58 protein-coding genes and 2 tRNA genes (1 of these 60 cut by a window edge) are annotated in these 57,190 nt (G+C 50.0%); 26 read left to right on the forward strand and 34 right to left on the reverse strand.

What is annotated here, in order from left to right; all coding sequences use genetic code 11:
* Window positions 1–245: 245 nt before the first annotated feature.
* Window positions 246–473 (reverse strand): hypothetical protein, encoded by a 228-nt coding sequence (locus KME12_18880; GenBank protein ID MBW4489852.1) that lies wholly within the window; start codon window positions 471–473, stop codon window positions 246–248.
* Window positions 474–715: 242 nt separating this feature from the next.
* On the opposite strand from KME12_18880, the gene KME12_18885 reads away from it, so the two are divergent.
* Complete coding sequence (locus KME12_18885) at window positions 716–1,498, forward strand: MBL fold metallo-hydrolase (GenBank protein MBW4489853.1); 783 nt, start codon at window positions 716–718, stop codon at window positions 1,496–1,498.
* A 106-nt stretch (window positions 1,499–1,604) separates the two neighbouring features.
* On the opposite strand, the gene KME12_18890 is transcribed toward KME12_18885, so the two are convergent.
* From KME12_18890 to KME12_18950, 13 genes are all read right to left on the reverse strand, one after another.
* On the reverse strand, window positions 1,605–2,456 hold the full coding sequence (locus KME12_18890; protein ID MBW4489854.1) for a pentapeptide repeat-containing protein: 852 nt from the start codon (window positions 2,454–2,456) through the stop codon (window positions 1,605–1,607).
* A gap of 12 nt (window positions 2,457–2,468) precedes the next feature.
* Window positions 2,469–3,110: a hypothetical protein gene (locus KME12_18895; GenBank protein ID MBW4489855.1), complete on the reverse strand. Its 642-nt coding sequence runs from the start codon at window positions 3,108–3,110 to the stop codon at window positions 2,469–2,471.
* Window positions 3,111–3,258: 148 nt separating this feature from the next.
* A complete protein-coding gene (locus KME12_18900; GenBank protein MBW4489856.1) occupies window positions 3,259–5,550 on the reverse strand; it encodes a PAS domain S-box protein in 2,292 nt (763 codons plus the stop codon).
* Window positions 5,551–5,852: 302 nt separating this feature from the next.
* Complete coding sequence (locus KME12_18905; GenBank protein ID MBW4489857.1) at window positions 5,853–6,134, reverse strand: hypothetical protein; 282 nt, start codon at window positions 6,132–6,134, stop codon at window positions 5,853–5,855.
* Window positions 6,135–6,593: 459 nt separating this feature from the next.
* Window positions 6,594–6,935: a cupin domain-containing protein gene (locus KME12_18910; GenBank protein MBW4489858.1), complete on the reverse strand. Its 342-nt coding sequence runs from the start codon at window positions 6,933–6,935 to the stop codon at window positions 6,594–6,596.
* Window positions 6,936–6,959: 24 nt separating this feature from the next.
* Complete coding sequence (locus tag KME12_18915; GenBank protein MBW4489859.1) at window positions 6,960–7,142, reverse strand: hypothetical protein; 183 nt, start codon at window positions 7,140–7,142, stop codon at window positions 6,960–6,962.
* 9 nt (window positions 7,143–7,151) lie between these two features.
* Window positions 7,152–8,321, reverse strand: a complete 1,170-nt coding sequence (locus KME12_18920; GenBank protein ID MBW4489860.1) for a glutathione-dependent formaldehyde dehydrogenase — start codon at window positions 8,319–8,321, stop codon at window positions 7,152–7,154.
* A 250-nt stretch (window positions 8,322–8,571) separates the two neighbouring features.
* Window positions 8,572–9,741 (reverse strand): glutathione-dependent formaldehyde dehydrogenase, encoded by a 1,170-nt coding sequence (locus tag KME12_18925; GenBank protein ID MBW4489861.1) that lies wholly within the window; start codon window positions 9,739–9,741, stop codon window positions 8,572–8,574.
* Window positions 9,742–9,758: 17 nt separating this feature from the next.
* Window positions 9,759–10,493, reverse strand: coding sequence for an SRPBCC family protein (locus KME12_18930; protein MBW4489862.1), 735 nt, complete (start codon window positions 10,491–10,493; stop codon window positions 9,759–9,761).
* Window positions 10,494–10,534: 41 nt separating this feature from the next.
* Entirely contained in the window at window positions 10,535–11,206 is a 672-nt protein-coding gene (locus tag KME12_18935; protein ID MBW4489863.1) for a phosphoribosyltransferase, read from the reverse strand.
* A 56-nt stretch (window positions 11,207–11,262) separates the two neighbouring features.
* Window positions 11,263–12,378, reverse strand: coding sequence for a DJ-1/PfpI/YhbO family deglycase/protease (locus KME12_18940; protein ID MBW4489864.1), 1,116 nt, complete (start codon window positions 12,376–12,378; stop codon window positions 11,263–11,265).
* A gap of 123 nt (window positions 12,379–12,501) precedes the next feature.
* Entirely contained in the window at window positions 12,502–12,654 is a 153-nt protein-coding gene (locus tag KME12_18945; GenBank protein MBW4489865.1) for a hypothetical protein, read from the reverse strand.
* Between the two features lie 368 nt (window positions 12,655–13,022).
* Entirely contained in the window at window positions 13,023–13,823 is an 801-nt protein-coding gene (locus tag KME12_18950) for a methyltransferase domain-containing protein (protein MBW4489866.1), read from the reverse strand.
* A gap of 504 nt (window positions 13,824–14,327) precedes the next feature.
* Between KME12_18950 and KME12_18955 the strand changes: the two genes are divergently transcribed.
* From KME12_18955 to KME12_18975, 5 genes are all read left to right on the forward strand, one after another.
* Entirely contained in the window at window positions 14,328–14,702 is a 375-nt protein-coding gene (locus KME12_18955; GenBank protein MBW4489867.1) for a hypothetical protein, read from the forward strand.
* Window positions 14,703–14,789: 87 nt separating this feature from the next.
* Window positions 14,790–15,824: an SDR family oxidoreductase gene (locus tag KME12_18960; protein MBW4489868.1), complete on the forward strand. Its 1,035-nt coding sequence runs from the start codon at window positions 14,790–14,792 to the stop codon at window positions 15,822–15,824.
* A 200-nt stretch (window positions 15,825–16,024) separates the two neighbouring features.
* Complete coding sequence (locus KME12_18965) at window positions 16,025–17,029, forward strand: SDR family oxidoreductase (protein ID MBW4489869.1); 1,005 nt, start codon at window positions 16,025–16,027, stop codon at window positions 17,027–17,029.
* A gap of 23 nt (window positions 17,030–17,052) precedes the next feature.
* Window positions 17,053–18,234, forward strand: a complete 1,182-nt coding sequence (locus tag KME12_18970; GenBank protein ID MBW4489870.1) for a RecQ family zinc-binding domain-containing protein — start codon at window positions 17,053–17,055, stop codon at window positions 18,232–18,234.
* 110 nt (window positions 18,235–18,344) lie between these two features.
* Window positions 18,345–18,866 carry a DUF421 domain-containing protein gene (locus KME12_18975; protein MBW4489871.1) on the forward strand — a complete coding sequence of 174 codons (522 nt, stop codon included), beginning with the start codon at window positions 18,345–18,347 and terminating at the stop codon, window positions 18,864–18,866.
* Between the two features lie 84 nt (window positions 18,867–18,950).
* Here KME12_18975 and KME12_18980 read toward each other — a convergent pair whose 3' ends face one another.
* The gene (locus tag KME12_18980) at window positions 18,951–19,589 is read right to left on the reverse strand and encodes a pentapeptide repeat-containing protein (protein MBW4489872.1); all 639 of its coding nucleotides are present in this window, start codon (window positions 19,587–19,589) and stop codon (window positions 18,951–18,953) included.
* 139 nt (window positions 19,590–19,728) lie between these two features.
* Window positions 19,729–19,815, reverse strand: a tRNA-Ser gene (locus KME12_18985).
* A gap of 325 nt (window positions 19,816–20,140) precedes the next feature.
* On the opposite strand from KME12_18985, the gene KME12_18990 reads away from it, so the two are divergent.
* The 3 genes from KME12_18990 (at window position 20,141) to KME12_19000 (ending at window position 21,931) form a co-directional block, all read left to right on the forward strand.
* Window positions 20,141–20,830: a hypothetical protein gene (locus tag KME12_18990; GenBank protein ID MBW4489873.1), complete on the forward strand. Its 690-nt coding sequence runs from the start codon at window positions 20,141–20,143 to the stop codon at window positions 20,828–20,830.
* 145 nt (window positions 20,831–20,975) lie between these two features.
* Window positions 20,976–21,344, forward strand: a complete 369-nt coding sequence (locus tag KME12_18995) for a 2Fe-2S iron-sulfur cluster binding domain-containing protein (protein MBW4489874.1) — start codon at window positions 20,976–20,978, stop codon at window positions 21,342–21,344.
* Between the two features lie 86 nt (window positions 21,345–21,430).
* Window positions 21,431–21,931 (forward strand): thermonuclease family protein, encoded by a 501-nt coding sequence (locus KME12_19000; protein ID MBW4489875.1) that lies wholly within the window; start codon window positions 21,431–21,433, stop codon window positions 21,929–21,931.
* Here KME12_19000 and glgA read toward each other — a convergent pair whose 3' ends face one another.
* The 4 genes from glgA to KME12_19020 all read right to left on the reverse strand — a co-directional run bounded on the left by glgA (window position 21,932) and on the right by KME12_19020 (window position 26,290).
* Entirely contained in the window at window positions 21,932–23,350 is a 1,419-nt protein-coding gene (gene glgA / locus KME12_19005; protein ID MBW4489876.1) for a glycogen synthase GlgA, read from the reverse strand.
* 203 nt (window positions 23,351–23,553) lie between these two features.
* Window positions 23,554–24,519, reverse strand: a complete 966-nt coding sequence (gene hemC, locus KME12_19010; GenBank protein MBW4489877.1) for a hydroxymethylbilane synthase — start codon at window positions 24,517–24,519, stop codon at window positions 23,554–23,556.
* Window positions 24,520–24,780: 261 nt separating this feature from the next.
* Window positions 24,781–25,326: a response regulator gene (locus tag KME12_19015; GenBank protein ID MBW4489878.1), complete on the reverse strand. Its 546-nt coding sequence runs from the start codon at window positions 25,324–25,326 to the stop codon at window positions 24,781–24,783.
* 463 nt (window positions 25,327–25,789) lie between these two features.
* Window positions 25,790–26,290 carry an Orange carotenoid protein gene (locus KME12_19020; protein ID MBW4489879.1) on the reverse strand — a complete coding sequence of 167 codons (501 nt, stop codon included), beginning with the start codon at window positions 26,288–26,290 and terminating at the stop codon, window positions 25,790–25,792.
* A 191-nt stretch (window positions 26,291–26,481) separates the two neighbouring features.
* Here KME12_19020 and KME12_19025 point away from each other — a divergent pair, with 191 nt between their 5' ends.
* The 3 genes from KME12_19025 (at window position 26,482) to KME12_19035 (ending at window position 30,734) form a co-directional block, all read left to right on the forward strand.
* Entirely contained in the window at window positions 26,482–27,360 is an 879-nt protein-coding gene (locus KME12_19025) for an SDR family oxidoreductase (protein MBW4489880.1), read from the forward strand.
* Window positions 27,361–27,400: 40 nt separating this feature from the next.
* Window positions 27,401–28,183 (forward strand): SDR family oxidoreductase, encoded by a 783-nt coding sequence (locus tag KME12_19030; protein ID MBW4489881.1) that lies wholly within the window; start codon window positions 27,401–27,403, stop codon window positions 28,181–28,183.
* A gap of 214 nt (window positions 28,184–28,397) precedes the next feature.
* Window positions 28,398–30,734, forward strand: a complete 2,337-nt coding sequence (locus KME12_19035; protein ID MBW4489882.1) for a glycoside hydrolase family 31 protein — start codon at window positions 28,398–28,400, stop codon at window positions 30,732–30,734.
* Window positions 30,735–30,740: 6 nt separating this feature from the next.
* Here the strand turns inward: KME12_19035 and KME12_19040 are convergent, their stop codons facing one another.
* Entirely contained in the window at window positions 30,741–31,085 is a 345-nt protein-coding gene (locus KME12_19040) for a hypothetical protein (protein ID MBW4489883.1), read from the reverse strand.
* A gap of 84 nt (window positions 31,086–31,169) precedes the next feature.
* Window positions 31,170–31,661, reverse strand: a complete 492-nt coding sequence (locus tag KME12_19045; GenBank protein ID MBW4489884.1) for a DUF4385 domain-containing protein — start codon at window positions 31,659–31,661, stop codon at window positions 31,170–31,172.
* A gap of 73 nt (window positions 31,662–31,734) precedes the next feature.
* On the opposite strand from KME12_19045, the gene KME12_19050 reads away from it, so the two are divergent.
* Window positions 31,735–32,217, forward strand: a complete 483-nt coding sequence (locus tag KME12_19050; protein MBW4489885.1) for a VOC family protein — start codon at window positions 31,735–31,737, stop codon at window positions 32,215–32,217.
* Between the two features lie 6 nt (window positions 32,218–32,223).
* On the opposite strand, the gene KME12_19055 is transcribed toward KME12_19050, so the two are convergent.
* Complete coding sequence (locus KME12_19055) at window positions 32,224–32,505, reverse strand: hypothetical protein (GenBank protein MBW4489886.1); 282 nt, start codon at window positions 32,503–32,505, stop codon at window positions 32,224–32,226.
* Window positions 32,506–32,975: 470 nt separating this feature from the next.
* On the opposite strand from KME12_19055, the gene KME12_19060 reads away from it, so the two are divergent.
* Window positions 32,976–33,665 (forward strand): manganese catalase family protein, encoded by a 690-nt coding sequence (locus tag KME12_19060; GenBank protein MBW4489887.1) that lies wholly within the window; start codon window positions 32,976–32,978, stop codon window positions 33,663–33,665.
* Window positions 33,666–33,926: 261 nt separating this feature from the next.
* Here KME12_19060 and KME12_19065 read toward each other — a convergent pair whose 3' ends face one another.
* Window positions 33,927–34,976, reverse strand: a complete 1,050-nt coding sequence (locus tag KME12_19065; GenBank protein ID MBW4489888.1) for a threo-3-hydroxy-L-aspartate ammonia-lyase — start codon at window positions 34,974–34,976, stop codon at window positions 33,927–33,929.
* A gap of 294 nt (window positions 34,977–35,270) precedes the next feature.
* On the opposite strand from KME12_19065, the gene KME12_19070 reads away from it, so the two are divergent.
* From KME12_19070 to KME12_19090, 5 genes are all read left to right on the forward strand, one after another.
* Window positions 35,271–35,492, forward strand: coding sequence for a hypothetical protein (locus KME12_19070; protein ID MBW4489889.1), 222 nt, complete (start codon window positions 35,271–35,273; stop codon window positions 35,490–35,492).
* Between the two features lie 229 nt (window positions 35,493–35,721).
* The gene (locus tag KME12_19075) at window positions 35,722–36,033 is read left to right on the forward strand and encodes a hypothetical protein (protein MBW4489890.1); all 312 of its coding nucleotides are present in this window, start codon (window positions 35,722–35,724) and stop codon (window positions 36,031–36,033) included.
* A gap of 34 nt (window positions 36,034–36,067) precedes the next feature.
* Entirely contained in the window at window positions 36,068–36,451 is a 384-nt protein-coding gene (locus KME12_19080) for a hypothetical protein (GenBank protein ID MBW4489891.1), read from the forward strand.
* 150 nt (window positions 36,452–36,601) lie between these two features.
* A complete protein-coding gene (locus KME12_19085; protein MBW4489892.1) occupies window positions 36,602–37,246 on the forward strand; it encodes a DUF4230 domain-containing protein in 645 nt (214 codons plus the stop codon).
* An 83-nt stretch (window positions 37,247–37,329) separates the two neighbouring features.
* On the forward strand, window positions 37,330–37,776 hold the full coding sequence (locus KME12_19090; GenBank protein MBW4489893.1) for a hypothetical protein: 447 nt from the start codon (window positions 37,330–37,332) through the stop codon (window positions 37,774–37,776).
* Between the two features lie 85 nt (window positions 37,777–37,861).
* Here KME12_19090 and KME12_19095 read toward each other — a convergent pair whose 3' ends face one another.
* Window positions 37,862–38,302, reverse strand: a complete 441-nt coding sequence (locus tag KME12_19095) for a hypothetical protein (protein MBW4489894.1) — start codon at window positions 38,300–38,302, stop codon at window positions 37,862–37,864.
* A gap of 23 nt (window positions 38,303–38,325) precedes the next feature.
* Window positions 38,326–38,628, reverse strand: a complete 303-nt coding sequence (locus KME12_19100; GenBank protein ID MBW4489895.1) for a hypothetical protein — start codon at window positions 38,626–38,628, stop codon at window positions 38,326–38,328.
* A 909-nt stretch (window positions 38,629–39,537) separates the two neighbouring features.
* On the opposite strand from KME12_19100, the gene KME12_19105 reads away from it, so the two are divergent.
* Window positions 39,538–39,969 (forward strand): response regulator, encoded by a 432-nt coding sequence (locus KME12_19105; protein MBW4489896.1) that lies wholly within the window; start codon window positions 39,538–39,540, stop codon window positions 39,967–39,969.
* Here KME12_19105 and KME12_19110 read toward each other — a convergent pair.
* Window positions 39,926–40,351, reverse strand: coding sequence for a DUF2294 domain-containing protein (locus KME12_19110; protein ID MBW4489897.1), 426 nt, complete (start codon window positions 40,349–40,351; stop codon window positions 39,926–39,928). The two genes, KME12_19105 and KME12_19110, sit on opposite strands and share 44 nt — an antisense overlap.
* A 436-nt stretch (window positions 40,352–40,787) precedes the next feature.
* Here KME12_19110 and KME12_19115 point away from each other — a divergent pair, with 436 nt between their 5' ends.
* Window positions 40,788–41,606, forward strand: a complete 819-nt coding sequence (locus KME12_19115) for a prohibitin family protein (protein ID MBW4489898.1) — start codon at window positions 40,788–40,790, stop codon at window positions 41,604–41,606.
* 323 nt (window positions 41,607–41,929) lie between these two features.
* Here the strand turns inward: KME12_19115 and folB are convergent, their stop codons facing one another.
* Complete coding sequence (folB, locus tag KME12_19120; GenBank protein ID MBW4489899.1) at window positions 41,930–42,304, reverse strand: dihydroneopterin aldolase; 375 nt, start codon at window positions 42,302–42,304, stop codon at window positions 41,930–41,932.
* Window positions 42,305–42,398: 94 nt separating this feature from the next.
* Window positions 42,399–43,703 carry a glutamate-5-semialdehyde dehydrogenase gene (locus KME12_19125; GenBank protein MBW4489900.1) on the reverse strand — a complete coding sequence of 435 codons (1,305 nt, stop codon included), beginning with the start codon at window positions 43,701–43,703 and terminating at the stop codon, window positions 42,399–42,401.
* 136 nt (window positions 43,704–43,839) lie between these two features.
* Here KME12_19125 and KME12_19130 point away from each other — a divergent pair, with 136 nt between their 5' ends.
* Window positions 43,840–44,853 (forward strand): hypothetical protein, encoded by a 1,014-nt coding sequence (locus tag KME12_19130; protein ID MBW4489901.1) that lies wholly within the window; start codon window positions 43,840–43,842, stop codon window positions 44,851–44,853.
* A 370-nt stretch (window positions 44,854–45,223) separates the two neighbouring features.
* A complete protein-coding gene (locus KME12_19135; protein ID MBW4489902.1) occupies window positions 45,224–47,266 on the forward strand; it encodes a M48 family metalloprotease in 2,043 nt (680 codons plus the stop codon).
* Window positions 47,267–47,371: 105 nt separating this feature from the next.
* Here the strand turns inward: KME12_19135 and mazG are convergent, their stop codons facing one another.
* A complete protein-coding gene (mazG, locus tag KME12_19140) occupies window positions 47,372–48,217 on the reverse strand; it encodes a nucleoside triphosphate pyrophosphohydrolase (GenBank protein MBW4489903.1) in 846 nt (281 codons plus the stop codon).
* Between the two features lie 34 nt (window positions 48,218–48,251).
* Window positions 48,252–48,887: a metal-binding protein gene (locus KME12_19145; protein ID MBW4489904.1), complete on the reverse strand. Its 636-nt coding sequence runs from the start codon at window positions 48,885–48,887 to the stop codon at window positions 48,252–48,254.
* A 119-nt stretch (window positions 48,888–49,006) separates the two neighbouring features.
* Here KME12_19145 and KME12_19150 point away from each other — a divergent pair.
* From KME12_19150 to glpK, 3 genes are all read left to right on the forward strand, one after another.
* Window positions 49,007–49,078, forward strand: a tRNA-Val gene (locus KME12_19150).
* A gap of 182 nt (window positions 49,079–49,260) precedes the next feature.
* The gene (locus tag KME12_19155; protein ID MBW4489905.1) at window positions 49,261–51,480 is read left to right on the forward strand and encodes a PAS domain S-box protein; all 2,220 of its coding nucleotides are present in this window, start codon (window positions 49,261–49,263) and stop codon (window positions 51,478–51,480) included.
* A gap of 44 nt (window positions 51,481–51,524) precedes the next feature.
* On the forward strand, window positions 51,525–53,030 hold the full coding sequence (gene glpK, locus KME12_19160; protein ID MBW4489906.1) for a glycerol kinase GlpK: 1,506 nt from the start codon (window positions 51,525–51,527) through the stop codon (window positions 53,028–53,030).
* Window positions 53,031–53,129: 99 nt separating this feature from the next.
* Here the strand turns inward: glpK and KME12_19165 are convergent, their stop codons facing one another.
* The 3 genes from KME12_19165 to KME12_19175 all read right to left on the reverse strand — a co-directional run.
* Window positions 53,130–53,414, reverse strand: coding sequence for a WGxxGxxG-CTERM domain-containing protein (locus tag KME12_19165; protein MBW4489907.1), 285 nt, complete (start codon window positions 53,412–53,414; stop codon window positions 53,130–53,132).
* Window positions 53,415–53,620: 206 nt separating this feature from the next.
* Window positions 53,621–53,926 carry a WGxxGxxG-CTERM domain-containing protein gene (locus KME12_19170; GenBank protein MBW4489908.1) on the reverse strand — a complete coding sequence of 102 codons (306 nt, stop codon included), beginning with the start codon at window positions 53,924–53,926 and terminating at the stop codon, window positions 53,621–53,623.
* A 551-nt stretch (window positions 53,927–54,477) separates the two neighbouring features.
* Window positions 54,478–57,190: the 3' portion of a PAS domain S-box protein gene (locus tag KME12_19175; GenBank protein ID MBW4489909.1), read on the reverse strand. 152 nt of this gene lie beyond the right edge of the window; only the last 2,713 of its 2,865 coding nucleotides appear in the window; its start codon lies beyond the right edge, outside the window; its stop codon occupies window positions 54,478–54,480.

Raw genomic sequence — 57,190 nt, forward strand, 5'->3', positions numbered from 1 at the left:
AAGTAGAAGCTTGGCAAGAGGAGCGCAATCAAGAGAAGACCTGGATTGATTGGCGATTTACGACCGCAGATGCCAGGATAAAACTGCATCGACTTTACCCGTCAACTAATAATTGACTGACTAGTAGACCTTTGAGCGAAATCACCTATCAAAACGTGGTGAAGGGCCAGCCTTATCTGCGTTGGGCGATCGCAGATTAACAATGCAATGAAGCAACACGATAGATATGCTAGAAAAAAATTTGATCAGCGGCTAGGCACATAGCCTAGCCGCTGATCAAAGCGTCTATTAGCTTGTCTATCTGAAGTAACCTCAGCATCAGAACTAGAACCAGAACTCGTCCACTGGTGCTCTAACTTAATTTGTTCAGCGATGATATCGACCAGGCAATGGATGTGCTCGATTGTGGCTCGAATATCATCCAGAGTTCTGACGCGCTCTGCCATCACTTCTTCAAAGGTTCTGTAATTCATACTTATGAACTAAATCGACTCATAGAAGCCAGGGGCACCTATGCCACCCAAAGATGACACAGATTTCTAGCACCCCCATCTTCCCGATTGGGCAGATAGCTTTAAAGCTTTTAGTGCCTTTGAATACATACAGGCTTGCTGTTCGCTAGCTTAGAGACAATGGGGCTGGAAGGGCGATCGCTAGTTTGTTAGCAAACAACAACTGCGTAGAATAAAGGCAAGAAGCAAGAAGCAAGTAGAACATGTATCTGACCTGGCTAGATAGCAACTCTTGGCTGATAGAGATCGGTGGCAAACGTATTCTGCTCGATCCTTGGTTGGTAGGGCCGTTGGTGTTTGGCAATATTAACTGGCTGTTTAAAGGCACCCGTCCTCAAGAGCGTCCCATTCCTGATCGCATCGACCTGATTTTGCTATCCCAAGGTTTAGAAGACCACACCCATCCGCCTACCCTTAAACAACTCGATCGCAGCATTCCGGTCGTCGCTTCTCCCAACGCTGCCAAAGTTGTGCGCGAGTTGGGTTACCACCAAGTAACGACGCTGGCGCATGGGGAAAGCTTTAATCTAGACAATCAGGTTAGTATTCAAGCGCTGCCCGGATCACCGATTGGCCCTTTTCTGACTGAGAATGCCTATTTCCTCAAAGAACTTGCTTCTGAACTCACCCTTTATTACGAGCCTCATGGTTACCATGCCCCCATCCTGAAGGAAATGGAATCTGTGGATGTGGTGATCACCCCAGTCATTGACATGAAAGTGCCTGTGTTGGGGCCAATTATTCAAGGGAAAAACAGTGCTTTAGAGTTAGCAGAAGCGGTGAAACCTCAAGTGATGCTACCCACTGCAGCCGGGGGCGATGTCACCTTTGAAGGAGTGCTGATGGCAGTCATCCAAAGCATGGGTAGCGCGGCTGCATTACGGACTCAACTGAGTGCCAAGAACCTGCCAACCCAACTATTAGAACCAAAACCCGGCGATCGCATAGAGCTAAAACTCCAACCAAGGGCGATCGCCAAATCATGAGCGGTAGAGACGAAGCATTCGGTAATAGGTAGGGGCGAAGCATTCGGTCAAGAGCTTTGGTAATTATCCCAAAAGCCTCTACCGAATGCTTCGCCCCTAAGCAATCCTAACGGTGGGTAGAACCATCAGGGAGAGTGGCTCCTTGCAGATTGGCTTTGTATAGGTTAACCCAGCCCAGTTCAGCTCCTAGCAAATTAGCTCCTTGCAGATTGGCTCCACTCAAGTTGGTGCCTCGCAGGTTCGTATAACTGAGATTGGCTCCCTGGAGATTGGCCTTGCTGAGATTGGCCCAAGTGCAATTAGCTTTAGATAAATCCGCTTCGCTCAGATTGGCTCTAGAAGCGTACACCCGACCCAGATGCGCCTGGATTAAGTTGGCCTTGGCAAGGTTGGCTTGGTAAAGGTGAGCAGTCATAAGTTCAGCGTTGTAGAGAGTGGCGTTGCTGAGATCTGCTTGGCTTAGATTAGCTCCCATCAGGTTGGCTTCGCTCAAGTTGGCTCGGCTCAAACGCGCTTCACTCAGGTCTGCACCTCGGAGGTTGGCTTCTCGTAGATCAGTACCAATGAGGTTGGCTTGGCTCAGGTCAGCTCGATTAAAATTGGTGCCCCGCAAATCCGTGCCAATCAGGTTAGCCCCGCTGAGGTTGGCATCACGCAAGTCTGCCTGCATCAGGCTGGCATCAACCAACTCGGCATTACACAGATACACTTCCACCAAGTCAGCAGCTTGCAGGTTGGCATTGTTGAGAATCGCATGGCTGAGGTTAGCGGCAATCAATTTTGTGTAGCTGAGGTCTACCCGCTTCAGATTAGCTCCTCGCAAATCTGCGCCTCGGAGGTTGATGCCGCTCAGATCTGCTTCGCTCAAATCCGGGTCTACAGCACCGTTGTGGGTTCTCCACTCCAGCCATCGCACAGCACCCATTTTCAATAGGGCCAAATGTTCTGGATTTGCCATTGAGTGCTTCCTTTATTCCTTGCCTCGATCAGTCGGGTTTTCGCGTCCAGTCACACTTTCAATAGCTCCCAGAGCAGCACTGGAGCCAGCGAGAATGTCTTGCTCATCTCCCCCTAAATACAGCCGTCCAAAGCTACCAAAGGCTTGCACCTCTAGCAATTTAATTCCTGCTGCCTTTTCTGCTTCATTGGCAGCGAGCGCCGCATACCCGGCAGGTTCGACTTCTAAGACATAAAGGGTTTGGCCTGCCAAAATCAGATTGCCTCGCCGAAAGCGGTTGATTAACTGAGTTTGGTGAGCGTCAATATTGCGGATAATCTGGCTAGAAACGACCCGTGGCTTCAGGCGATCGCGCTCTTTCACGCCTAGGGCTTCCAGAATGGCGATCCCAGCGGTACGGGTATCTCCCTGGTTCCGGGAATGCACTTCTAGCAAGCCATACAGACGCTCAACGATTTGCAAGCCAGGACGAACCGAAGTGGCTTTGAGGGCAACGTCTGTAATCCGGTTGATTTCAATGCCGGGAGAAATTTCTACCCATAACGAAGTGTCCCCTGGAAGAGGCAAGAACCCAGGCACCACGGTTCCCAAAAATGCCGCATGCTGCGGTTGAATATTGTCTAGATAAACGTAGCTGCGTAGTTCTATACCCAAGGCTAAAGCTCAGTGCGGATCAATTCGCTCAGTGTACGGGTAAAAGTATCGCAGCTAATGTGCCATCCTGCTATGGTGCCGCAGGTATGACTTGGGCAAAAGAGCCGCGATCGCCGATAGAAAGGGCTGCGGTTCAATCCCTTAAAAATCACTTCAAGGCTGACTGAGTACGAGGAATTTGGATCACAAACTCGGTTCCCTCACCCGGAGATGAGCAGCATATTAAGGTACCACTGTGCTTCTCCGTAATAATTTGATGGCTGATCGACATCCCCATGCCAATGCCCTTGCCCATCGGTTTGGTCGTAAAAAAGGGATCAAAGAGCCGTTTTTGCACCTGTTCTGGAATACCTGGCCCATTATCTGCGATCGCAATTTTCACCCATTTAGAACCCACCCATTCTGTACGAATGGTAATGGTAAGCGCTTTAGAGGGGTTGTGCTTGGCAGAACTTTCTTCTAAAACATCGATCGCATTCGCCAAGATATTCATAAATACTTGATTCAATTGTCCGGCGTAGCATTCTATCCGCATCAAGCCGCTGTACTGCTTAATCACGCGAATTTCGGGGCGATCGGATCTGGCCTTGAGACGGTTTTGCAAAATCATCAAGGTGCTGTCAATACCTTCATGAATATCCACCTCTTTCATCTCGGCCTCATCCATACGCGAAAAGGTGCGAAGTGAGGTGACAATTTTTTGAATTCGATCAGCCCCTACCCGCATAGACGTGAGGAGCTTGGGCAAGTCTGCTTGTAGAAACGCTAGATCAATCGTCACAGCCTCGTCTCGAATTTCTGGGTAGGGTGTGGGGTAATACTTCTGATACAGATGTAATAGCCCTAACAGATCTTGGGTGTAGCCCTCAGCATGAGTGAGGTTGCCATAGATGAAGTTCACCGGATTATTGATTTCATGGGCGACCCCCGCCACAAGTTGGCCCAGGCTAGACATCTTTTCGCTCTGGAGCATTTGGGACTGGGTGCGCTGGAGTTCTTGTAAAATCTGGGCCAGTTCTTGAGCTTTGGCTTGGCTTTGCTGATAGAGTTCTGCTTGGTTAAGGGCGATCGCCAGTTGATCTGTGACAGCTTGAAGCAGTTCTATCTCACTGGCTGTCCAGCTATGCGCTTGAGTAAGGTGATTACAGGTCAGGCAACCCATGCGCGCTGAACTGGTTCGAATCGGCAGCAGAACTTCAGATTTGACCCCTAAGCTTTGCAACAGCGAACGGTAGATAGGATCGCCAAATTGCTCAACATCATCAATTTGGATCACTGCTTGTTGCAGCAGCAACTGGCTGACCGAACCGACGACATCGACCGGGTAAAGCCCCAAAAAGCTGGGATCGCTCTCCCGCTTGGCTTCCTGGACAACTTCCCAAATGGGCGTTTCTGCCTCAGGACTAAACCAACAAAAGGTGCAGTGATCAGCTTCTAATAAGTTACAAACGGCCTGAAGCGTGGTTTCAATCACGATGTCTAGATCCAGAGACTGGCGGATCTGAGTGACTAATCGATTCAGCATCGCTTGCCGTTCTGCATAGTCTTGGAGTTGGGCCTCTGCTGCCTTGCGAACGACTTCGTCGCGCTTCGCTTCGCTGACATCCCGACAGACAATCATTCCCCCCTTTAAGTTACCTGCGGCGTCTTTTAGCGGTTTGCCGCTAATCAGCAACCAAAGCCCTGCTGGAGCCTGAGCATGGCGAGTAAACATTTCGACATTCTGCGGTTGCTCACCTTGGAGCGTTCGGACGAGGGGTAGGGCTTCCATCGGAAACGGTGTCACTGTATCTGGAAGAAACAGCCCATAGTGCTCCGACCAACCTTCTTGGCCAATCTCTACCGCTCCATTGCCAAAGATTTTGGCTGCGGCTGGATTGAAGACCAAAAATTTACCTGCCTCATCCGCCACAATCACGCCGTCGCTCATCGATTCCAGGATCAGCTGGGATAACGCTTGTTGTGCTTGGAGTTCAGCTCTGGCCTGTTTTTGTGCCTCTTCTGCCTGCCTGCGGCGAGTCACATCCATTAACATGCCGTCCCAAACAATATCACCGTTGGATTGAAGTTCTGGACGAGAGGCAGCCTCAATCCACTTGAGTTGACCTGACGGCAAGCAAAAGCGCCCTTCCCAGTGCCAGGGTTTTAGAGTTTGGGCTGAATCAGCGACTGATTGGCTAAAGCCAGGAAGATCTTCTGAATAAATCAGCGCGATCAGCCGCGAGCCATCTTCTCGGATTTCATGGGGTGCCAAATCAAAGAGTTCACGACAACCCAAGCTCACAAACGGAAAGCTAAACGACCCATCAGGAGCCAATCGGAACTGATAAATCATTCCCGGCAAATTGTCCGCCAGCTTACGAAACCAGGCTTCACTAGGGTCACTGGCTTGTGATTGCTGGGATTGAACTGTTAGCTTCAGTTCTTCCTGGGATACCATGCCGCAGCGGCTCCTTTGCATGAGGTGACAAGATTGAAATTAGATTTCCCAACGAGACTTCCACGCTTAGCAGAACTGATACAGCTCTCAAAGCTAGGGCTCGATTCAGTCCGAGCATCTCGTGTAGGTCAATCTTACAGAGGCGATCGCCTGTTGGCCGGAAGCGCGGAGAACGGGCCACAAAATTTTTTTAGGTATCCCTGAGGCGCGATCGAGGAGCCACAAAATCTATCGCAATCAATGCAGAGTTGATTAAAAGTTGATTCGGGGCGACTAGACAAGCAGCAATCAGAACCCATGATTCAAGCAGCAACTAGCATCGGTTGAGCTGCAGCAAAGCCTGAAGGCAGGGTTCTCAGACTGACCCAGATTTTATACTCAGATCTCATACAAGTGATACACACTTGGCTACCCTGCTCGGCTAAATCCATTGCAAAGGCAAAAGCTTTTTGTCTGCTACCGACCGGAAATTTTTCCCAGAGGTAGTACAGCTCTTTGCCAGAACACATGCCTTCGCGAATCTCATGGTCATACAAAAATTTAAAGGGATGAACCAATTCATGAGAGAGCACCAAGGGCAACATAAAACCTCAGCCAAAGGAACACTCTTAATTCTTACTTAATACTTTATCAAAGAAATGTATTCTCGCCTACTTAAAGAAAAAATATTGAAATTTTTATATTGTGATAAATAACGAAGGATTTTGCAAGAAAGGCAATAGTAGCATCGCGATATACTCTTACTTCCCTTAATCGGCCAAAATTCAACACTATCAAAGGGTAGCTAGTTTGAGCTAGGTCATTTAGCGGAGTAAGTTCAGCCATTTAACCGAGTGTTTTTCTGTGGTCATGCTCACATCCAAAAGCGCCAAATTTTAAGCTTATTTTGAGCGCTCAGAGCAAAAATCTCAGGTTAATGCTGAGATCGAAATTAGCGATCGCTTGCTAAAACAGATGCAAAATAACGCGATCGCAGAATATAAAAAAAGGGCGATCGCGAAATCCGTAAGAGAATTCTGCGATCGCCCTTTTAAGAGAATTGGTTATTGCTCGTCACGTCCGTGGGCAAAAGCGGGAGGAGAGGTGGCCTCGACTGCTGTAAATGGCTCCAAAACCTTGTAGGTGTGAGAGGCTCCCTTCGGCACGACCCAAGAATCTCCGGTTTCCAGAAGCACCATTTGACCTTCTATGTGTAATTCAGCGCGACCTTGGATTACATAGCCTACGGTTTCGTATTCACGACGAGTTTCAGGCTTAGATTCACCCGGTTGCTCGTTTTCCCACATCCGCATGGCAAGGGTCACCCCTCCAGCCAGGTACTTCTGCCCCAACTCACCATGAGGAGATTGGGCGGATTGAACTTTAATGACTGTGGTATCACTCATGATTTTTCGCTCAATAACGACAAGTTAAACAATTGGCGATCGCAATGGGGCAAGCTCTAGCCCATCCGCCTGACTAGGCGAGTGAGGCTGAAAAGGGTCAGGCTTGATATGCTCAGCTTCTAGAATTTCAACCAAGTTATACAGCTCCGAGAGCAACTGGTTGATTAAAGCTGTCTTTTCAAGTTGAGGAGCAGGATCAATCTCCATGACTACGACCTACGGCTTGAGGACAACTTTGATGCAGTTCTCTTTTTTATCTCTAAAGATCTCGTAGCCGTGGGGGGCTTGGTCTAGAGGTAGTTTATGGGTAATGACAAAGGAGGGGTCAATCTTGCCTTGCTGTACAGCGTCCATCAAGGGTTTAATGTAACGGTGCATATGGGTTTGCCCCATTTTAAAGGTCAAGCCTTTGTTGAAAGCAGCCCCAAAAGGCACTTTATCTAGGAAGCCACCATACACGCCTGCGAGGGAAACATGCCCCCCTTTTCGACAAGAGAGAATGACTTGACGTAGGGCAGTGGGGCGATCGGTTTCTAGCCGTACCGCTTGCTTGACTTGGTCATACATGGCCATTGGGCCTGTGCCATGTGCTTCCATCCCTACCGCATCAATGCAGCTATCAGGGCCGCGCCCGCCCGTCATCTCTTTGACGGCTTCTCCGGCATCAATTTCTTCGTAGTTGATGATTTCAGCTCCACATTGCTCTTTCGCCATCTGTAAGCGTTCGGGTATGCGATCGATCGCGATTACCCGCTCAGCTCCTAGCATGAAAGCACTCTTGATGGCAAACTGACCCACAGGGCCACAACCCCAAACTGCTACAGTATCTCCTGGCTCGATATTGCAGTTTTCTGCGGCCATGTAGCCTGTAGGAAAAATATCCGTCAGGAACAAGACTTGATCATCACTGAGTCCATCAGGCACCTTGAACAGACCCACATCAGCAAAGGGAACACGAGCATATTCTGCTTGACCACCTGCATAACCACCAAACATGTGGGAGTAGCCAAACAGCCCAGAGGGAGAGTGCCCCATTGCCGCTTCAGCAATCCAGCCGTTGGGGTTGGAGTTGTCGCATAAGGACCACAAATCTCGCTGGCAGAAGAAGCAGTTGCCGCAGGAGATGGTGAAGGGGACAACGACGCGATCGCCAATTTTGACGTTATTGACGGCACTACCGAGTTCTACGACTTCTCCCATAAACTCATGACCGAGGATGTCTCCCTCTTTCATAGTGGGAATGTAGCCGTCGAGGATATGGAGGTCTGAGCCACAAATGGCGGTGGAGGTGATTTTGATGATGGCATCACGGGGATTGAGAATGGTGGGATCGGGGACGTTGCCGATCCGAACGTCGTTGGCTCCATGCCAGCAAAGTGCTTTCATTTAGTCTTGCTCCTTTATGCTTTCAAATTAGGTTTTGATATAAACACTGAAAAGAACCGAACCCTTGGGGGCACTCGCTCCCAAACCCCCGCTGAGGGACGGCTGCGTCCCCCAGACTCCCTCCAGAGGTAACTCTTGGATGAAGTTACACCCCCTATTTACACTTTCTAGCTCCAGACATGGGAATTACGCTCTTAACTTCCCCCAGGATTGGGGGATTGAGGGGGCCAGATGGGGCTAGGGGGTTAGGTCACGGTTTAAACATGACTCGCATGCAGTTATCTTGTTTGTTTTTGAACATTTCGAAGCCGCGTTTGGCTTCTTCTAGGGGTAGGGTGTGAGTGAGGACGGCAGAGGGATCGATGCCGCCGTTGAGGACGTGTTCTAGCAACATGGGGATGTAGCGCTGGCCGTGCATTTGCCCCATTTTGAAGGTCAAGCCTTTGTTGAAGGCTGCGCCGAAGGGCATTTTGTCTACGAAGCCAGAATAGACTCCCATGATCGAGAGAGTGCCGCCTTTGCGACAGGCGACCATCATTTGCCGTAGGACGTTGGGGCGATCGGTTTCTAGGCGAACGGCTTGCTTGGCTTTGTCGTAGAAGCCTTCTACACCCATGCCATGTGCTTCTAGTCCCACCGCATCAATGCAGCTATCGGGGCCGCGTCCTCCGGTCATTTCTTTGAGAGCTTCGCCTGCGTCTACTTCTTCGTAGTTGATCACTTCGGCTTTGACCCATTCCCGTGCCATTCGGAGGCGTTCGGGGAAGCGATCGATCGCGATCACTCGTTCCGCACCCAGCATATAGGCACTGTGCATGGCGAATAAACCCACGGCACCTGCCCCCCAAACCGCGACGGTATCTCCGGGTTGGATGTCGCACATTTCTGCGCCCATGTATCCGGTGGGGAAAGCGTCGGAGAGAAAGAGTAATTTCTCGTCGGGGATGCCTTCTGGAACTTTAATCGCGCCGTGGTCGGCAAAGGGGACGCGGATATATTCGGCGTGGGCTCCAGCGTAGCCTCCGAAGGCATGGGAGTAGCCAAAAATTCCAGCGGTGGAGTAACCTGTGACTTGTTCTTGTAGCCAGCCTTTGGGGTTGGAGTTGTCGCACAGAGACCACTGTTGCAGGTTGCAGTAAGAGCATTGACCGCAACCAATGATCGAGGAAACGACGACGCGATCGCCTCGTTGCAATTTCCGCACTTCGCTGCCCACCTCGACCACTTCGCCCATAAATTCGTGACCAATAATGTCACCGGGCTGCATGGTGGGGATGTAGCCGTCATAAATGTGGAGATCGGAGCCACAGATGGCCGCTGCTGTCACCTTGATAATTGCGTCTCGCGGATTGAGAATTTTAGGGTCGGGAACGGTGTCTACGCGCACATCATTCGCCCCATGCCAGCAAACTGCTCTCATCGAATGATTACTCCTGCCTAGTGGGACTCGCGACAGGATGTTTGCCCTTCGGTGGTGGCAATTTCGCCAGCTTCCATCAGCATCTTGAAGCGGCGTAGCTCATCGCCAATTTGCTGTTCGGGTTCTTCGCCCAATAGCTTGGCGATCGCGGCGGAGACGGCACCACCGGGAATGTTGTATTCCATCACGACTTTGACTTCAGTGCCACGATTACCTGTAGCAGGTTGGAAGCGCACAAAGCCAGAGTTATCAACATCGGCGTTCTCAGCAGAAGCCCAGGCAATGAAGCGGTTTTCTTCTTCTTGAATGATGTCGGCATCCCACTCAACACTGTTGCCCAAAGGAGCGCTGGCAATCCAATGCGATCGCGTATTGTTGTAGGCGGTGACAGACTTGAGATGTTTCATGAACCGGGGCAGGTTCTCTAAGTTGCGCCAAAAACGGTATAACTCTTCGGCAGGCTTGTTAATCGTCACAGTTTTTTCGACTTTGATGCCCTTGTTAAGACCCACGGCATCTTGAGCCTGCTGAAGCACTCCTTGAGCCTGTTGCACAGTGCTTTGCTTGGTCATGCCTTGATAAAGCAAGCCCCCGCCTGCAACTGCGGTCAAAACGCCCCGGAGAGAGCGTTGCTGTAAACCTGCTAAAACTAAGGCACCTCCTCCAAGGAGCGAGGCCCAACGCTCAGCATCACTGGCCTCGCTGTTACTAGACTGGTTAGACATGATCGGCTGATTACTACTTTGTTCCATTTGTTTTTCCTTTTTTAGAGTTTCAAATTTGAGTTGATTTACTAAACGCCTAGCCGAGCGGAAAGAAAAGAACTATCTTGTGCGCGTTGCAGCAACTCACAGACTTCGCGATCGCTAGTTTGCGGGAACTCCTCGTACCAGGCTCCGACCGAGTTAAAGCGCTCTGGCATCACAGCACAGATGATGGCGTCTACTTGGGGGCTGATCTGCTCGTATGCTTGCCGCGCTCCCACCGGAACCGCCACCACAATTTCTTGGGGTTGTTGTTGCCGCACCGCCATGACTGCCGCTCGCATGGTGGCTCCTGTGGCCAAGCCATCATCAACCAGAATCACCGTCTGTTCTTGAATCGGGAGAGCAGGGCGATCGCCACGATATAGATGTTCTCGCCGTTCTAATTCTTGTTTCTCGCTCTGCGTTACCTGTTCCAGCGTGGTATCCGAGATCTGCTGCATCTCCACCACATCTTGATTCAGCACCCGCACATCACCGGAAGCGATCGCCCCCATTGCTAGTTCTTCGTGACTAGGAACTCCTAGTTTCCGGACGAGGAAAATATCTAGGGGAGCGTGGAGGGCAGTAGCAATTTCAAAGGCAACCGGAACCCCACCGCGAGGCAAGCCTAAAACCAGCACATCATCGCGCTCGCCATATTGGGTGAGCAAAGCTGCGAGTGCTTGACCTGCTTCGGTTCGGTTTTGAAATCGCTTCATGGTTCAATCCTCCTAACCAGCCTGGAGCGCTAGCGAACTGCAATTATCCTGTCACCTCAACCGCTGACTGCGGCACCGGAGGTAGGCTGAGGGGGGCTAACTGGTCCAGCGCTGATGCGAGCATGGTAAAGATCGGCGACTTGCTGCTCATGCTTGGCAATGTCGATCTCCATGTGATCGAAAATCAGGGTAGTGGTGGGGTCTGTCAGCTTATTCCGCAGCGCATAGGTGTCTACAACTCCGGTTTGCAAATCGCCCAAGGCTCGCCGCAAAATCGAAACATCATCACTGCGGGTCTGCAACCAACCTTTGAGAGTGGCGAGAGTGCCGCTGGCAAACGCTTGCAGAGATTCTTGCTCTCCGAACAGCCGCAACCTTCCTTCTAACTTCTGGATATGTTGTTTCTTGGCCGTGCAGACATGCTGAAAAACAGACCGCAACTCACCGTCATCTGTCTTCTCGGCATATTGCTGAAAAGCTTCCAAACCGTAACGCTCTCCGGCGATCGCTGTATTAATAGCACTAACAATCTCCTGCTTACTGGAGCCGCCCCACTCTTCGCCCAACTTCCACCAACCTGCATCGCGATCGCTAACATCCGGCAGAGTCGTGTCGGGAATGCTCAAGCCCAGACGAGTCAAGATCGCAGCCGTAAACATGGGCAAGTCACCCGGACGACGCGAGGTGAGTAGATTGCCATCTACAACAAGTGGCTCATCTACATAGTTGGCTCCCGCATTCTGCATATCTTTACGAATGGCTCGGAAACCTGTAGCAGTGCGCCCTTGGAGTAAGTCTCCCTCGATCAATACTTGAGGGCCGTGGCAAACGGCGGCAACCAACTTGTTTTGGGCGATCGCGTCTTGCACGAAGCGCACCGTTTTCATGTTGGTTCGCATTTTGTCCGGAGCCATGCCACCTGGAATGATCACCGCGTCAAAGTCAGCGACACGGGCTTCTGTAGTGGTACCATCAGGCTCCTGCGACACTTTGCCCTGCTTCCCTTTGTACTGCTCATTCATGCGGGAACCGAGAACCACAACTTCGGCCCCAGCTTTCTTAAGAGCGGTATAAGGAACTTGAAACTCTGAATCTTCAACGCCGTTTTCAATCAGAATAGCAACCCGTCTAGAGGAGGCGGGTGTACCGTTCTGGGAGTAGTTGGATACCATAACTAAATTCCGTATAACTAACTGCTGGGGTTCTGTGGGGTTGGAACGGGGGAGAGAGGCGCTTAGAAGCCTGAGTAGATTGAATGCAGACTGAATCTAAAGCTACGGTTGGGCCAAAAAATCCTAGCGGGTCGCTGCGGTTTGTGGGTTGAGTCGCTTCGCCAGCAATGCTTTTGCCCGTTCTGCCCGTCTGCTCTCTTCTTCCTGCAACTCTTGGAAGAACTGAGTTAGCTCACTGTCTCCTGCTTCTTCCGCGTCCTGGATTATAGACTTCACAGGTGGCAGCGCCTTCTAAGGCATGGTAGAGCACGCTCACTAGGTCGTACTGCTCGTCGCTGGTACCAGTCGTATGGTCGCCGTGATGAGACATGTTGATCCTCCTGGGTTTTGACACGTCGGTTTAGACCCACGTGCGCTTATGAGCACGCTTCAGCGTAGTCCGCTAGCAACAACCTCTCCTCGCCCTACAGGTAGATCTCAAAGCTACGAAATGTGAGCAATCCTAACTTCCCCGGTAACTGCTACTTGGATCAATTTTGTAGAATCTAGCCTCAAACTCGCTGAAATGAGTCGCGCTCAGCTTTTCTAGCTAGGCGGAGTTTTGAGCTATCAAATCATCAATGCTAAAACTGGTGCGATCGCCCTCACTTGCGAGCCTTCACAAAAAAGGCCGTCATGTCTTGCCATACTCCTGCATCTGTTGCCAACTGCGCAATTTCAGCTCGATATTTCCTCCGAAGTTGTTCCAGTTGTTGAGTAGATAACACAGATAAAGGATTACCTCGTGGATAAAAACCGTCGCTCCAGCTTAATCTGGGGTCATTCAAGCTCAAATAACATCCGGACGCCTCTCTAACAACCTCGATCTCTCTAAAGCCCGCTTGCAGCAACAGACGATGACACTTCTCAGGTGTATTCAATGGTTCGTTAATGTGAGGGAAGGCAAGATTGAATAGCTCCTGATAGACTTTGGCTTGAACTGAAGCTAGGTAAGCAGTGTCCGCCGGACAGGTGAACGCCACAAATCCTCCTGACTTGAGAAAACTGTGCCACTTCTGTAAGGTTGTAGGAATATCAGGCAAATAGCTGATCGCAGAGCAACAGAAAATCACGTCAAAGCTTTCAGGGGCAAATTCTATAGATTCTGCATCTGCTTCCATGAACTCAACATTTTCTAATTCCAAAACTTCAACCTTCTGCCTAGCCTGCGCCAGCATTCCAGGAGAAAAATCAACTCCTAGCACATAACCCTCTACCCCAACTTTTTGTGCCGCAGCAATTGCTATTAATCCTGTACCTGTAGCAATATCAAGCACACTTTGCCGCTTTTGTAATGGCACGAAGTTTAATAGCTGATTTGCCTCTTGAGGGTGCCGAGAACCTTCTTTGTCATAGGCAGCTCTCCGATTAAAGAAATCGATTACCTGTTGCTTGTATTGATTCATGGGCTTTGGAACTAGAGTTGATTTTGGGATGCCTAGAAGCTTTAAGCGTAAGGAATACAGGAGTTATGAGTCAAAATCTAGCTCTTTTCTTTACTCTCGAAGCGACGGGTTAAGCTGATGGAAAATTGCGATCGCTTCCCCACCCTTCTGGCTCCTTTCTTCTTACCCCTTACCTCTCACCCCTCACCCTCTTGTCTATCTAATTACAGAGGACTAAACAGTCAGAACAATTACAGTCCCTCATATGAGCCAATCAGGGCCTCTACGTTTCTGCCTATTTGTGGAGTGAGGTTAGCTGTATCTTCGTTAACTTGGCAACTATAGAACTGCAAATTTATAAAACTGTTAAGACAGAGAGGCAGGGCAATGGCTAACCAAACCTCATCTGGGGTCAATCCCGAACCAGGACTGAACGCGAGCCAACATGTGGACGCACCAGAGACCAATGAATACACCGATACTAATCCTGCATTATTTAGCGACGAAGCAGAGGCACCAGAGCAGATCGCAGATGATGACGTACCTCAAGAATTTACAGAATCCTATGGGACTGGGGTGAAAGACCAACCAGGCTGGACAACGGGCGGACGCACCATGCAAACCCGTAGACAGGACTACAACGCCACCAGCCCAGAACTGAGCGGTGGGGACGTAGACGCAGCCTGGACTATGCACATGGAAGGCGAAGAAATGGTGGGCGGTACGGTTGCGACCCCCGACCAAGATATTGTGGATGACTTGGGCGCAGCGATGGGCACAGAAATGCGCGATCGCGAAGATTTCTACGGCAACGATAAATTTGCTCAGCGCGATGAGCATCGTTGGGACTTAGATCCTGCCTCCGCCGAGGACTACCAAAATCGACATCAAGAAGAATAATCCCTCAGGGATTTGCAAAGGATAGCCCCTCAGGGATTTGCAAAGGATAGTCCCTCAGGGATTTGCAGCAATAAGGATATAGCGGTGATGCAACTGAAGCCAATTAATCAGCAGGTCGTGGCGATCGTCGGTGCTTCTAGTGGCATCGGTCGGGAAGCAGCTCTCCAATTTGCTCAACGGGGAGCCAAGGTAGTCGTAGCAGCTCGGAGCCAGCCTGGGCTGGATTCTTTGGTAGAGCAGATCCAACGAGCGGGAGGTGAGGCGATCGCGGTGGTCGCAGATGTCGCCGATATGCAGCAAGTCCAGGCGATCGCTGACAAAGCAGTAGAACGCTATGGTCGCCTTGATACCTGGGTGCATGCCGCTGCTACGGGTGTGCTGGCTCGCTTTGAGCAGATTACCCCAGAAGAATTTCAGCGGGTGATTGATGTCAACCTAATGGGGCAGTTTTATGGGGCAAAGGCAGCTTTACCTTACTTAAGGCGAGAAGGTCGGGGTGCCTTGATTCATATCTCTTCAATGGAAGGTCGGCGGAGTCTACCACTGCAAAGCCCATACTGTGCGGCCAAACATGCGCTGCAAGGGATGTTGGAGTCTCTGCGGGTAGAACTGCAACATGAAGGCATACCGATCAGCGTCACCAGTATTCTGCCTTCTGTGATTAATACGCCGTACTACAACAAGGTGAAAACCAAGCTGGGTGTAAAGCCCACAGGGATTCCACCTTACTATGATCCGCGCTTGGTCGTAGATGCGATTCTGTATGTGGTAGAGCATCCTACCCGCGACTTTATCGTAGGAGATGTGGGTCGAATGTTAGATGTAGTGCAGCGGATCTCTCCTCCTCTCATTGACGCAATTTTGACGGTCGTGGGGATTCCAGGGCAGCACACTAATGAACCAGAGTCAGAAGCTTCTCCAAATAACGTTTTTGCTCCTATCTCCGCCGATCAGGGGCTCGATCGCGTAGATGGCGACTTTGGCAACTTAGTCATTCCCAGCGTTTCGGACTGGTTAGCCATGCGATCGCCTTTTGCCTGGAGTGCGGTGGCAGGCACTGTGGCAGTCGGAGCACTGGCTTTGCTAACAGCAGGGATGCTCAACAACTCCCAGCAGCCTTAATTAAGAACCTAACCCCCAGCCCCTTCCCTTAGAGGGAAGGGAAGCAAGAGCTGTAGCTCCTGTTCATAGCCCCTCTTGTTTTTAGCCCCTCTCCTGTAGGAGAGGGGTTGGGGAGAGGTCAACCCAGGTTAACCACCAGAAATTTCTATCTCTTCATCTTTAAGCCCAGTTAGCAAAACCCACTCAAGGAGTTCTAAATCATGCAACTTAAGCCGATCAACCAACAAGTAGTTGCGATCGTCGGCGCTTCTAGTGGCATTGGCCGAGAAACGGCGCTGCAATTTGCTCGTGAAGGAGCCAAAGTCATTGTTTCCGCCCGGAACCAAGCAGGATTAGATTCCTTAGTGGAGGAAATTCGGCAAGCGGGAGGAGATGCCACCGCGATCGCGGCAGATGTGAGGGAGTTCCGGCAAGTCCAGGCGATCGCCGACAAAGCAATTCAGCAATATGGCCGCTTGGATACCTGGGTACATCTCGCAGCCGTAGAACTCTACGCCTCCTTTGAGCAAACCACCCCAGAAGAGTTCAAGCAAATCATTGATGTCAACTTGATGGGGCAAGTGTTTGGCGCGATGGTAGCTTTGCCACACTTGAAGCGGGAAGGACGCGGGGCCTTGATTCATGTCTCTTCAGTCGAAGCGATCCGAGCCTTACCGCTGCAAAGTGCCTACGCTTCTTCTAAACATGGCATCAACGGCTTTCTCGAATCGCTGCGGGTGGAGTTGATGCACGACAAAGTGCCTGTGAGTGTCACAGAAGTTCAGCCTGCCTCCATCAACACCCCGTTCTTTGATAAAGCTCGTACCAAGTTGGGTGTGAAGCCGATGGGTGCTCCACCGCTTTATGCGCCTAGCGATGTCGCCAAAGTCATTCTCTATGTAGCAGAACATCCCACACGGGACATTGTGGTGGGAGATGCTGGCAAAGCGATCGCCCTACTCCAGCGGATTTCCCCTCATCTGGTTGATGCCTACATGCGCCAGAGTGGTTTTGAGGCTCAGCGGACGGACAAGCCCAAATCTGAAGATGCTCCTGACAACCTATATGAGCCGATTTCGGGCTACGACCAAGTGAACGGAGAGTTCTCAACTCAGCCGAGCCTGACCACTTGGCTCGATACCCACCCCACCGTCACTTGGAGCGCGATCGCCGCCACAGCCGCTTTAGGAGCAGCCGCGCTCTTGGGTTGGGGCAACGAAGTTTAATTGACGGGGGCGGAGGAACAACGATGGCAAAACAGCGCAAAACCAAACAGCAAATTCAGCAAATAGCGCAAGCGCAACTTGGCTATGAACAACTCCGCCCTGGACAAGCTGACGCGATCGCCGCACTCTTAGCAGGACACGACACCTTAGCGGTGATGCCAACTGGGTCTGGGAAATCTGCGATCTACCAACTGGCAGGTTCGCTCATCCCTGGTATGGTCATCGAAGCTCTGGGGCATCCCTTGGTTTTGGCTTTGACTGCTATCGCTGCCCCACCTGTGCGCGAAGAAATTGTCGATCGCTTAGGGATGCAGAAGGCCAAGGTTGTAGTGCAAGGGTTCGATCACCCCAACATTCGGTTAGCAGTAGAGCGCTACGAAGACACTGGCGAGAAGCAAGAAGCCCTGCTCGATCGCGTGGTGAAAGCTGAAAAACCAGGCATTGTTTATGTGGCAACTCGTAAACGAGCCGAAGAGGTTGCGGCAGCACTAGAGAAGCAAAAAGTGAAAGCCGTGGTCTATCACGCCGGAAAATCTCCCCAAGTTCGCGAAGCCGCTTATCACGCTTTTATGGATGACGAAGCAGAAGTCATTGTGGCGACGACCGCCTTTGGGATGGGTGTAGACAAACCAAACGTGCGCTTCGTTTTCCATTACGACATCAGCGACTCGATCGATTCCTACTATCAGGAGATCGGTCGAGCTGGACGCGATGCCGAATCTGCTCAAGCGGTTTTGTTCTATAACCCAGTGGAAACTTTGCCTACCGGGGAAATTGTGCCCAACGAATCAGCACCTGATTTAGAAGAGGCAGTAGAGGCAGCGGTGCGCCTGCAAGAACATCGCCAACAATATGTGCGATCGCGGATCGAGATGATGCGAGGCTATGCCGAAGTCCGCGACTGTCGCCGCCGTTTTGTCCTCAACTATTTTGGTGAAGATCTCTCCGAACCTTGTGGCTTCTGTGACAACTGCAAATCTGGAATCCCGAATGAGTCTGAAACAGGTCATCAGCCTTTCGCGATCACTAGTCGAGTCGTGCATAAAAGTTGGGGTGAAGGCACAGTGATGCGCTACGAAGACGACAAAATCACCGTGCTGTTTGAAACCGTTGGGTACAAGACGTTAGGCGTCCGCATGGTGCTACTGCGCGGGTTGCTCAAGCGGGTAGATACATCTGTCGCAGATTTCACCCTAGGAAACTAATCACTGGGAAGCTATAAGCCACCAAAAAGGCGGGATGAAAACACAGTTAACCATTATCTTGAACTTTCTGAATGAGATTGAAGCAAAACCGCAGGTAGGCGCGAAACTTGATGAGTTCGTTATTTAGTATTAATTGGCGAGAACTTTTTATCCCTAGCCTCTCTTTGGTTGAGCTTTTTATTCGAGGTTCACTCGTTTATTTGGTGTTGTTTGGGATTCTGCGATCGCTCCCCAGCCGCCAGTTAGGTAGCCTTGCGATCACGGATTTGTTGGTGGTCGTGTTGTTTGCTGAGGCCGCCCAGAACGCGATGGCGCGAGATTACACCTCAATCACCGAAGGAGCTTTTCTGATCGGTACGGTGATTTTTTGGAGCTACGCCCTTAACTGGCTAGGCTTTCGCTTTCCAGCCGTGCAGCAATTCCTTAATCCCCCACCGTTACTCTTAATCCAGCAAGGTGATTTACTGCGGCGCAACATGCGGCGAGAAATGATTACTGAAGACGAACTCATGAGTCAACTTCGCCAACAAGGAGTTGAGACAATTGCAGAGGTCAAGGCAGCCTATATGGAAGCGGATGGCAGTATCAGTATCATCAAAGAGAAGCCTCAAGCTGTGGTTATTAAACTTTGAAGCCTTAGATAATAACCCCATAGGTTGAGGGATAAGGGTGATGTGAGGCTGCAACCCAGTGACTATACCTGCACCAAAGCGTGACTATACCTGCACTAAAGCCAGCATTCCTTCTGGCAAGGTAGCTCCATGCAACTTCGCCCCTGTCAGATTGATGCCTGTCCATTGAGTATTACTCAAATCGGCTGCGGTTAAAATAGCATCTGTCAAATCGGCCCGGATCAAACTGGCACCTAGTAGATCAGCACTGCTCAAATCCACACCGCGCAATGTGGCTCCAATCAGATCTGCTTCATATAAGTGAGCCCGTCGCAAATTAGCTTGATACAGATTCGCTCCGTGTAGGTCAGCTTCGCCTAAACTGGCTCGATTGAGATTGGCTTGAACTAAGTTGGCTGCTACTAGGTTCGCCCCGACCAAATTGGCTCGGCTAAGATCGGCTTTGACTAAATCAGCTCGACTCAAATTGGCACCTCTGAGAATTGTGTCTAACAAGCGGGCTTGACTCAGGTTAGCCCCCATCAAGTTAGCGCTCGTTAGGTTAGCTCCACTCAGGTCAGCACCCCTGAGATCAGCTCCACTAAGATTTGCCCCTACTAAATCAGCTCCTTTGAGACTAATCCCTCTCAGAATGGCTGCCTGTAGCGGTGCTTTTGGTAATTCTATGCCACCAAAATCCTTCTCACCCGCTGTATAGCGCTTTAGCAGCTCATTCACATTCATGCTTGCTCACACTTTATCCCTAGGAAGCTATGCGAATCATAGCCCAACCCTTCGAGGTGTAAGTAATCACATTGATATACCAGATACGACAAGCGGGGCGATCGCCTTAGCCTAATATTCGCAAAATATCTTTGGGGAACGGAGAGAGAGGGATTCGAACCCTCGTTAAAGTTGCCCCTAAACAGCATTTCCAGTGCTGCGCCTTCAACCACTCGGCCATCTCTCCTGGGGGGTCTGCACTGCTTATTTCAGCACAGGATTTTTATCTTAGCAGATACTACCAGAAGCGGCTAGGTTTTGGCGAGTAATTTTCAAATAAAATTTTGACCTGCAATTTTACTGACCTAGATCTGACTTTTATCTGACTTTTGCCACTACAAACCAAAATCTGCATCCGCTAACGTAACTTATATCACCCACCTAGAAGCTAGTAGGGTCTTATAAATCCGCTGTTCCTAACGACAATGGGCCTGCTGGCGTTAGCAACACCGCTCCCTTCCATCTGCAATCAATTATTCCTGACTATGCTCTATGTCTTCTCTAGGAGTTGAATGCAACCCCTATTTCGGCTTGGAGGAAAAGCTTTGGACTCAAAAGCTCAGATGAGCGGTACATTTCCACTCTTTGCCTCACCTGTAGAGGCACAACTAGGGCGATCGCCTGACAGCAACCCTGACAGCAGCATAGAACAGCAGGTAGCAAGGCTGGATTTAGCCTTACTCAATGCTCTGTTGAATTCCTTAGGACAGGGGTTTATAGTCGTTTCCCCGACCCTCCAGGTCATTTATTGGAATCAGCGAGCGGTAGAACTCTGCCGTTGGTTTTCTTCGACCCGCTCAGCATTGCCAGAAGAACTAGAAACTTTTTGCCGCCTTTTCTTGCAACGCAATTGCCCGGAGGGCCAAGTGGTTTTGGCAGACTACCAGATTGAGCCGAGGATGAGACTGCAAGTTTCGGCCCGTTGGCTTAAAGGTATGGCTAACTCTGCTGACTCCACCGCTGCTACCAACCTGGAACCAGGAATTTTGCTCGTGTTGCAAGATCGCCAAGCCATTCTAGAAGAAGAACTACAACTGGTGCAGACACAACTGGAACTGACCAAGCGAGAAGCTGAGATCTGGCTGTTGTTAAAACAGGAGTATAGCTACCAAGAAATTGCCCAAACTCTGCAAGTCAGCCTCAACACAGTCAAAACCCATATCAAAAATCTTTATTCAAAAAAACGGATTTATCAGTGCTAAGCTCCTAGACTTTTCTCAGGGATGGCCAAAAACTGGCACAGTAGTAGATAGTCCATCGTGGTTTTGGTACTGGGTGTCCTGCGGAAACTCTGGACTATTTAGATGGACAAATCCCTGATTGCAGTGCTTGCGCGCTTTGAGATTCATGACCCGTTCTTACTCTATTCGTATCCATAATCGCCAGAAGGGTACTCACCATACCGTTCAGGTGCCTGAAGATCGCTATATCTTGCACAGTGCCGAAAACCAAGGGGTAGAGCTACCTTTTGCTTGTCGGAATGGTGCTTGCACGAGCTGTGCGGTGCGCGTTATCTCTGGGGAACTCGCCCAACCAGAAGCAGTGGGTCTTTCTCCACATTTGCGCGATCGCGGTTATGCCTTGCTCTGTGTTAGCTACCCCCGCTCTGATTTAGAGGTGGAAACTCAAGACGAAGATGAAGTCTATGAGTTGCAATTTGGTCGCTATTTTGGCAAGGGCAAAATCAAAGTGGGTCTGCCTTTGGACGAAGACTAGTCGATTTGGGATTTTAGATTTTGGATTTTGGATTGAGAGTAGTCCGAGCTAAAGGGCGATCGCGATTGCAAGGCTTATGGTGGCAGTTGGGAGTGGTCTGCTGCCTTTTGTGGCTGACGGCTTGCCAAAGTGCTATCTCCCCTTCAGGTACCTCAGCCAGGGTGGAGCAAGTCGTCAGTGGACAAGCCATTGAGGTCAGTCCTACCAAGGACTCCGGGGGTACACCAGAGCGAGTGCGGCTGATTGGCATTGATGCCCCAGATTTGGCCCAGGAGCCTTGGGGAAAAGAAGCTAAGCAGCAATTAGAGCAGCTCATTGGCAATAAGCCGATCACTTTGGAGCCTGGGCTAGAACCCCGCGATCGCTATGAACGAACTCTGGCTTATGTCTGGCAAGATGGCAAGCTGCTAAACGAGCAACTCGTGGCTGAAGGCTATGCCTTGGCAGTACCGCGATCGCCGAACACCAAGTACGACCAACGATTAAAGCGTGCCCAAGAAAAAGCCAGACTCATGGGGGTGGGCATTTGGAAACCCGACCAACCCATGCGTCTGACCCCCGCCGAATTTCGCGCCCAAAATCGGTAATTAATGCACCCCTTCTAATTGCTTCTCTGGGGCTGGAGTCTCATTGGAAATGCCCAGGATGTCGTTATAGAGATCGGAGTACTCTCTAGCCGATTTATCCCAGCTAAAGTCGGTGTGCATACCGCGTTGCTGCATTTCTTGCCATTGGGGCTTGAAGCGGAAGCCTTCCCAAGCACGTACCATACAAGTGTAGAGATCAAGGGGTTCGTAGCGATCGAAGCAATAACCTGTACCTGTATGACTCATGGGCTCGTAGTGACTCACGGTATCCACTAACCCACCCGTCCGCCGCACAATGGGGACACAGCCATAACGCATCGCTAGCATTTGGCTAATGCCACAAGGCTCAAACCGAGAAGGCATTAAGAATGCATCCGATCCCGCATAAATGCGCCGCGCTAAAGCATCGTTGTAGAGCAAGTAAGCCGCCATCCGACCGGGATAGCGAGAAGCAATTTGCCACATTTGGGTTTCATAGTAGCGATCGCCCGTTCCCAACAAAATAAACTGGGAATCTGTATAGGACATAAAGCGATCGAGCACCTGAATAATTAAGTCGATGCCCTTCTGATCCACCAATCGCGTCACAATGCCAATCAAGAAAGCTTTAGAGTTGACCTCTAATCCCACTTCTTCCTGGATTGCAATCTTGTTAGCAGGTCGGCGATCGAGCGTATCAGCGCTAAAAGTTTGCGTCAGCCGCTTATCCGTCTCTGGATCATAAGCATCCATATCAATGCCATTAACAATGCCGCTCAGCTTGCCACTGATGAAAGACAGCAACCCCTCTAAGGTTTCACCGTAGGCAGCGGTTTGGATTTGCTGGGCATAGGTGGGCGAAACGGTGGTCACTCGGTCGGCATACTGCACTGCTGCCGCCATTGTGTTGTGGCCTTGCATGTACCAGGGGCACCAAGTCATCTGCTCTAGCTTCCAGCGCCATGGCCCTTGGTAAGCCAAGTTGTGAATCGTGAACACGGTGCCAATATCAGCAGTTTGGTGCATCCAAACAGGGATCATGCCCGTGTGCCAATCGTGGCAATGAATAATGTTTGGCTTCCAGTAGTTCCAAGCAAACTCGGCAGCCCCATTGGCAAACAACGTGAACCGCCAATCCTCATCCTCACCGGAGTAGATGTGACGCGGCAAAAAGGCAGGGTGGCCAAACAAATACAGGGGAACATCAGTGCCAGGAAGCACACTTTCGTAAACAGAAAATGTCTGGAACATGGCGCTGCCCGACCAAACAGGCTCGGCTGGAATTGACATCTTATCTGGCAGGAAACCGTAGTAGGGCATAAAGATGCGGACATCGTGGCCCATCTCACGCAACACTTGTGGTAAGGCACCCACCACATCTCCCATCCCACCCACTTTGGCAACTGGGGCTGCTTCTGCGGCAACAAACAGAATTCGCATGTTAGTTCCTGTATCCCCTGCAATGGTTAGCTAAACGAGTTCATTTGGCAACTTGGCCGAACCAGTACCGTCATCATACCGACTCCTGCCACTTTCTCTCTAGCTGGCTGAATAGCGATCGCGCTCCATCCCCTGTTTCCCTGCAAAATCCACAAAAAAAGGCACCTACGAGAGGTGCCCCTACAGTACAAGGCAAAAATAAGTTAGCTACGCATTTCAGCAGTAATCTGGTTCAGGATCTCTTGAGCCCCTTGCTGCTTGGCACGTTTGGCTAGCTCTGTACCTAAGCGATCGGCTTCACTCGCAGGGCCTGTAATACTCTCTTTGATGATGGTTTGGCCGTCCAAGCTGGCAACCAATCCAGTCAGGGTGAGGGCATCGCCATCAAACTCGGTGTTCACGCCGATGGGCACTTGGCAACCCCCTTCGAGTTCCCGGAGAAAGGCGCGTTCGGCATAGCAGCGCTGGGCAGTAGGGACGTGCTCTAAGGCTTTGATCACAGCCAACACTTCTGCATCGCCTTCACGGCATTCAATGCCCAGAGCCCCTTGCCCCACGGCGTGGAGGGAGACTTCGGCGGGAATGGCTTGGTGAATGCGATCGCCCATACCTAAGCGTTGCAAGCCTGCGACTGCCAAGATCAAAGCGTCATACTCACCTGCATCGAGTTTGGCTAAGCGGGTGTTGAGGTTGCCCCGCACGTCTTTGAAGCTGAGGTGGGGGTAGTGGTGACGCAGTTGAGCCAGTCGGCGTAGAGAGGAAGTGCCGATAACTGCTCCAGCGGGCAGGGTGGCGAGTTGCTTGTCTTTATGCTTCTCGTGGACAACCAGAGCATCGGCTGGGTTTTCTCGCTCGGTGACGCAGCCTAGCACTAAACCTTCGGGCAAGCGAGTGGGCAAGTCTTTGAGGGAGTGGACGGCAAAATCAATCTCGTTGTTGATCATGCCTAGCTCTAGTTCTTTGGTGAACAGTCCTTTGTCACCAATCTTAGCCAGAGCAACATCGAGGATTTTATCCCCTTGGGTGCTCATGGTGTGCACTTCAAATGTCCGATCCGGGAAGGCTTTTTGTAACTGTTCCTGAACCCAGTAGGTTTGAACTAAAGCCAATTGACTTTTACGCGAACCGATGCGGATTGTGCGAGCAGGACTGGAAACAGCGGGGGACATAAGGCAGTGCAGTGAAAGGGTTATCTTGAAGTCACTCTTTCCAGATTACCGCAGCAATGGACAGCAGGGGCTTGAATGGCTGCTGCTGAATGGTTACAGATGATTAAGTTGGTGGGAGGTTTCGGTTTGATGGAAACCGAGCCCTTGGGGGCGCTTGCCCCCAAACCCCCGCTGAGGGACGGCTGCGTCCCCCAGACCCCCTCCAGAAGTCAGAGCTGTCTCATTGGTTCCCCCAAAATTAGAGGGCTAGGGGGGGCTTGGCTATTTCAGTTTTTGTTTGATGAATCCGGTGATTTGAGCGAGTTGTTTTTTCAAGCTGTCGATGTCTGTCTGCATCTGGTCGAGCTTAGCGTTGAGGGCTGGGATGGCTGAGCTAGGGGTACCTGTAGCAGTGGGGGAAGGTTTGGTGGCGATCGCGGCTGGTTTTGGCTTTCTGGATTTGGCGATCGCTGATCGCAAGGCTCCGATTAAGGCTTTTTGCCCGAAAGGTTTCTCAATGAACTCGAAGCGATCGAATAAGTCTGGTACTTTCTCAACCACTTCTTCTTTGCGTCCTGACATCAATACGAGGGGGATGCTTTGCAGTTCTGGTTGAGCTTGCATCTGCTCTAAAACTTCCCAACCGTTCATGCGAGGCATGAAAAAATCTAGTAATACGATGTTGGGACGAATTTCACGAATTAAATCTAGGCCCTCAACTCCATCTTTGGCTTCTAAAAATTCAAAGCTGCCTTGTGGCAACATGTCGCGCACTTGCATGCGAATGGTTTTTCCATCATCGATGACTAAAATTTTTTGATTTGCCATGACTAATTACTAAAAGTTGAGGGCAGATTGTAATGCCTGAATCTAGGATTAAGTTCAGCTCCCTGAGGCCATCAGTGACCAATATTACTGTCAGTGCAGAACTTGGCTGCGGCCCTTGGATTTGCTGTTCTTCTTAGCATTCCCTTCCTAACAATCATTGAAACTAGAAATTCAAATGAGAGGTGGAGGGCGATCGCTCCTACGGTTAGGTTGAGATTGAATCTGCTAGAGTTTTCACTTTTCTCAGCGATTAATCAGCAGGTTGAAACAATTTTTAGTAATTTATCTTGAGGAATTTGCTTCCAAAGAAAACTGCACCAATGACACCGAAAGGGTGATGATCACGGGTGCAGTTGAGTGATTTTGGAAGGGAATGCGATTTAAAGAGTGATTGAAAGATTTGAGAGAGCTGAAGAACTCAGCTTGCTACCAAAAATTTTGATTTGAAAGCTCTGAGGTTAACTTACAAACCTGTTTCGCTGTCGTGCTCAGCGGTTGCAGAGTCAACGCCCATTGGGGAAACCAGGTCACGGAAGAGGGTGATTTGCTGCTGGAACTCTAGCCCTTTGATTTGCTCTAGCAGATTTTGAGCTTCAGGCGCAAGTTGATAGTCGGCAGGCAGTGGACTGATAGTGCCAGCGTCCATACCTTGAGCCAAACGGTACCAGAACAACAACTTGGTGGTGTCGCCTATAGAGCCATACTCACGAGCCAGCAGACCGTTTTTGTGTGTGATTAAATCACGTTGCAGTTGCAGCTGTTCTTCATGGGACATGTCCTTGACTTGGTTGAACAAGCCCTCAGCAATTTCGGGAGAAACAGTGCTAGCGCCAGGAGCAGCAGGCGTAATGGCCCCGCCCATCTCTTTGTAAATGAAGTAGAACAGCGCCAATTGCTGATCTACATCTAAGCTTTGGAAGGCTTCTACATTGCTTCTAATCGTTTCGTCTTTCGTGAAGGTCATCGGGATCTCATTCATGCAACTCCTGCAAGGTAACAGGGCATTTACATCTCTTAAACCCACTGAAGATAGAGGTGACCAAACCTTACTACAGACAGAGGAAAAGTTCTAAAGGAGGCAGAGTATGAGGGGTAGCAGGTCGCACTTTGTTTGCGGCTAGCAATTGATGGTCATTTCAACCAGGAGGGTCGCTTGTGAGTGGACGTTTAGCAGGCAAGGTCGCCATTATCACCGGAGCAGGCACAGGAATTGGCGAAGCGATCGCCCACAAGTTTTGTAAAGAAGGAGCCAAAGTAGTCCTGAATGGTTTGCCTAGCGATCCGCTCCAAGATGTCATGAATGCGATCGCTCAGCAGGGTGGTCAAGCCGTAGTCTACGCCGGAGATGTAGCAGAAGAATCTCAGGCCCAAGCTTGTGTCCAAGCCGCGATCGATGCTTATGGTCAACTAGACATCTTGGTGAATAATGCGGGTGTGTTTGTCGTTACCGCTGAAACTCAGGATTACCCAGTTGAAGACTTTGATCGCACCGTACGCATGAATCTTCGCTCCGTCTTCTTGATGACCAAGTATGCCTTACCCTACCTTCAGCAAACTCGCGGCAATATCGTCTCTGCTGGTTCAGAAGCTGGGTTTAATGGACTCGCTCAAAACACCACCTATGGCGGCACCAAAGGCTGGGTGCACTCCTTCATGAAAGGGGTAGCTGTCGAGCAAGCTCAGTATGGGGTTCGAGCCAATTGTGTTTGTCCTGGCCCGATCGACACTGCCTGGACGCACAAAGAAACAGGCCCGATGGATGCCGAGATGGAAGAAATGCTGATTCAAGCGACTCCAATGGCTCGCCGTGGCACTCCAGAAGAAATGGCCAATGTCTACGCCTTCCTTGCCTCCGATGAAGCCAGCTATGTGACCGGAGCTTTATGGCTAGCTGATGGTGGAGTGACCGTTGCCAAAGGAGCCGTGGGTCAGAAAGTGCCAGAATCCCTGCGAGCAGAGCCTCAAGGCCAACTACACCATCTTTCCCATGCCAAAGACGGTTTAAAGAATAAAGAGACTCGTTCTGTGAAGTAAGCGATCGCTACTAGTCGTCCATTTTAGGAGAGCAAGTTGTATGCAACTGACAGGGAAAGTAGCGCTAGTCACAGGAGCAGGATCGGGGATTGGTAAAGCCGCAGCTCAACTCCTGGCAAAAGAAGGAGCCAAAATAGCTGCCTTGGGCCGCAGTAACGATGATATTCAACAGACCCTAGCAGAGATTCAAAAATCCGGGGGAGAAGCCATCCCAGTGCTAGCTGACATCTCTCAACCTGAGGCAATGCAGCAAGCGATTCAGGCGATCGCAGACCAATGGGGCAGGCTAGATATCGTCTTTGCCAACGCGGGTATCAACGGCGTCTGGACCTCCTTAGAAGAACTAGAACCCGACGAGTGGGATAAAACCCTCAACATCAACCTCAAAGGCACCTTTCTCACCGTTAAATACGCCATCCCGCTGCTGAAAAAACAAGGCGGCTCCGTGATTATCACTTCCTCCGTCAACGGCACCCGCATGTTCAGCAATACTGGAGCTACTGCCTACGCCTGTTCCAAAGCAGGGCAAGTCGCCTTCACCAAAATGGCCGCCCTGGAACTCGCCGAGCACCAGATTCGCGTCAACGTCATCTGCCCCGGAGCCATCACCACCAACATCGACGAAAACACCGAGCGCCGCGACCTCGAAGACATCCAAGAACCCGTCGAATTCCCCGAAGGCAAAATTCCCCTGACCGACGGCAAACCAGGCACCTCCGAACAAGTCGCCCAACTCGTCCTCTTCCTCGCCTCCGACAACTCCAGCCACATCACAGGCACCGAAGTTTGGATCGATGGTGCCCAATCCTTGTTGCAGGGATAGTGTAGAGCTTATGGCTTAGAGACCTAACCCCCAGCCCCTTCCCTATGAGGGAAGGGGAGCCAGCAGTAAAACAAAACTAACTACCTTACACAAGAGTTACCTCTGGAGGGGGTCTGGGGGACGCAGCCGTCCCTCAGCGGGGGTTTGGGGGCGAGTGCCCCCAAGGGCTCGGATTTCCAAAGAATCAAACCGAGAACAATCAGGTTAAACCCACATGCCACAAGTATTTGGAAAACTCCCCACCACCGCTCAACCCTGGTCCACCATCGGCGCAGTTCAATCCATCCAAAAAGACGATCGCACCCTTTACCTCGATTGCGGTGGCCCCCAACTCGCGATCGCCATTCTCGCCCCCAACCTGATTCGCGTCCGCCTTGCCCCCACAGGCAACTTCCAACCTCGCCGCTCCTGGGCCGTCACCAAAGATGACCATGACTGGTCCGCCATCTCCTTCGACTTTGAGGAAACTCCCAACACCCTCGAAATCAAAACCGAGCAGATCCGCCTCTCCATCCAGCGAGACACCGCCCAAATCACCTGTTTTGACCCCCAAAATCGTCCCTTCGCCCAAGATATTGCTCCCGGTATGGCTTGGCGAACAGGTGCGATCGCCACTTGGAAACAGATTGAAGCCGAGGAACACTTCTACGGCTTTGGTGAACGCACCGGATTCCTCGACAAACTCTCCGAAGTCCAGACTAACTGGACCACAGACGCTCTCGACTACGACGCTCTCAGCGATGAGATGTACCAAGCCATTCCTGTCTTCATGGTGCTGCGACCAGAAGTAGGATATGGCATCTTCTTCAACACCACCTACTGGAGCCAGTTTGACATTGGCGCAGATCAACCCGGTGTCTGGCGAATGGAAACCCGTGGCCCCGAACTCGACTACTACATCATCTACGGCCCCACCCCAGCCCAGATCATCCACACCTACACGGAGCTAACCGGACGGATGTCTCTGCCGCCTCAGTGGGCAATGGGCTACCACCAATGCCGCTGGAGCTATGAATCTGAAGATGTAGTGCAAAAAATCGCCCATGAGTTTCGTCAGCGTCGCCTTCCCTGCGATGTCATCCACCTTGACATCGACTACATGAATGGCTATCGCGTCTTCACTTGGAGCCCCAAGCGCTTTCCCCATCCCGATAAACTGCTGCGTAACTTGGCTGAAGATGGCTTTAAGACTGTAACCATCGTTGATCCAGGGGTGAAATACGAGCCAGAAGCCGACTATGCCGTGTTTGACCAAGGACTAGAGAAAGACTACTTTGTGCGGAAACCAGATGGACAGCTATTTCATGGTTATGTCTGGCCTAGCAAAGCTGTATTTCCCGACTTTTTGCAACCAGAAGTTCGCAGTTGGTGGGCTGACTGGCATAAAAACCTAACTGAAGTAGGGGTCGCAGGTATATGGAACGATATGAACGAGCCTGCCCTCGACGATCGCCCCTTTGGAGATAATGGCAACAAAATTTGGTTTCCCCTGGATGCACCGCAAGGCCCAACCAATGAGCAGGCTACCCACGCAGAAACCCACAACCTCTACGGCTTGAACATGGCTCAAGCTTCAGCCGAGGCTTTAGAAAAGCTTCGCCCTACAGAACGCTCTTTCGTACTGACGCGATCGGGTTATGCGGGTGTACAGCGTTGGTCCTCCGTATGGATGGGAGATAACCAGTCGTTGTGGGAGCATTTGGAAATGTCTTTACCGATGCTCTGCAATATGGGGCTTTCGGGTGTGCCTTTCGTCGGGTGTGATATTGGGGGGTTTGCAGGCAATGCCACGGCAGAGTTATTTGCACGCTGGATGCAAGTCGGCATGCTATATCCCTTAATGCGAGGACACTCCTCAATGGGAACGGCACAACACGAACCGTGGGTATTTGGCGATCGCGTAGAAGCCATCTGCCGCGAATATATTGAACTGCGCTATCGGTTGCTGCCCTACCTCTACAGCTTGTTCTGGTCAGCCGCAAACACAGGAGAACCCATTCTGCGACCCTTGCTCTATCAGTATCCCAACGACCCCAAAACCTACAGTCTGTACGACCAAGTGTTACTCGGTCCTTCCTTGATGGCAGCACCAGTTTACCGTCCTGGGATCGAGTGTCGAGCCGTTTATTTGCCAGCAGGGACTTGGTACGACTGGTGGAGCGGAGAACAGTTTGAAGGACCGACACACATTCTGGCCGATGCTCCGTTAGAACGGATGCCACTCTATGTCTCCGCTGGCAGTATTATCCCGATGGCTCCGGTGATGCAGTATGTGGGTGAGCGATCGCTAGACGAACTCAGGCTACGGATCTGGCCTGGAACTGGTGAGTGGACTCATTATGAAGACGATGGCCGTACCTTTGAGTACCGAGATGGTGCTTGGGCCACCAGTCACTATCGCGTCTTCCCAGAAGGCCAACAAACCGTGGTAGAGATTGCAGCGCGGCAAGGAAACTGGACACCAAGCGATCGCGAGGTGATTGTAGAACTGGTTGGCGTGGGTGAACAGCGCTTTCAGGATGACGGCAGCGATCGCCGTTTAACCTTCTAAGTCAATCTATTGCTGTCGCAGAATATCCGCAGGACAGCGAAACCAACAGTCTGGCCCTTGGATATGCAAATGAGCGGGCGTATCTGCAACCTTCAATAATTTGTTAGCCAGACTCGTGCAGCGCTTGAGCAATCGATCTGTCACAACAATCGTGGGACACATCACCAACAACACAGTAACATCATTCGCTTCTTCTACAATGCCCCACTCCGAGAGACTGAGCAAAGCTCTCAAGGCTCCATCGCAGGATTGGTAAAAGCGTTGCTGAGTGCTAATCACAGCTCCCAGTTCTTTCGCTAGCATCCAGTCAGTTGGGCCTAAGGGTTGGGGTTGGTCGTCAGGGTGCCTCATGCTGTTTTTTCTACAAGGGGCTAGGGCTGAATTGCTGCACGGTACCGTGTCAGTATGCCCACCCCAGGTAGCGAGATCGCATGGCTACGCCTCGTACTTCTGGCGATGCTCGGCTAAGAGTTGCAGATAATGCGAGTTAGTTTTGGCTTGAACCCATTTCTCCTTAAAGATTGCCGCCGATTCTGCCTTCACTGGATCTACTTCGTAAGGCAAGACTTCTTGTCGTGCCACTTTTTCAGCGGCTTCAGAACCCGCTTTTTGGGGATTTGTTTGATACTTTTTGCCACTTTTATGGTTGGCGTAACGGCGCGATCGCGTATATCCCATTTGCAAAAATTTCCGAGCCATATCTGCCCCAACAAAATCTCTCTGTTGCAGATAGTCCAGAAACATTTGATAAATCGTTTCGCTAGACTGTTTAGCGATCGCAGGAGTTTTGAAACGCCAGTGAGGCAAGATTTCTGACTTGTACGGCTCTACCATCAGCACACCCTGCTCTCCTTTGCCGATGCGGTACAGTTCCGGATGCTGACGAAAATCAATGGTTTTGAAGTCCAAAGAATAATCAAATGACATGGTGACTTTAAGGCTGAAACTTTAGAGTGAAGAAAGTGCTGAACATGCGTCGTGAAATGGAGTAGTAGCCGCTATGCAATCGAGTTCTCCAGTCTGCAATTCCACTTTGACTCCTGGCATCTTGCGTCGCATGCATCACATTGCTTTGAATGTGCAAGATCTCCAAGCCTCACGCCAGTTTTACGGCACCTGGCTGGGATTGCAAGAGCTAACCGGAGATGCGATTCCGAGTACCTTGCGATCGCTCGTGGAAGCAGGGAAAGTCGCCAACTTTGTTATGCCCGATGGCACTGTGCTCGATTTGTTTTGGGAACCCGATCTCACACCACCCGACCCAGATCCCAGCCGAGGCTTTACCCGTGCCAATCATTTAGCCTTTGATATTGAGCCGCAATTATTTGACCAAGCCGTAACAGTGCTGCACCAAAATCAAGTCGCGATCGCAGAAGGCCCAGTCACTCGCCCCACCGGACGCGGTATCTACTTTTATGACCCTGATGGCTTCTTGCTGGAGATTCGCTGCGACCCAGAACTAGATACAAATACAAGTGCTTAAATTGCTTTAGAAACTGCCTTCCCAATCAGGGCAAGTCCCTTGGTTTCCCCAACCATAGGGATGGAATCCACAAATCAACAGATTACGGCTCTCAAAAGCGGTGCCATAAGCCACCCCATGATAGTGAGCGCAACCCTGGCAAGCTTTAGGGCGAGAAGGTGCAGTCTCAATAAACCCAACTTGCGATCGCAAAATTTGCTGCTTGCTCTGCTGTCTATGCCATTTCACATAGTCAGCTCTCCTAAAAAAATAGTTAGCCTTCTGAAACGGATCTTGAGTGGTCTGCATAAAAAGTTTCTATAGGAGGTTTTAGCTTCTAGCCTAACTAAGAAACTTCTGTTATCGCATCACTCTTAAGCATACTTATGCTCTATGGTGTGCCTAAAAGGCGTTGATTCTATCACTTCCCTAGGAAACGGATGCTAAAGCTTGGTCAGACTTTCTGATGTAATTTCTGGCGATCGCAGCCTCTACAAAACTCAATCAATGTTTGTTTTAGAGTAGTATTTTAACCTCCATTCAAGAGACCGTTTGACTGAAAATTGTGTTAAAAAAACGAGTAAAAGTGCGAGTAAAAAGGTATTTATACCTCCTTAATTAAGGCCAAATATTGAAATTAACTATGCCCCAAGCGGTACGAATGGATCTGCCACGTCTCTTAAGCTGAACGCAGGATTATAAAAATCCCAGGTGAATTTTGAAATATTTTCTAACTTCACTGCGCTGGTTTGATTTAATAGGAGCCTGAGGTCAGAAGTATGTTTTTTCATAAAAAAGAACCCATCCATACCGTTCAAGTTAGTGAGCCCAATCCTCGTTTTGCTCAGTTGATGCTTGAACAGTTTGGTGGAGCCACCGGAGAGCTCTCAGCCGCCTTACAGTATTGGGTGCAGTCTTTCCATGTGGAGAATGCAGGAATTCGAGACATGCTGCAAGACATCGCGATCGAGGAGTTTAGCCACCTAGAAATGGTAGGCAAACTGATTGAAGTTCATACAAAAGATGTGGATCAAACAGAAGCTTACAAGAGTACACTCTTTGCGGTGCGTGGTAAGGGACCTCATTTTCTAGATAGCCAAGGAAATAACTGGACTGCTAGCTACTTGAATGAAGGCGGAGATGTGGTGCGCGACTTGAGAGCCAATATTGCCGCAGAAGCGGGTGCTCGTCAAACCTACGAAGAGTTAATCAAGTTATGTACCGATGAAGGAACCAAGAAAACCCTCGTTCATCTGTTGACGCGCGAGATTTCACACACTCAGATGTTTATGAAAGCGCTAGATTCTATGGGCAAACTCACTGACCCAATGTTCGGTAACATCCAGCCAGATGAGACGGTAGCGCTCTACTTCAATTTATCGACAGATGGGGATAAGCCAGACGAACGCGGTCCCTGGAACTCTGAACCCACGTTCCAGTATGTGGCTGACCCACTAAATTCTAAATAAGTTCAGAAGAGTAGTTCTAGGGCGATCGCCCCCATCTCAGTACCTCATCTCAGCAATAGTGAGTGAGCTTTAATAGGTCGCCTTAACCTTTTGACTGCTAAAGAGTTTAATGGTCAGAGGTTAGGCGATCGCAATTTGAGCTCAAAACCCCTGTATCAAAGCCTCTGGAATCGGAGGCGGTCACATCGTGGTACGTTCTACCCAAACCCACAGAGCTTCAGCGGTCACAAGTAAATCTTAGTTCTCCTCACTCATCTGCACTCAACTCAGCTCTCTAGCCAGGGGTAAAGTCTTCACTGACTTGGGCTTTTTTCGGACTTTTGTCATCATTTGGCCGATTTGCGTTAAGTCTACGTTACCGCCACTAATAATCACCCCGATGCGAGCATTGGTTAGCGCCACGACTCCTTCTAACAGAGCCGCTGCTGCTAAAGCTCCCGTGGGTTCTACCACAATTTTGAGACGTTCCCAGAGCCAGAACATGGTTCGCAAAATTGCGGGTTCTGAAACCGTCACCATGTCATGGACGTAGTGCAAGACTAAAGGAAAAGTAATCTGACCCAAAGCAGGGGTTCTAGCTCCATCAGCCACTGTGTCAGGGTTGTGAACCGTTTGCAAAGTCCGGGTATAAAAAGAGCGGGTGGCATCATCGGCGCGGGCGGGTTCTACGCCAATCACTTGACATTGAGGAGAAAGAGCCTGAGCCGCGATCGCGCAACCAGACAGCAAGCCTCCACCTCCACAACAAACGAGAAGGAGATCTAATTGTCCCACCTCCTCAATCAATTCCTTGGCTGTAGTGCCCTGACCTGCCACAACATGCGGATGATCGAATGGTGGAATTAGGGTGAGACCGCGATCGCGAACTAAACTTTGGCTCAACTCTTCGCGTGAGGTGGTTTGGCGGTTGTAAAGGATTACTTCTGCTCCATACTCTCGCGTGGCTGCTTGCTTCACCGCTGGGGCATCCTCTGGCATGACGATCGTGGTAGGAATCTCTAGGATTTTTCCCGCTAGGGCGATCGCTTGAGCATGGTTCCCAGAGGAATAAGCCAAAACACCTTGTTTTCGTTGAGCCTCACCCAGCTGAGCCAGAGCATTATAGGCTCCCCGAAACTTGAACGAGCCTGTGCGCTGAAAGTTCTCGCACTTAAAGAAAACTTGGCTCTGAGTGCGTTGGTTCACAGTTTGCGAAGTCATGACAGGCGATCGCGTTGCTTGCCCCATTAGCCTTTGGGCCGCGCTAGCAATGTCGTCATAGGTGACTAACAAAGGCCCAGGCGAAGTGAGTGGAGGGTTAGGGATTACCATCGGTTTTAAGTCAGTTATGCCAGGATCTATGCCCGGATCGCAGCAGCTCCTATACCAGTTAAATCAAGGCCAGTCGAATCAAGGTTGCCTGCCAGCGGTCATCCCTCAGGCTTAACTGGGCAGATCAAGAGGGGTGGCTTCACTGCATGGGGTGTCTGACCTCTATCCTGGCATTCATAAGGTTGCGTTAAGATCATCACAAGTAGATGTGATTTGTCCTCAATACCTAGATAGATCCACTGAAGGCTAGTTGATGGGTATGCTAAAGCTAGGTTCTGGCTTTGAGGGAGCAGGATGCCCAAACTTGTGCAAGGATTGATACATGGAGCGATCGCTTTAGGGTTCGTGGGATTGATGGTTGGGTGTGCAACGCAGAGTGAACCGCCACAAGCAACGACACTTGGCCTGCCTCCAGTGAATAAAGCCAAGAATGCCGCTCAAGATGCTCAACAAAAAGCGCTACAGCGAGAGCAAATAAATCCAGAGGAGCCACAAGCGCAGCAATCAGGTCAGTAAGCGACTCGCAATGCATTTAGTAAAAAGCCATTGCGGGTAAAGTTGCTGTGGTTATCTGTTCTGCTGAGCCCAGCGTGTTGCTAGTGACATCAGCTCTATATCTCCGACTATGCCTGCGATAGAGCCTACTAGAGGTTGAACATGTCTCACTCGAAGGAGGATAAGCTACTTACCTTCGAGTTAAATCTAAAAATAGCTTCTATTACCTCATCTTGTGTGTATGTTCCCTGTGTCTGCATCTGAAGATCCGCTAGTCCCTAGTCCCCGTCCATTCATTTCCCCCGCCTACAGGCAAGCCCTAGAACCCTATACAGAACCGGAGCTATTAGAGCTGTGCGATCACAAGCCCCCCATTACGCAACTCGCGATCGCCACTCCTACCGCTACTTTGGTATCTAAGCCCAATCGCATGGAGGTAGCCTTGGCTTGGTTAGTAGTAGGTGTTTGTATGCTAGGAGTCACTTCCACGTGGAACTTGGCTTTTACAACCCCCTCTGCCACTCAGACAAATCAAGTTCCATTAGAGCGATCGGGCAGCTAAGCGATCGACTAAGGCTATTTAAGAGGCAGCTTCCATGAATCGTCGTTGGCTGAGAATTCTTGGGGTTACCAGTTTAGTGATTATGGGCTTGGTGCTGTTACCTGGTCGCTTGGCAGCTCAATCTACAGCCTACTTAGAATCTCGCCTGTCGCGATTGGAGTCGGACAACTATCAGTTACGGGCTGAGCTGAGTCGTCTGGAATCTCAAATTTATAACCTGAGTCGCTCAGGAGCACGTTTACCAGAGCCTAGTCGTCCTGCCGCGCCTACCGTTACACCCCCCAGAGCCACTCCTGCTAATACCCCTATTGTGGACCGACTCGCAACCTTACTCATTGAGCTAAAAGAGCGAGTGACGAATATAGAAGCTCGCATGACTCGTCTGGAAAAAGCTAACGCCTCGCAACGATCGCCCTAACCATTGCCTGAGTTTGCTAATTCTAATCTCAGCAGCCACCATTGCCGCCTAAGATCGAGTTAGGCAAAACTAGAACCCCCGATCATGAGCGACGCGCATTCTCAGCAACCGCAAACTTACAAAGGTGGGCCTCTATATCACCTAGTTTGGATGTCAACGGGCGCGATCGCTCTCACAGCTCTAATCATGGGATTGGGAGTTTGGCGCTCTGGTCAGAAATTTTGGTCAGATTTTCAAGCTCTATGGCGTCCTGCGGAAACTGCCCCTCAAGTGGACGTGAGGTCGGTAACATTGAGACAAATTCAGGGGGTTAGTGAGCTGAGTACTACGGTTTTCGCGATGGAGGCGATCGTCCCTACCCGTCAAGACCGTGAGTTGGCAGGGTTTGTGGTTGGTACTACTAAGCTGCTGTACATTGCTTATGGTGAAGTACAAGCAGGCGTTGATTTAGAGCAATTACAACCCCAAGATGTTGTGGTAAAGGGTGAGATGATCCAAATTCGTCTGCCACCCCCACGTATCCTAGATGCCAAGATTGACGTGACGCGATCGCAAGTGTACGACTACGATCGCGGTCTTTTAGGATTAGGGCCAGATGTTGCGCCTGACTTGCAAACCTCAGCCGAGCGACAAGCCCTAGAAAAGATTGTGGCGACAGCTTGCCGAGAGGGAGTCCTACAAAAAGCGAATGAGCGGGCACAGCAAGTAGTTAGTCAGCTCCTGAGCACTACTGGATACCCACAAGTTGTGATTACGACTCAGCCCCCCCTAGCAGAAACTTGCCCTGTAACCTAAAATGCGACGGGCACCACTTCACTCTAAAATCATCAGCAGGAAAGCTTTTGCCCGGTGCAGCCATCTGGGAAGGAACCAATAACATGCCAGAATTTTTCAGCCCCAAACTCGATCCAACCGAGCAAAGTTGGCGGCAACAGCTAGAACTTTTTGTTGAGTCTCACCAGCAGGAGTTGGCCGCCTTGACTTGGGGAATCTCTCTGAATCCAGCAGCTGAACGAGGAATTCTGGGGGTTGATTTTCAACCATCTCCCCATTTGGTATTTTGCTCCGTGGAAGCGATCGCCGAACTGAACCGCAAAGTAGGCAACCACATTCAAGAAATTCTAGGGATTATTGATGCTCACCAGCCCGAAGAAGAAGTCTTGATGCTAGGTCTGGGTAAGGGTAAAGGTTTCGAGTTTAAGCTGATCCAGTTCAAGCCAGAGCCCGCACCACCCCAATGCTACGAACAAAGCACTACCAGCGGTGAAGCATCACTACAACAGCTAGAACAACAGCTCAACCAGTACTTGAGCCAATGGAGTTGATCTTATTAGCAACTAAATCTTGTAGGCGCGATCGCCTCTAGCCCGAAGATCCTGCGGTAACGCTCTCTGGAAAGAAGCTTAACAGCTAGCTCGCAAGACGCAATTCTGGTTGGTACTCTGCTAAAGCTAAAGATCGCGACCTTTCTGAAAGCTGAGTCAGACAAACCTGATTCTGTTCATCAATCAAATCTTCCTTCTGCAACAGTTCCAGGATCGTTTGACACAATAAATTTTCTACCTGCTTGGCCCGACCTGTTAACCAGTGATGAGTACTCGCATCTTCAGGGAACTGCTGGATACAATCACTCGTGTATTGCCGAAAAGCTCTAACCTCTTGCACCAGACGGACTAAATAGCTGGGGCACTCGCAAGCCAGCACATCCGCCGCCTCACAAATTGCATATAAGTCTTCGTCAGACAGCTCTGTAGAGATTCTAATTTTCATAGTCTGGTGGATCAGGCTTTGGTGGATCAGGCTTTGGTGGGTCAGGTAGCGGGGATTGTGTTGCCAGGTAGAGGCATTCAAGCAACTCCAGCCAAAAGCTCAGCTCAGCAAGCTACTAATCTAGAGGCAGCAGATCTTGTCTGGTTAGCAGGCTTTTCTTCAAGCTGGGTTAGCGATCGCAAGCTCACCCAAACCGCATATCCTAAGGCTGATGCTGTAACAATGACCGGAACGCCTTCTTCCACTAGTTCACATGCTCTCTGATAAGCAGACAACCGAGCACTTAAGCTGAAGTCATGAGCGAGTCCATAGAGATCGCCCTGATGGCGCATCCCCTGTCTCACAGAGGCATTGAGATAAAAATTGAAGCGATGGACTAGCTCTTCGTTTACAACAATGGGCAACATGGCGACAGCGGTAACGATATCAAGAACTTGGCAAGAGTAGTGGTACTGAGGTGTTTCCTACATATTGTTAACGAATGTAACATGTTCTCACAAAACTTATCCTCTGTCTTTGGCGAGATCGTTGTCTCTCTCCTCAGATTCAGCCACTTGGCTGAGACTAAAGCTTGGCACTCTGAAGCTTTGTGAGGCCACTGACCTTCAAGGCAAAGGGTTACAGGCTGAACAGGTAATCTTCTAGAGCAAACACTAAGCCTAAAGATATTAATTTGGTCTCTAGCTAAAAAAGCCGCTAGACTACAGCATAAATCGCCTTTGCTCCAAAAGCTTAAGAAATTTTTTAGATTCTTAGAACTATTGCTAAATAGTTCAGAATCAGGTTTAAAGCTCTGATTTTTAGCGAATTGTTCAGTTTTCGCTCGAAATACACTAAAATCTAGCTTCAGATTCGGTTTAAGCGTGATTAATTATTCCATCGGCTTCACCAACGGTTAATGCGTTACGGTTGTACCTAAGCAACCCTAAGAAATTTTGTTCACTTGCTAGTGGCTAAGTTAGTGTCTAGCTATTTCACCAGTTCGCACTCATTAGAGGTTGTGTTTCAAGGATGCAACATTTAAGGTAAGTAGAGTTTAGAAAACATTAAAGACAATTACGGTCAGTGGTGTTTTGTCTCAAAAATTTCGGTTTTTTTACGAATTTCTTGTAAAATCAAGAACTAAGAAATCTTGTATGCGGTTGATTCATGCTTTATCGAGAAAATCTAGAGCGTTCAACCTAACCCAGTTCAACCTGACCCAGTAGCTACGAGCCAGTTCGCTACATCGAAGCGCCAGATTGCCGCTTCAGAAATGCCTCGTCCAAGCTTTGTTAGGAATGCCAGGTGCACTCGTTTCGTCCCTGAGGCAGGATATGGATTTGAAATGTTTCCTGGAAACCGATCAGCCAAGTTGGGTCGAGCAACCTTTGGTCTTGGCTGTGGATGACGATGAGGACAATTTATTACTGATTACCCAAGTACTGAGCTTGTCCAACTATTCGTTCATTACGGCAACGAATGGCTTGATGGCTTTAAGCATGGCTGAAGAGCGGTTGCCAGACTTAATTCTGCTAGATGTGATGTTACCTGATCTCGATGGTGCAGAACTCGTGCGGTGCTTAAGACAGAACCCGCAAACTGTGAAGATTCCTGTCATTGCAGTCACGGCAATGGCGAGAACGGAAGACCGAGATCGCCTTCTAGCAGCAGGGTGCAATGCCTACATTAGCAAACCTTACATGGTCGATGACCTAGAAGAGCTTATTCGTCACTATCTCTATTCTCCTCCGCCCCCTGCTTTTTAGCTTTGGGGATGGAAGCTGGGTCACGGACAGTGGGAATTGCTTTCAAAACAACGATCGTGCCTGTACGTCCAGTGTCAATTTTGCCATCGCTGAGGAGATCTAACACCTCTATCCCTAGAACTTCCTGAATCAATTCCCTCAACTGCGGCTCAATCGCTTTAGCTAGATCTGCACGAACTTGTTTGGCGAGTTCTTCTTGACCACTGCTCGCCAACAACTGTTCTGGAGGGGTAATGGAGTCTTCTAGAACGATCGCTAACTTTTCATCAAAGAGCTGGCACATCACTTTACTAGGTTGATGCCCAAGTTGCTCGCGATAAAGCGCCTGAATCCGCTGCGAGAGAGTACGTTCTAGTTGCCCACGGGTAGGGGTAGCTGACATAGACGAAAGGGTGACCAAAAGATAACAGGTTTGAAATCTAGCAATGTAAAGCTGTGCAAACCTTATTGGAGCTTTATTAGGAATTATTTCTGTTCATTAATCTACCACATGAGTGTTTTTACTTTTCTTATTTCCCACAAAATTTACCTACTTAGATAGTTGTTTTTTATTTAATACCTCCTACGAATCAACGGTACGGTTTTTGGCGGGAAGACCTGCACAGAGGTTTGATCTGAGAGCGATCAAGTTGCCGCTTATCAAGGATCGTTTTGAGTTAGCGAGGGTGTCTGCGGAATCAGAGCGATCGCAACTGTTGAAGTAAACAAGGGCACTTTGTTAGGTAAGAAGTGACCCGCTTCTACTTAAGAACTCAAAATTCAGAGCAACTCTAATGACTGGAAAGTCAACTCGATCGGCATTACCCAACCCACGCGGAATGCAATCCCTGCCATCTGCTAGTACGGCTCTCTATATTGCTGGGGGAGTGACCCTTCTCCTAGGAGCAATGCTTTTCCGCCCCTTTGTCATCGTCAACGCCGGGGAACGGGGCGTAGTGATGCACTTTGGCAAAGTCCAAAATCAAGTGCTGGATGAAGGCATCCACGCAGTGATGCCAGTTTTGACCTCGGTGAAGAAAATGAGTGTCCGAGTGCATAAAGACGACATTAACGCCCGCGCTGCATCCAAAGACCTACAGGATGTCACCACCGAAGTAGCCATCAACTGGCATATTGATCCGGCGCAAGTTAATACGGTGTATCAACGGGTTGGCAACAAAGAGCAAATTGTCAGCGGTATTATTACGCCTGCGGTTTCTGAAGTAGTGAAAGCCGCGACTGCCAAAAAGAATGTAGAAGAAATTCTCACCAAGCGCACCGAGCTGAAAGGCGAAATCGATGACCAGTTAAAGAAACGGTTGGCCTCTTACGGGCTGTTGGTAGATGATGTCTCACTGGTCAACTTTGGGTTCTCACCAGAGTTCAACAAAGCGATCGAAGCGAAGCAAATTGCTGAACAAGAGGCAAAACAAGCAGAATTTACGGCCCTACGAGCCAAGCAAGATGCAGAAGCGGCTGTGAACCGAGCGAAAGGTCAAGCCGAAGCTCAAAGATTGCAGCGACTCACGCTCACGCCAGAGCTATTGCAACAGCAGGCGATCGAGAAATGGGATGGTCGTTTCCCAACAGTGATGGGTGGCAACGGCACTCTACCGTTAGTCAATATCGATCCTGCGACCTTAAATCAGCGTCGTTAAAACGTAGCCCGAGTTAGACACCCAACTTAGGCGCAGCTGTAACGCCCGAACTCACAGACAGGGCAGATGATGCGATCGCTCCCAACATCCAATCTGATTGAAGACTGCTTAAACCTGCCCAAACAAAAAGGTAGCGATCGCAACCAAAGCAGACTGACTGAAAGCTGAGAGCTTAAGAACTTGTTAAAAGTCAGGGAAAGTCTAAATTTCTAGGGCTACCTTGGTTTTCAAGATACCTCCTAACTGGGTTTTACAGCTCCACCTCTTGTAGCGGAATGCACCGGGGTGGAGCTTCTGTGTTGTATAGGGGTTAAAGAAGTGGCTTAACGAGTGCGGGTAATATCAATCGTGATTCTGCCGCCGAAATCGGGGATGGGGGCAGCAGGTTTAGACAACTGCACACGGACTTGCTCTACAACTGGTTGATCTGGGTGGGCAGGCAATTGCAGCAAAGCTTCGGCGATCGCGCTAGCTAATCTCTCTACCAATGCAAATTTGCTGGTTTTAACCAGTTGCTTCACCGTTTCAATGGCGTTGCGGTAGTCGAGCGTGTCTTCAATGCGATCGCTAGCTCCCGACTTGGACAAGTCCAGCCACAAGGTTAAATCCACTTCAAACCATTGGCCCAAAACTTGTTCTTCTGGCAAAAAGCCCGTGTATCCGTAAACCCGAATTCCCGTCAGTTGAATGCAGTCCATGTATAGATTCAGCGGTAAAGCAGTTGAAAGCAAGGTGACTCTGTAGGGGCGAATTGCGATTGCCCTCATAGGTGTGTTGCTACAGAAGTGGGGTCTACAGATCCCGGTGAGTAAAGGGTTTAGCGTTAGAGCCAGAGTAGGTAGCAGCAATGTGCCCATCTCCGGTGATCTCATACTTATAAGTCACCAATCCTTCTAGACCTACAGGACCGCGAGGTGGCATCTTTTGGGTGCTGATGCCCACTTCCGCCCCAAAGCCGTAGCGGAAACCATCAGCAAAGCGAGTCGAGCAGTTTTGGTACACCCCAGCCGCATCGACTTCCGCCAGAAACTGAGCCGCTGCTTTGGGGTCTTCTGTGGCGATCGCTTCTGTATGCCGAGAGCCATAAGTATTAATGTGGTCGATCGCGGCAGCTAAATCGTCTACCACTTTAATAGACAGAATTAAATCGCTGTACTCGGTGGACCAGTCGGCTTCTGTAGCGGCAGCAATATTCAAAATTGCTCTAGTACGTTCATCTCCACGCAGTTCGACGTTCTTTGATTGGAGCGCTGGAGCTGCTTCTAGCAAAAACTCAGACGCAATGGCTTGGTGAACCAGCAGTGTTTCGATCGCGTTGCAAGCCGCCGGATATTGGATTTTAGAGTCTACGGCGATCGCCACCGCTTTTTTAATATCAGCCGCCTTATCTACATATAAATGACAGATACCATCGGCATGCCCCAACACCGGAATCCGCGTATTGTCTTGGACGAAGCGCACGAAGGAATTGGAGCCTCTAGGAATGATCAAATCCACATATTGATCGAGCTTGAGTAACTCCAAGGTTTCTTCGCGGGTGGTCAAAAGTTGCACGACAGATGGATCAATTTCAGTCTGTGTCAATCCTGCATGAATGGCTTTCACCAACGCTTCGCAGGAACGCACTGCTTCTTGGCCCCCTTTGAGGATCACACCATTTCCCGATTTGATCGCCAGTGAGGAAATCTGCATCACGGCATCAGGACGAGCTTCGAAAATTACGCCCAACACGCCCAAGGGACAAGAAACCCGCTTCATCACTAAGCCTTGATCGAGTTCGCGGTGAATTTGCACCTGTCCCACCGGATCAGTTAAGCGCCCGACATCTCTAACTCCAGCGATCGCCGCTTGCAGTTTGTTTTCGTCTAGCTTTAAGCGAGCATAGAGAGAGTTACTAATACCAGCAGTCTGAGCCGCTTCGCAATCAGCAGCATTGGCAGCCAAAATTTCTGGAGCGGCAGCTTCTAAGGCTTGGGCGATCGCTTCAATCGCTTGATTTTTCGCTTTGGCTGGCAAGGTCGCCAACTTACGTGCAGCTTGACGGGTTTGCCGAGCCAGATCGGGAAGAGACAGGGAAGCAACTTGAGACGCGATCATAGGTTTGGGTAGAGAGCCACAAACAAGCCAAAGTTTAGCAAATCTCGACTTGTCCTTTAAATCCTAACGGGGAATGCTGTCTCTCCATCACTCCTCTGACTTTTTCTCCTAATCTTGCTTTTTCTTCTAGAAATGTATGCCTAAATTTGCCACCTATCTCCACCCTCAAACCTGCCAAACTTCTAAACCCAGTCATTTAATTCCCTTTAAAGGTTATTCGTTTCCGCACTACAGCAAGGTGCGGCAAGAGCTTGAGAAAAGTCTCTCTGACTATCCATCGTTGCCAGTCAGACGAGTGAAATACAGTGAGTATCTGCGAGTGCATAGCCGCGAATATCTGCAACAGTTGGTTTTGCTGGCAGCGGAGAAGCCACTAGAGAAGTTCAACCTATCGATGCCGCATCTTCTAGGTGGTTGTTGGGGACTGGAGCATTGTCTGCCTGGTTACGCTTACGGGTTGGGTGGCTTGTTTGAGGCGATCGCCCAGATGAAACAAGGCAACCTAGAGCGGGCCTACTGCTTTAGCTTAGTGGGACATCATGCTCATGCAGATTGGGGTCATGGCTATTGCTTGCTCAATCCGTTGGCGGCAGCAGCGAAATATGCGCAAGAGCAAGGCTTTGAGAAAATCCTGATTGTGGATTGGGACATTCATCATGGGGATGGCACACAATCTATTTTTAGCGGCGATCGCAGTGTGTATTGCATTAGCATTCATAGCGCCATCGACCTATACATGGCGAAAGCCTCGGATTTGAAACGTGGTACTACCACAGCTGCCGAAGCAGTGGGGCATTGCAATATTCCTTTGCTACCTGCCCGGTTTGCCGATGACTTTCCGCCCAAGATGGGGCTAACGGGGCAGTTTTATCGAGCCAGTGAGAGCCTGCCTGCTTTTCAATCCGCGCTAGATCAAATCCCTTGGACTCCCGATTTAATTTTGATTTTCTCTGGGTACGACTCGCACCGTGATGACTGCGGTAAAGAAACCACAGGCTGGACAGAGCCAGATTTTGCGGCGCTGACCGTAGCGGTTTTGGAGTTAGCTAAAAAAGCCAATTGCCCAGTGCTCTCCAATCATGGTGGTGGTTACAAATTACCACTCACGATCGCCTCAGCAGTAAGTCACGTCAAAACCTTAGCCAGCTAGAGCTAAAATCCCGAACGGTTTTAACATTTGCCACGAGGGGCGAACCTAACGTAGGGGCGGGTTTTGAACTGGCTTTTGTGACTCACAACTACATGGCTTGCTAAACCCGCCCCTACCGATCCGTGGGACAACTCGCCTCTAACACCCCGTGAGTCAACCCATGAAGGCAAGAGCAAAATGACTATTTGTGAACGGATGCTGAAAGGCTGATGGATCTCAGTCAGATCGCTTAAAGATTCTGTGTACTTTTGCGGTTTACTGGCTAGAGAAAATGGATCTGCGGGTATCAAAAGATCAACTGCACAGGCTGCTGAATCTACCTAAAGCTTTTGTGCTGCGTAATACCCCTCCTTCTCCACGGAGAATCCTTATGTCATCCCAATCGGGAGCGCTCCAGGCTGGAATAGACGCTCTAAAACAAGGGCGCTACTCGGAAGCCATCAACTTATTAGAAACTTTCTGTCGCAGTAATTCTTTGACGGAATCGAAAGAACTATTGCAAGCTCAGATGTGGTTAGTGAAAGCATACCCACGGGCGGGGCAGCCTGAGAAAGCGATCGCGCTTTGCCGTCAGTTAGCGCTACACGAAAACCCCCAAGTTCACACTTGGGCGCAGCAAACTCTCCAGAAACTTTCCACCCCGTCGCCTGCTCAACCTGCGAGTTCAACCACGCGGGCGACTGCGCCAGATTCTCCGCCTGCCGCGACTGGCAAACTGAACCGAGCAGCTAAGGCAGGAGCCAAGCTAGCGATGTCTGGTATTGGTAGCAGCTTAGCGCTGGCTTCGGGAGTAACGATCTCCTTGCTGTTTGGCATGGTGTTTGTCTTGGCCTTGAGTCTGGTGTTTATTCTAGGTAGCGATCAGCCGGGAGTTGGCTTGGCGATCGCGCTTGCATCCACCCTCGTTTTTAATCTGCTGGCTTTCTTTATTTCGCCTTGGTTCATGGACTTGATCCAAGGTTGGTTCTACGGCACTCGTTGGGTCTCTCTGCCAGAGGTAGCTCGCTACAGCCCAGAAGCTGCGCGGGTAATTCAACAAGTTTGTGCCCAGAAAAAACTGAAGCAACCTCGCCTTGGGATTATCAACGACGAAAACCCCACTGCGTTCACCTACGGCTCCCTACCCAACAGTGCCCGCTTAGTCGTCAGCCAAGGCTTGTTTACCTACCTAGACGATGAAGAAGTTGCGACGGTCTATGCCCACGAACTAGGGCACATTGTCCATTGGGACTTTGCGGTGATGACCGTTGCCGCTACCTTGGTGCAGATTACCTATCTGATTTATAGCTTTGCCCGTCGTATGAGCCGTGGGGGTGGCGACAACAAATTAAAAGATGCGATGGGAGCTGCCGCGATCGCTGCCTATATCTTCTACCTGATTGGCACCTATCTCGTTTTGTATCTCTCTCGCACCCGAGAATACTTTGCCGACCACTTCGCGGCTGAAACTACAGGCAATCCCAACGCGCTCTCTCGGGCTTTGGTCAAAATCGCTTACGGCATTTTAGAAGAAGGCCAAAGAGCCAAGGAACCCAGCAAACTAATCGAAGGCACACGGGCACTAGGGATTTACGACCCGAAAGCGGCTAGCTCAGTCGGCACTGCTTACCGAGTTGCCTCCTCCCCAGATAAAATTGGTCGCGTCTTTCTGTGGGATATGTTCAATCCTTGGGGCTGGTTGATGGAGTTGAGTTCTACTCACCCACTGACAGGTAAACGAGTCCGAGCCTTGAGCACCTATGCCGAACAGTTAGGTTTAGAAACTGAGTTTGATATGGCGCGGGTGGTCGCTGAGAGCCGCACGCTCAACAAAAACAAGCTCTACGGCAACTTTGCTCTTGACCTATTGTTGTACGGTGCTGAGTTTATTGGCTTGGCCGTCGGTCTTCTAATTGGCTTGGTGTTAATGTCGCTGGCTGGCTGGAAGGTTTTAGTCTCTCTCAGCTTGCTCGGTTTGGGCTTGGGTATCTTGGTCAAGATGCTGGTGACCTTCCCAGATTTCAGCCGAGCCCAAGCCACTGATGTGATGAGCTTGATGTCTGACCCTTATGCCAGCCCCCTCCGAGGTCGCCCGGTGAAACTTAGCGGGGAGCTGATTGGTCGGGGGGATGCGGGTTATAAATTTGGCTCTGATCTGAAGCTGCAAGATCCCACAGGCATGATGTATGTCCACTACGCCTCTCGTTTTGGGCCTTTCGGCAACTTCATGTTTGGGGCCAACCAAGTGCAAGGATTGCTGGGTTCGCAAGTCAGCGCTGTAGGCTGGTTCCGTCGCAGCATTATGCCCTGGGTAGACTTAGCCCAACTCAAGACAGTGGGTGGCAAAACGGTCGATAGCTACCACCGCTTCTGGCAGTGTGTCATGGGAGCGGGAGCCATTATTGCTGCCATCGTCGTGCCAGTCGTGTTCTAGAGAGGCGTGCGATCGCCCTCATCCCTGTTGAACCTTTCCTGTTGAATTTTCCTGTTGAACTAAGAATCAATATTGTTGAAGGGGCGCTTACTCTGCGCCCTTTTTTCATGAATTCGTTTGGGCTAACTTCGCTTTTGCCTGTTGCCACAGAGCTTCCAATTCTTCCAAGCTGTAGTCGGTTAAAGGGCGATCGCAGACTGACTCCACTTGCACAAACCGCTGAATGAAACGACGATTGGTGCCTTGCAGCGCTTCCGCTGGATCTAACCCCTGCCAACGAGCAAGGTTGACGATTGTGAACAACAAGTCGCCCAGTTCCGACTCTTGATGAGCTTTGTCATCTGTTTGTAGAGCTTCTTGAAACTCGGCCAGTTCTTCGTGAAATTTACCCCATACCCCCTCAATACTGTCCCACTCAAATCCCGCGCCCGCTGCTTTCTGAGAGATTTTCATCGCAGCCATCAGCGGGGGTAAGCTGCGGGCGTAGTTGCTGAGTTTGTGGCTGAGGAGGGGTGGCTGAGCGGCGGCTACTTTTTCTTGATCTTTAATTTGCTCCCAGTTCTGCCGTACCTCTTCCACACTGGCAACTTCTACATCACCAAAGACATGGGGATGACGACGAATTAACTTTTCGCTAATCCCTTGAACGACTTCAGCCAAGCTAAATTGCCCTTCCTCGCTGGCAATCTGCGCTTGCAGCACTACCTGTAATAGGAGATCTCCGAGTTCTTCCGCGATCGCCTTTTGATCGCCGCTGCGAATGGCATCTACAGTTTCGTAGGCTTCCTCAATCACATAAGGAATCAGCGTTTGAGGCGTTTGGGCTAAGTCCCAAGGGCAACCCCCATCAGGCGATCGCAATTTGGCAACCACCTCGATCAGTTGTTGTAGGGCACTTAGGGTAACGATGCTAGGAGAAGCTGGCGGAACTTGTCCCTCTGGGTGTGTCATAGAGCAAACCTAAAGACTGTGTGTAATCTTCACCTTAATCAATGTAGTTTTTCGGTTGCCGTTTCGGGGGTATAATCCTCGACTGGGATTTAGCGTGAGCAGGTGATTTTCGTTGGCGCTTTTTAGGCTTAACGGCAAACAGCCCTTTCCAACCCTGATTTTTGTAGCGTTTGTGAGTCGATTTGTAAGTGGAACTCAGCCAATCGCTACAGGAATGACTCAGCGCCCCCAGTTCCAAGCCCAAGCACAGTGCCATCACTTCGGGGCTATACTGCAAAACCAACTGTTGAGTAACATGAGTTGCCGTAGTCCAGTCGGGGATGGGGTAGCCAAAACCAGCTGCGATCGCCACGCCAACTAAACTCCCAGCACTCAACCAAGTCGCCAAATAAAGTAGGCGTAGCATTGTGCCCACTACTGGCCCGTGAGACCAAAAGGAGCGATGGCGCATCATTTTGCGATAGGGTAGCCAAATCCATCGGAGCCAACCCCACCGTTGATATTGGCGAGAATAAATATCGAGATCAGGACCAAACATCAGGCCTCCAAACAAAAACCCACCTGCCACGATTAAGGTGAGGCTACTACTGCGAGTTTGTCCATAGGTCAGCCCTGCTACTAGCGGCAAGCTCCAGAGGGTGATGCGATCGTGAGTTCGACCAGAGGGCATGAAGGTAAATTACGAAGAAATCCCAAAAAATTCGAAAGATTAATCTCAAAAAATATTAACAAGAACAAGAATGTCTGCTATATTTAATTCTCGTGCCCAACGGAATGGGCGCAAATCACGGGCGATTAGCTCAACGGTAGAGCGCCTGCCTTACAAGCAGGATGTTACAAGTTCGAATCTTGTATCGCCCATAGCTGTAAATGCTTGTATCGGTTATCACCTGCTATCTAGTGGGTTACATTATTCTGTCTAATTGACTGAGACAGTCTGCGCAGATAGCGGATGTCTCTACTTGTCATACTCAAGCATCATAGAGCCATCTAAGTTGATTTGCCTTTAACTCAAGGGCAGGATTTTAGACGGCGTCGCTTCTATGAGTCATCCTCCTAAATCTTCCCTACAGAGCCGAGTATCTGCTGAGCCACTGTCAGACTATCCCACTCCACGGGGCTCTAGTTTTCTGGAGTTGCTCACTTGTTGGCCCCTGCATCGAGCTAAAAATATCCGTCAAAAAATTGGCTGGTCTCATGCCCTGGCCATTGGAGTGGCAGTCGTTGGATCTACGTTTGGTCACTTTTTGGGAGACTCCTACGCGAGAGCTGCAAAGCAACAATGGGTAGCGGCTCACCAAGAAGAGAGGCTATTGAGTAGCTTGAATTTGGCAATTTTAGCCGCCCGCAGCCACCAACAACAATTGATTCCCCTCCTCAGAAATCCTCAGAAGTTTGAGCATGAGCATACCCATTTTTTAGGGCATGTGCAGACAATTGATCAGCTCATGACAGAGGTGCAGTCTGCGGTTGTAACTCATGCACAGTTTAGTGAAGCGAGTGCCGAGTTAGAAGCTTGGCTGCGCAACTATGACAGCACCCTTAAAGTCTATGCTGAGCAACTAGATCAGGTATTGCAAAAGCTCAATCGCACTGATTTATCAGCAGCCAATGTTTTAGCGGCCCAGCAGTCTCTTCTAGCATTTACTAATAGTGACGTTGCCCTAGAGGTAGACAGCTTTTCGGACGACCTAAGTCTCCTAATTAACGATGTCCATGCCAGAGAAGTGAAAGCGGACATCGCTATGCACCGAGCCGAAGGCTTACATAGTTTGATTACTTACACCAGCTTGTTGTTGTCAGTTCTACTTGCGATTGTTTTAGCTCTGCGAACTAGCCAAGCGATCGCTCGTCCAATTGAGGCTGTGACCCAAGTGGCACAACAAGCGGCTCAAAACTCTCGGTTTGACTTGCAAGCTCCAGTCATGACAGAAGATGAAGTAGGCCGATTAGCCACGGCTTTCAACAACCTCATTCGTCAGGTGGAGCAGTACACCCAAGACCTAGAACTCAGCCGTCAAACTCTGGAATTGCGAGTTGAGGAACGCACTCATGAACTGAAACGGACGATTCAAGAGTTGGAGAGTGAAATTACGCTTCGTTGTCAAATTCAAGTTGCCCTACATCAAGAAAAAGTCGCTCTCCACAAAAGTGAGCAGCTCTTTCGTTCCTTAAGCGCCTGTTCTCCTGTAGGCATTTTCTTAGCAGATGTGACAGGAGATCTGACCTACGTTAATCCCCGTTTACAGCGATTGGCTGCTTATAATGCTGAGGCTAATCCGGCTGAAGCTAGCTTAAAGTCTAGTTGGATGGCTTGGGTGCATTCTGAAGATCGCGATCGCGTCTTTGCGGCTTGGGCTGAGCATACGCAACAAGGCTATAGCTATGGAGATGAGTATCGGTTGCAGCTGCCCAATGGCAAACTGCGCTGGGTGCAGACGCGATCATCTCCTTTGTTTGCTGACACAGGTCAACTGATCGGTCACGTAGGGACAGTTGAAGATGTAACAGAGCAAAAGCAAGCAGAGCAAGAGATTCGCCATGCTTTAGAAAAAGAGCGAGAGCTGAATGAGCTGCGAGCCCGTTTCGTTACCACGGTTTCTCATGAGTTTCGCACACCGCTCACAGTCATCGTTTCCTCTACCGAATTGGTGCAGAACTATGAGCACAAAATGACTCAGGAGAAGAAACACCAGCATTTTAGGAAAATTCAGGCTGCCAGCCGACACATCACTCATCTGCTTGATGAGATCCTGTTTATCAGCAACGCGAGTAGTGGCGAATTGCAGTTTAATCCTGCTCCCATCGATTTAGAGCAGTTTTGCCGCAGTCTGTTGGCAGACATACAGTTGGCAGACATACAGAGCGCTTCGTCCTGCTCCCACACCTTGCACTTGAGCTATCAAATTCCTCAAGCTTTGGTTTGCCTCGATGAGAAACTATTGCGCTATATCCTGACCAATTTACTTTCTAACGCGATTAAATATTCGCCTCAAGCTCAGGACGTGAACTTTGAGATCACCTGTGATGCTCAAACCGCAATCTTCAGCGTGCAGGATCAAGGCATTGGCATTCCGATGGCTGACCAGTTACACCTATTTGAGGCGTTTCATCGCGCTAAAAATGCGAGTAATATTCCTGGTGTGGGCCTAGGATTGTCGATCGTCAAGAGCTGCGTAGACTTACATGGTGGCCGAATCACCGTTGAGAGCAACCCTGAGATTGGCACTAAGTTTATGGTCATGCTGCCGCTGATGTCTTAAGCCCAAGAGATTTCCTGAATTTCATTTGCAGCTGCGAGCAACTCATGAGCAATCCATCCGCAAATTACATTCTGGCGTTAGACCTGGGTACCACAGGCAATCGCGCCTTTTTGTTTAACCACGATGGCAAAATTGTGGGGCAAGCTTACAAAGAACTGACCCAGTACTACCCACAACCTGGATGGCTAGAGCATGATCCGCAGCAGATTTGGCAAGATACCTGCTGGGTGATGCAAAGCGTCGTTCAGCAAGCAGGCATTGCTGCAACTGAAATTGCCGCGATCGGTCTCACCGTCCAGCGAGAGACTTGTTTGCTGTGGGATAAAACTACTGGGCAACCTTTGCATCCAGCGATCGTGTGGCAAGACCGCCGGACTGCGCCCTTCTGCAACCAATTACAGGAGCAGGGGTACGCCGCCGAAATTTACGATCGCACAGGTTTAGTCATAGATGCATACTTCTCCGCCACAAAAATCAGGTGGCTGTTAGATCATTTGCCGCCAGAGGTTGATCTCAATCAGGTCTTGGCTGGAACGATTGACACTTGGGTGCTATGGAACCTGACAGGAGGGCGTGTCCATGCTACCGATGACAGTAATGCCAGCCGCACGATGCTGTTTAACCTGCGATCGCGGCAATGGGACTCTAAGCTCCTCGATATCTTTGGCATTCCTGCTTATCTCTTACCCCAAGTGCAACCTAGCTTGGGTACGTTTGGGGTCACTGATCCCAAATTACTCGGAACCGAAATTCCAGTCACCGCCATCCTAGGCGATCAACAAGCAGCTTTGTTCGGCCACGGTTGCGATCGCGCGGGTTTAATCAAGTGCACTTACGGCACAGGTTGCTTTCTGGTCGCTCATACAGGAACCGAGATCATGCGATCGCCAGGGCAATTGGTTTCGACGGTAGCCTGGACTCGTTCTGGCGACAATGGCACATCGGAAGTTGGGTATGCGCTCGAAGGCAGCATGTTTACTAGTGGAGCCTGCATTCAGTGGCTACGAGATGGACTGAAGCTGATTCAAACTGCGGCTGAAACAGAAGCCATAGCCACCCAAGTCGCGGATAATGGCGGCGTTTACTTTGTGCCTGCTTTTAGCGGTTTAGGGGCACCGCACTGGGATATGAGCGCCCGTGGGGCTTTCCTGGGTATCACTGGGGGAGTGCAACGAGAGCATTTAGTGCGTTCAGTCTTAGAGGCGATCGCCTACCAAGTCAAAGAAGTAGTGCAGGCAGTTGATGCTTGTAGCAGTGCCAAGGTGCAGCGGCTCAAAGTGGATGGGGGAGCCTGCGACAACAATTTCTTAATGCAGTTTCAAGCCGATGTGTTGGGGATTCCAGTGGAGCGGCCCGTCGTCCGAGATGTGACGGTGCAAGGTGTAGCCTTTGCGGCAGGTTTAGCCTCTGGTTTTTGGCAAGACTACGCGGCCCTCGTCCACAACCGCCAACACGACCGCGTATTTGAACCCAGAACAGCCACAGCAGCGCTAGAAAACTTTGTCACTTGGCAAAAAGCCTTATCCAGAGCCAAAAATTGGGCCGAGTAGCCCTATAACAAATCCCTCGCCATCATCCGGTAAGGCCAGAACATGACGAGGGGGAAGGGAGATTTACGTAAACAGAAATCCTAGGAATTGGGCGATCGCTTACTCTCTGTAACCAGTGCGGCTGACAACATCAGGCTCTTGGTGGCGAACGTTTTCCTTGGGCTTCCGGAAGAGATTAGCTAACCCTAAAAGACCGATCAGGCCAAGCCAACCCAAGTTATTGTTGTCGTTCTTGGTTTCCTGAAAGGGGGTTGTGTCAATCGTGGGGTTATTGTTGGGGTTGCCATCAGTTTGGGCATGGCTAGGGAGACTCAAGGGGACAACCGCAAGGCTAGCAGCCAGAACGCCAGCACCAACCAACTTAGATAGAGTCGTCCGTTTCATAGTCAAAATTCCTCTGAATACTTCTAGCGAAAGGGTGCAATGCAACGAAGCAATTAAATAATCGAATAAGACGTTTGTGAGAAGCGATGTGAGGAGCGAACGTCCGAAAAAGCTTTAATGAGAGGGGCAGAGAAGGACAGAGCCTTCAAGTTCCAGACCTTCTCTGGCCCTAGGAAAGCGTCAAACGCCAACTACGACAATACGAATTAGTAGCGATTCCCAGTGCGACTCACTTCTTCGGGTTCACGATAGCGAGTGGGCTCTTCATGGCTCTTCTTGGTTAAACCAGCCAAACCAATCAGACCGAGTAGACCCAACCAACCCCAGTCAAAGTCGCGATCGCCTTCAGCAGCGGTGTTTGTGTTGTTATAAGTAGCAGTAGTATCTGTACCTGTTGTACCTGTAGTACCAGCCTCGGTTTGAGCAGAAGCAGGCACGGTCAAAGGGAGAGTGGCTAGGCTAAGGCTAAGCACACCAGCACCGATAAACTTAGATAGAGCAGCAGCTTTCATGATTAAATTCCTTTTCTCTTGATAGTGTCTGTAGAAGCTTTAAGAAACGCTTCAAGGTTTGAATACTGTTCGGTTTAGATGGCACCGATACTTAATAGATTAGGAGATAGCAGTCAGAATCGAATCGCTCTATAGCTGTAACCTACTCGTTGATCTAACTCCCACTCAAGAAGTAGAAGTTGAGTAACTGGTCAGCCACAAGAGGCAAAAAAGCAGACAACAAATTACAGGTTTTAGAACCCTGATCCGCTCTAAATCGGGGGATCGCTGTACTGGCAACACTTTCCAAAAGGCACACTCTTATCAGCCACGAATTCAGCAACAGGCCTAGTTAAATTCCCTATCAATATCAGCTGATGCAATCAATAAATCAGGTGTTTTAGCAGCAGCCAGGATTAAATTAGAATTAGCTGAGAATTAGCTGAGAAATATTTAACCATTCAAAATACTTAAATATTAAAAATATCCCAAAGATATTAGTTCAAATTTCTCACTTTCAAGTGTCACAAAAGCTTGTTTGAGCCATCTGAAATTCAGTTTTTTAACAAAAGTTAATGCTTTAATCTAGGACGCTGCTGAATCGGAATTTGCACGATGAATTCTGCCCCGTCTCCTAGCGTAGAAACACAACGCAACTGCCCTTGATGCTTCTCTACGACAATCTGATAGCTAATTGACAATCCCAATCCTGTCCCTTTGCCCACCGCTTTGGTCGTAAAAAAAGGATCAAATAGCCGCTTTTGAGTTGACTCCGTCATACCTGGGCCATTGTCCACAATGCGAATCATGACTTGATCGGGCGCAATGATAGCCGTGCTAATCCAGATTGTGGGGAGTGGTGTGGGAGAGTCTAGAGTTAGCCTATCGTTTAGAAGCTCAGTTTCACGGCGGTTTTCTAGGGCATCGATCGCATTTGCCAGCAGGTTCATGAATACTTGGTTCAATTGGCCCGCGTAGCAGTTGATCGAAGGCAACTCCCCGTATTCTTTAATCACCTCAATGCCTAGATAGCCTGGTCTAGGCCTCAGTTGATTCTGCAATATTACCAAGGTGTTGTCTAAGCCTTGATGAATATCTACTGGCTTCATTTCCGCTTCGTCTAGCCGAGAGAAATTTCTTAGGGAGAGGACAATCTGACGAATCCGCTCGGCTCCCACCTGCATAGAAGCGAGAATTCGAGTAAAGTCTTCGCCCAAAAACTCCAAGTCTATTTCTTGGATAGTGGCTTCAATAACTGGGACAGGTCGAGGATAGTGGCTTTGGTACAGGTGGAGCAGTTGAAACAGCTCTTGAAGATATTGCTTGGCATGAGTTAGGTTGCCGTAGATAAAGTTAATCGGGTTATTAATTTCGTGGGCAACGCCTGCCACCAGTTGACCCAAACTCGACATTTTCTCGCTTTGTACGAGTTGGGCCTGAGTTTGCTGTAGCTCCTGTAAAGCTTGCTGAAGTTGCTGAACTTTCTCGCGATATTGCGCTTCTGACTGCCGCAAAGCTGCTTCAGCTCGTTTGCGCTCTGTGATGTTCTCAATCATGCCGAGGCTATAGCAGGCACTGCCTTGCTGGTCTCGAATTAAGGTAGCAGTGAGGTTGGCCCAAACAACTTCTTGAGTCTGCTTCAGGTAGCGCTTCTCGATTTGATAACTCGCGATCGCCCCAGTCACCATCTGCTCAAACAAGCGCAAGTCTTTGTTGAGGTCGGAGGGGTGAGTAATTTCCGCAAATGAACGCTGGGTCAAATCCTCGGCTTCATACATCAGCATTTTGCAGAATGCCTTGTTCACTTGGACTAAGCGTTCGTCTTCCAAGCTGGCGATCGCCATGCCAATGGGAGCATCCTCAAAAATGCGACGAAAGCGTTCTTCTGTTTTCTGAATTTGACCGAATAGCTGGGCGTTTTCTAGCGCGATCGCAATTTGACCTGCCAGGGTTTTGAAGGTGTCGAGATCGATGGCGCTAAAGTGATCCGCATAAGCATCTTGAATATTGAGAATACCAAGTAGGCTCCCACGAGCGACGAGTGGAACGGCGGCTTCCGCACCCATTAACAACGGGGTAGCACTGGCTCCGGTGCAGGTTTCACGGGCTCTAGATTCCGCAACCGCCAACTGCTGACTCCGAGCCGCACGAGCGACCAAGCTATCTGAACAATCTAAAGCAATACTAATCTCACGATGAGCAGACCAAGACCCATCAGCTCCACTCGCCCCCGCTTGCCGACTCAGTTGTTGTGTGTTCGGCTCCAAAAGATAAATCTGAACGTGGTGCAAGTTGAAACGAGTTTGCAGCAATGTCACTGCTTCTTGCAAAAGCAACTCAGGATCGAGAATCGCTTTTGATAGCTCGCTGACGGCAAACGTGACATGCTGGCTCGCCTCTAGCTCGTGGGTGCGGTCTTCCAGCCCTTGCAGAAGTTTACCCACTTGCTCTGCCATTGCATTGAAGTTAGTCGCGAGGCTACCGATTTCATCTTTAGAGGTGACTTGGACGCGGGCGTTAAGCTGACCTGAGGTAAACTGAGCCACTCGTTGCGCTAAATGGACTAGAGGTTTGGCCAACCATTGAGCCATTGCGATCGCCATAGCCACAACGGCGATCGCGATCAAAATTGCTAACCTCTGCGCCACTCGCACTTGAGCATAGATGGGTGCCAAAAAAATACTCTGGGGCTGTGCGAAAATGACAAACCAAGGTTGAGTTCTGAGCCGCACCGCTGCAACCGCACTGAGCTGATGATTCACTGCGGTCAGTTCTGTAGTGAAATAGGCTGGAGGACAGGTTCTCACTGCTTTACAGGTGATCTGATTCAGTCCTCGCTCAAGGGCAGGTAAGTCGGTAGCCAGTTCTGTAGCGGGTCGCTTGGGCAAACGCCCTTCTTGCATCAAGGTTTCAAGCTTATCTGTAGATAGGGGAACCACAGACTTAAATACCAATTCCGGGGCAATGCCATGAGCGAGGCGAATGTGGTTTTCATCCAGCAAAACTGCAAAAGATCGAGCCCCTGCCAACCCGTTATTTTGCCCCACTAGTTGTTGGATGGCTGCCGCGTTGTAGCGCACTACCAGCAGACCGACAATCGCACCCTTAGTGTTGCGTACCGGGCTACTGAAGTAGAGGCTGACAAAATTATCGCGGCCCAACCGCATGGGCGAAGCGTAAGGAAATCCAGTTTGTAAAGGTTGCCGCACATAGTCATCATTGGTCTGGTTGCGCCCCACACTCCCCAGATTGGTATCAAGCACACCGCGACCTTGGCGATCGAAC

This window comes from Trichocoleus desertorum ATA4-8-CV12 (assembly GCA_019358975.1).
Lineage (GTDB): Bacteria > Cyanobacteriota > Cyanobacteriia > FACHB-46 > FACHB-46 > Trichocoleus > Trichocoleus desertorum_A.

Coding starts and splice junctions, on each gene's coding strand:
- KME12_19055 (MBW4489886.1), bottom strand. CDS start 32,505: ATGCAGACCACTCAAGATCCGTTTCAGAAGGCTAACTATTTTTTTAGG.
- KME12_19165 (MBW4489907.1), bottom strand. CDS start 53,414: ATGAAACGGACGACTCTATCTAAGTTGGTTGGTGCTGGCGTTCTGGCT.
- hemC (MBW4489877.1), bottom strand. CDS start 24,519: ATGTCCCCCGCTGTTTCCAGTCCTGCTCGCACAATCCGCATCGGTTCG.
- KME12_18935 (MBW4489863.1), bottom strand. CDS start 11,206: ATGAAGCGATTTCAAAACCGAACCGAAGCAGGTCAAGCACTCGCAGCT.
- KME12_19135 (MBW4489902.1), top strand. CDS start 45,224: ATGTCATCCCAATCGGGAGCGCTCCAGGCTGGAATAGACGCTCTAAAA.
- KME12_19130 (MBW4489901.1), top strand. CDS start 43,840: ATGCCTAAATTTGCCACCTATCTCCACCCTCAAACCTGCCAAACTTCT.
- KME12_19065 (MBW4489888.1), bottom strand. CDS start 34,976: ATGGTAATCCCTAACCCTCCACTCACTTCGCCTGGGCCTTTGTTAGTC.
- KME12_19030 (MBW4489881.1), top strand. CDS start 27,401: ATGCAACTGACAGGGAAAGTAGCGCTAGTCACAGGAGCAGGATCGGGG.
- KME12_18885 (MBW4489853.1), top strand. CDS start 716: ATGTATCTGACCTGGCTAGATAGCAACTCTTGGCTGATAGAGATCGGT.
- mazG (MBW4489903.1), bottom strand. CDS start 48,217: ATGACACACCCAGAGGGACAAGTTCCGCCAGCTTCTCCTAGCATCGTT.
- KME12_18970 (MBW4489870.1), top strand. CDS start 17,053: ATGGCAAAACAGCGCAAAACCAAACAGCAAATTCAGCAAATAGCGCAA.
- KME12_19015 (MBW4489878.1), bottom strand. CDS start 25,326: ATGGCAAATCAAAAAATTTTAGTCATCGATGATGGAAAAACCATTCGC.
- KME12_19060 (MBW4489887.1), top strand. CDS start 32,976: ATGTTTTTTCATAAAAAAGAACCCATCCATACCGTTCAAGTTAGTGAG.
- KME12_18930 (MBW4489862.1), bottom strand. CDS start 10,493: ATGGAACAAAGTAGTAATCAGCCGATCATGTCTAACCAGTCTAGTAAC.
- KME12_18980 (MBW4489872.1), bottom strand. CDS start 19,589: ATGAATGTGAATGAGCTGCTAAAGCGCTATACAGCGGGTGAGAAGGAT.
- KME12_19100 (MBW4489895.1), bottom strand. CDS start 38,628: ATGTTGCCCATTGTTGTAAACGAAGAGCTAGTCCATCGCTTCAATTTT.
- KME12_19115 (MBW4489898.1), top strand. CDS start 40,788: ATGCAATCCCTGCCATCTGCTAGTACGGCTCTCTATATTGCTGGGGGA.
- KME12_18965 (MBW4489869.1), top strand. CDS start 16,025: ATGCAACTTAAGCCGATCAACCAACAAGTAGTTGCGATCGTCGGCGCT.
- KME12_19105 (MBW4489896.1), top strand. CDS start 39,538: ATGGATTTGAAATGTTTCCTGGAAACCGATCAGCCAAGTTGGGTCGAG.
- KME12_19080 (MBW4489891.1), top strand. CDS start 36,068: ATGAATCGTCGTTGGCTGAGAATTCTTGGGGTTACCAGTTTAGTGATT.
- KME12_19020 (MBW4489879.1), bottom strand. CDS start 26,290: ATGACCTTCACGAAAGACGAAACGATTAGAAGCAATGTAGAAGCCTTC.
- KME12_18915 (MBW4489859.1), bottom strand. CDS start 7,142: ATGGAGATTGATCCTGCTCCTCAACTTGAAAAGACAGCTTTAATCAAC.
- KME12_18905 (MBW4489857.1), bottom strand. CDS start 6,134: ATGTTGCCCTTGGTGCTCTCTCATGAATTGGTTCATCCCTTTAAATTT.
- KME12_18940 (MBW4489864.1), bottom strand. CDS start 12,378: ATGGTATCCAACTACTCCCAGAACGGTACACCCGCCTCCTCTAGACGG.
- folB (MBW4489899.1), bottom strand. CDS start 42,304: ATGGACTGCATTCAACTGACGGGAATTCGGGTTTACGGATACACGGGC.
- KME12_18920 (MBW4489860.1), bottom strand. CDS start 8,321: ATGAAAGCACTTTGCTGGCATGGAGCCAACGACGTTCGGATCGGCAAC.
- KME12_19035 (MBW4489882.1), top strand. CDS start 28,398: ATGCCACAAGTATTTGGAAAACTCCCCACCACCGCTCAACCCTGGTCC.
- KME12_19170 (MBW4489908.1), bottom strand. CDS start 53,926: ATGAAAGCTGCTGCTCTATCTAAGTTTATCGGTGCTGGTGTGCTTAGC.
- KME12_18975 (MBW4489871.1), top strand. CDS start 18,345: ATGAGTTCGTTATTTAGTATTAATTGGCGAGAACTTTTTATCCCTAGC.
- KME12_18910 (MBW4489858.1), bottom strand. CDS start 6,935: ATGAGTGATACCACAGTCATTAAAGTTCAATCCGCCCAATCTCCTCAT.
- KME12_18960 (MBW4489868.1), top strand. CDS start 14,790: ATGCAACTGAAGCCAATTAATCAGCAGGTCGTGGCGATCGTCGGTGCT.
- KME12_18925 (MBW4489861.1), bottom strand. CDS start 9,741: ATGAGAGCAGTTTGCTGGCATGGGGCGAATGATGTGCGCGTAGACACC.
- KME12_19045 (MBW4489884.1), bottom strand. CDS start 31,661: ATGTCATTTGATTATTCTTTGGACTTCAAAACCATTGATTTTCGTCAG.
- KME12_19125 (MBW4489900.1), bottom strand. CDS start 43,703: ATGATCGCGTCTCAAGTTGCTTCCCTGTCTCTTCCCGATCTGGCTCGG.
- glgA (MBW4489876.1), bottom strand. CDS start 23,350: ATGCGAATTCTGTTTGTTGCCGCAGAAGCAGCCCCAGTTGCCAAAGTG.
- KME12_19085 (MBW4489892.1), top strand. CDS start 36,602: ATGTCAACGGGCGCGATCGCTCTCACAGCTCTAATCATGGGATTGGGA.
- KME12_18900 (MBW4489856.1), bottom strand. CDS start 5,550: ATGGTATCCCAGGAAGAACTGAAGCTAACAGTTCAATCCCAGCAATCA.
- glpK (MBW4489906.1), top strand. CDS start 51,525: ATGAGCAATCCATCCGCAAATTACATTCTGGCGTTAGACCTGGGTACC.
- KME12_19110 (MBW4489897.1), bottom strand. CDS start 40,351: ATGTCAGCTACCCCTACCCGTGGGCAACTAGAACGTACTCTCTCGCAG.
- KME12_18990 (MBW4489873.1), top strand. CDS start 20,141: ATGCAACCCCTATTTCGGCTTGGAGGAAAAGCTTTGGACTCAAAAGCT.
- KME12_19090 (MBW4489893.1), top strand. CDS start 37,330: ATGCCAGAATTTTTCAGCCCCAAACTCGATCCAACCGAGCAAAGTTGG.
- KME12_19040 (MBW4489883.1), bottom strand. CDS start 31,085: ATGAGGCACCCTGACGACCAACCCCAACCCTTAGGCCCAACTGACTGG.
- KME12_19050 (MBW4489885.1), top strand. CDS start 31,735: ATGCAATCGAGTTCTCCAGTCTGCAATTCCACTTTGACTCCTGGCATC.
- KME12_18880 (MBW4489852.1), bottom strand. CDS start 473: ATGAATTACAGAACCTTTGAAGAAGTGATGGCAGAGCGCGTCAGAACT.
- KME12_19155 (MBW4489905.1), top strand. CDS start 49,261: ATGAGTCATCCTCCTAAATCTTCCCTACAGAGCCGAGTATCTGCTGAG.
- KME12_18995 (MBW4489874.1), top strand. CDS start 20,976: ATGACCCGTTCTTACTCTATTCGTATCCATAATCGCCAGAAGGGTACT.
- KME12_18890 (MBW4489854.1), bottom strand. CDS start 2,456: ATGGCAAATCCAGAACATTTGGCCCTATTGAAAATGGGTGCTGTGCGA.
- KME12_19145 (MBW4489904.1), bottom strand. CDS start 48,887: ATGCCCTCTGGTCGAACTCACGATCGCATCACCCTCTGGAGCTTGCCG.
- KME12_19070 (MBW4489889.1), top strand. CDS start 35,271: ATGCCCAAACTTGTGCAAGGATTGATACATGGAGCGATCGCTTTAGGG.
- KME12_18950 (MBW4489866.1), bottom strand. CDS start 13,823: ATGAATCAATACAAGCAACAGGTAATCGATTTCTTTAATCGGAGAGCT.